We start from the raw sequence: 57,261 nt of genomic DNA on the forward strand, positions 1-57,261 counted from the left end.
AGTTGCTCGTACAAGAGGGTCGGCGAGGGCCTCTCCACCCGGGTGCAGAAACGACTCGCCGCCCTCCATTCTCGCCGCAATCGCGGGTCAGTCCACCAAGAGGACGATCTTTCCGCGGGTGCGCCCCTCGGCGTTGAGCGCCTGGGCGCTGGCGGCCTGGGCGAGCGGGAAGGTGGAGGCGACCGGCACGGTGAGCCGTCCGGCGTCCGCCAGCTCGGCCAGCGCCGTGAGGTCGGCGGTGTCGGGCCGGGCCCAGACGTAGTGGCCGCCGAGGGCGACCACGCCGTAGTCGGTGGCGGAGGCGACCCGGGAAGCGTCCCGGACGAGTTCGGCGGAGAGGGCCGCCATCCCGCTGCCGACCAGGTCGTAGGCGGCGTCCACGCCCTCGGGGGCGAGGGCCCGGACGCGGTGGGCCAGGCCCTCGCCGTGGCTCACCGGCTCGGCGCCGAGGCCGCGGAGGTAGGCATGGTTGCGCTCACTCGCGGTGCCGATCACCCGCGCACCGCGGGCGAGCGCGATCTGGACGGCCAGGGTGCCCACGCCGCCGGCGGCGGCGTGGATCAGCACCGTCTCGCCGGCCGCCAGGCCGAGCGCCTTGACCAGGCCCTGGTAGGCGGTGAGCCCGGCCAGCGGGAGGCCGCCGGCCTCGGCCCAGCCGAGGGCGGCGGGCTTGCGGGCCAGGGTGCGGACGGGGGCGGCGACCAGTTCGGCGTAGGTGCCGTGCTCGACGCAGTCCTTGCGGACGTAGCCGATCACCTCGTCGCCGACCGCGTACTCGGTGACGCCGCCGCCGACGGCCTGCACCACTCCGGCCACGTCCCAGCCCATGACCAGGGGGAAGTGGGCGTCGATCATGCCGTCCAGGTACCCTTCCCGGATCTTCCAGTCGACCGGGTTGACCCCGGCGGCCCGGACCCGGACGAGCACGGAGTCGGGCCCGACCCTGGGGTCGGGGAGTTCGGTGTACTCGACGACCTCGGGGCCGCCGTACCGCCTGATCGCGATTGCCTTCATGGCACAAGGCGACCCGGTGCGGAGCGTCCCCGCACGCCGGAGGAGTCCGGTAAGGGGTCAGAGGATCTCGTCACATCGACAATCTGTCCATCGTCAGAGTGACGCTAACGGGTTATCATAGATAGCGTCAGATAGACGAAAAGGGCTGACTGATCGGCCGGCCGCACAGGAGAGGGCACCCGCCCGTGACCACCACCATCGAGACCTACGGTGTCGACCCCACCCCGACTCCGCTCGCACTGCTGCTGCTCGGCCGCGAGTCGGACCCGAACAGCGAACGCGGCGTGGACTGCCCCGGCGACCTGCCCGCCGCCTCCGACCCCGACCTGGTGGCCCGCGCCCGCGCGGCCAAGGAGAAGCTCGGCGACCGGGTCTTCATCCTGGGCCACCACTACCAGCGTGACGAGGTGATCGAGTTCGCCGACGTGACCGGCGACTCGTTCAAGCTGGCCCGTGACGCCGCCGCCCGCCCGGAGGCCGAGTACATCGTCTTCTGCGGCGTGCACTTCATGGCCGAATCGGCCGACATCCTCACCACCAGCGCCCAGCAGGTGATCCTGCCGGACCTGGCGGCCGGCTGCTCGATGGCCGACATGGCCACCGCCGAGCAGGTCGCCGAGTGCTGGGACGTGCTGACCGAGGCCGGCGTGGCCGACGTGACCGTGCCGGTCTCGTACATGAACTCCTCGGCCGACATCAAGGCGTTCACCGGCAAGCACGGCGGCACCATCTGCACCTCCTCCAACGCGCAGCGGGCGCTGGAGTGGGCCTTCGAGCAGGGCGAGAAGGTGCTCTTCCTGCCGGACCAGCACCTGGGCCGCAACACCGCCGTCCGCGACCTGGGCTTCTCGCTGGACGACTGCGTGCTCTACAACCCGCACAAGCCGAACGGCGGCCTGACCGCCGAGCAGCTGCGGAACGCCAAGATGATCCTCTGGCGCGGGCACTGCTCGGTGCACGGCCGGTTCTCGCTGGACTCGGTCAACGACGTGCGCGAGCGGATCCCCGGCGTCACCGTGCTGGTGCACCCGGAGTGCAAGCACGAGGTCGTCGCGGCGGCCGACATGGTGGGCTCGACCGAGTACATCATCAAGGCGCTGGACGCGGCCGAGCCGGGCTCCAAGTGGGCCATCGGCACCGAGCTCAACCTGGTGCGCCGCCTCGCCAAGGCCCACCCGGACAAGGAGGTCGTCTTCCTGGACCGGGCGGTCTGCTTCTGCTCGACCATGAACCGGATCGACCTGCCGCACCTGGTCTGGGCGCTGGAGTCGCTGGTCGAGGGCCGGGTGCCGAACGTGATCACCGTCGACCCGGAGACCGAGAAGTACGCCAAGGCCGCGCTGGACCGGATGCTGGCCCTGCCGTAGTCGAGGCAAGCGCAAGGGCGGGCACCGTGACCGGTGCCCGCCCTTTCGCGTACCACGTGTGACTACTCCGCGAAGCCGGGGATGATGCCCTCGCCCTCGGAGAGCAGCATCGCCTTGACCTGCTCGATCGTCGCCTCGGCGTCCGGGAGGATCAGGTCGGAGGGCTCCAGCGAGTCGTCCGGCAGCGGCGTGCCGAGCTCCTTGACCGCGTCGAGGAGCCTGCCGAGCGCTGCCCGGAACTGCTCCTCGTCGCCCGACTCCAGTGCGGTGAGCAGCTCGTCGTCGAGCTGGTTGAGCCGGTTCAGGTGGTCGTCGCCCACCTGGAACTGCCCCTCACCCATGACCCGCATGATCATGCCGGTGTTTCTCCTAGCTCTCCGCGCAGAGGTCGGCTACTTGTTGTAGTTGATCTTGTTGCCCTCGGGCTTGCCCTGCTCGATCGCCTGGGGGGCGGGAGCCGGGGTGCCACCGGTGAGCTCGGCCTTCATCCGGGCCAGCTCCAGCTCGACGTCGGACCCGCCGGCCACGCGCTCCAGCTCGGCCTCGATGTCGTCCTTGCGGCCGAGGCCGCTGTTGTCGTCGAGCGCGCCGGAGGCGAGCAGCTCGTCGATCGCACCGGCCCGGGCCTGCATCTGGGCCGTCTTGTCCTCGGCCCGCTGGATGGCCAGGCCCACGTCGCCCATCTCCTCGGAGATGCCGGAGAAGGACTCCGCGATGCGGGTCTGCGCCTGGGCGGCCGTGTAGGTGGCCTTGATGGTCTCCTTCTTGGTGCGGAAGGCGTCCACCTTGGCCTGCAGGCGCTGGGAGGCGAGCGTGAGCTTCTCCTCCTCGGCCTGCAGCTGCTGGTACTGCGTCTCCAGATCGGTGATCTGGGACTGCATGTTGGCCTTGCGCGTGAGCGCCTCTCGGGCCAGGTCCTCGCGGCCGAGCGAGAGCGCCTTGCGGCCCTGCTCCTCGTACTTCGCCGACTGCTGCTGGAGCTGCGTCAGCTGGAGCTCCAACCGCTTCCGGGAAGTGGCCACGTCGGCGACGCCCCGGCGCACCTTCTGCAGCAGCTCCAACTGCTTCTGGTACGAGTAGTCGAGCGTCTCGCGCGGGTCCTCCGCCCGGTCCAGGGCCTTGTTCGCCTTGGAGCGGAAGATCAGCCCCATACGCTTCATGATTCCGTCGCTCATGGGCCTCGGGTGCCCCCTTCTCGGGCCTGCGGTCGTCTCGTGCTGACAGGAGTGCAGTGTATGTGCAGCGAGCGGCTCGCCGCAGTGCACCTGCCTGCAACAAGAGTGCTACAACCGAGGGCCGTGCGGCATCGTCCCTGGGGTGGAGGACACCCCCGGCCATGATCCACCGCAAGGAGGGGATCCCGTAGGGGACACGCCGGGGAGCGTTCGAGTGGGATCGATACCGGTTCGGGTCCGACGGCACGGGAACAACGGGTCGGGCACCACGTACGCTGGTGGTGTGTTCCGACGCCGCTCTGAAGAAGCCTCCTCCGCCACCGCGCTGGCCGAGCAGGACGAGACCACCCAGCCCCGTGACCCGCAGGCCCCCAAGGGCCGCCCGACCCCCAAGCGCAGCGAGGCCGAGGCCCACCGCCGCACCCGGGTGACGGTGCCCAAGGACCGCAAGGAGGCCGCCAAGCAGTCGCGGGACCGGATGCGGGCCGAGCGCGAGAAGCAGCGCACCGCGCTCCTGGAGGGCGACGAGCGCTACCTGCCGGCCCGTGACAAGGGCCCGGTGCGCAAGTTCGCCCGTGACTACATGGACTCGCGCTGGTCGCTGGCCGAGTTCTTCCTGCCGTACGCCGTCGTGGTGCTGATCCTCAGCGTCACCCGGGTGCAGACCCTGCAGCTGCTCTCCACGCTGCTCTTCCTGGTCTTCTTCATCCTGGTGATCGCGGACTTCGCCCGGCTGGGCCTCGGCCTGCGCAAGTCGCTGGCCAACCGCTTCCCGGGCCAGAACACCCGCGGTGCCGTGGCCTACGCGCTGATGCGCACCCTCCAGATGCGCCGGCTGCGCCTGCCCAAGCCGCAGGTCAAGCGGGGCGAGCGGCCCTGACCGGCGAGCCCGTCCCGCCGCACGCGGCCGCACCGCAGCACTCCGCGGTGCCGCCGTACTCGTCCTGGGCGATGCCCTCGGCGACGGGGTGGGCCCAGGGCATCGAGCCGTACGGCCTCCCCGGCCAGCAGGCCGGCGGCCACGACCGGCTGCCGGCCCTCGGCGTCCCGCAGCCCGCGCGATCCTGGCTGGACCGGCAGGGCGGGCTGCGCCGGCTGGTCCGCCAGGAGCTGGTCGCCCGGCAGCTGGCCGAGCGCCTGGCCGGGCGGGACGAGCTACGGGTGCTGGACGTGGGCTGCGGCCAGGGCACCCAGGCGCTGCGCCTGGCCCGGGACGGGCACCTGGTGACCGGGCTCGACCCGGACGCCGTGACACTGGGCGCCGCCCAGGCCGCGCTGGCCGCCGAACCGGCCGAGGTGCGCGACCGGGTGCGGCTGCTGCACGGGGACGGGCACAGCTGCGGCCGCTGGTTCGGCCCGCGCAGCTTCGACGTGGTGCTCTGCCACGGCGTGCTGATGTACCTCTCCGACCCGGACCCGATGCTGGCCTCGCTGGCCCGGATGCTGGCGCCCGGCGGGCTGCTCTCGCTGCTGGTGCGCAACGCGGACGCGCTGGCCATGCGCCCCGGGCTGACCGGGGACTGGCGGGCGGCACTGGCCGCCTTCGACTCCCCGCGCTACACCAACGGGCTGGGCCTGACCGCCCGCGCCGACCACCTGCTCGACCTGGCGGAGACGCTCAAGGAGCTCTCGGTGCCGCTGCGGCACTGGTACGGGGTGCGCGTCTTCACCGACACCACCCCCGAGGACGCCGCCCCGGTGGACGGGCGCCAGCTCGCCCAGCTGATCGACGCCGAGGAGCGGGCCGGCCGGGAGGACCCGTACCGGCGGGTGGCCGCCCTCCTGCACGTCGTCGGCGAGAAGTAGACGGCCACTCCGCTACGGGGCCACTCCGCTATGGGGCTCAGCCCTCGTGCAGGCTCATCGAGTAGATGACACTGTCGTCCTCGACCAGGACGGCCTTGTCGATGCCGCTCTCCAGCAGGCCGCGCCACTCCTCGCCGATCCAGGACTCGGCGTCACCCTGGCTCGGGTGCTCCTCGGACTTACCGGTCACGGTGCCGTCCGCCTTCTCGTAGCGCCAGGTCCACCCCATGCCGAGCTCCTCCCGTTCGTACCGCTTCGTGCCGCTGCTGCTGCGAACAGTAGCCTGCCCACCCGCTCCCGCCCCATGCCCCGTCCGGATGCCCCGTCCGGCAGGATGGGCCCCATGGCACTCCCCCGCACCCTGATCCTCGGCGGCGCCCGCTCCGGCAAGTCCACCCGGGCCGAGCAGCTGCTGGCCGGCCACCCGGACGTGCTGTACGTCGCCACCGGCGGCGACCGGGGCGGTGACGAGGACTGGGCGCACCGCGTGGACCTGCACCGGAGCCGGCGGCCCGCCTCCTGGCGGACGGCGGAGACCTGCGACCTGGAGGCCGTGCTGGCCGACCGGGCGGACGGCGCGCCGGTGCTGGTGGACTGTCTGGCACTCTGGCTGACCCACGTGATGGACGAGTGCGACGCCTGGGCCGAGGAGGGCTGGCACCGGGGCGCCGAGGCGGCGGTGCTGGCTCGCTGCCGGGCGCTGGCCGAGGCCTGGCGGGCCACGGAGCGTCAGGTGGTGGCCGTCTCCAACGAGGTGGGGATGGGCGTGGTGCCGGCCACGGCGGCCGGGCGGCGGTTCCGCGACACCCTGGGCCGGCTGAACATGGACGTGGCCGAGGGCTCGGAGCGGGTGCTGCTGGTAGTCGCCGGGCAGGTGCTGACCGTCAAACCCGTTGGCGTGTAGCCTTCCGAGCGATGGACACCACCGTGGATCTCGATACCTTCTCCTCCCTCGTCGAGCGCCCTGACGAGAGCGCCCGCCGGGCCGCCGAGGAGCGCTGGCAGCAGCTGGACAAGCCGCGTGGCGGTCTCGGCCAGCTGGAGGAGCTCGGCGCCTGGCTCGCCTCCGTGCAGGGGGCCGCGCCGGTGCGGCCGCTGGGCGCCGCCAAGGTGCTGCTCTTCGCGGGCGACCACGGCGTCGCCTCGCTCGGGCTCTCCCGCGCGGGCGAGCCCGGCCGCACCGCCGAGCGGGTGCACGCCGTGCTGGAGGGGACCGCCCCGGTCGCCGTGCTGGCCAACCGCTACGGCGCCGAGGTGCGGGTGGTCGACCTGGCGGTGGACGCCCCCGAGGGCGAGTTCCCCGCCGAGGTGACCCGCTTCCGCGTCCGCCGGGGCTCCGGCCGGATCGACGTCGAGGACGCGCTCACCGCCGAGGAGGCCGCCCGGGCCTTCCAGTCCGGGGTCGCGATCGCCGACGAGGAGGCCGACGCCGGCACCGACCTGGTGATCCTGGGCGACCTCGGAGTGGGCTCGACCACCCCGGCCGCCGTGCTGATCGGCGCGCTCTGCGGCACCGACGCCGCGGCCGTCACCGGGCGCGGCTCGGGCATCGACGACCACACCTGGATGGTCAAGTGCGCCACCGTCCGCGACTCGCTGCGCCGGGCCCGCCCGGTGCTCGGCGACCAGCTGGCGCTGCTCGGCGCGGTGGGCGGCGCGGACTTCGCCGCGATCACCGGCTTCCTGCTCCAGGCCGCCGCGCGCAAGCTGCCGGTGGTGCTCGACGGCGTGGTCTCCGCCGCCTGCGCGCTGGTCGCCCAGCGGGTGGCCTTCCGGGCACCCGAGTGGTGGCGGGCCGGGCAGATCTCCGGCGAGCCCGCCCAGGCCAAGGCCTTCGACCGGCTGACCCTCACCCCGGTGCAGGGCCTCGGGGTGGCGATGGGCGAGGGCGTCGGCGCCCTGCTCACCCTGCCGCTGCTCCAGGCCGCCTCGGACACCCTGGCCGAGCCGGCCGACACCCTGACCGTCACCAAGGTGACCCGCACGCCGAAGGAGCCGCCGCGGCTGCCCACCGCCGCGGAGCTGCTCGGCCGGCTCTGATGCTCGACGGCTTGCGCTTCGCCTTCGGCACGCTCTCGGTGCTGCGGGTCCGGGTCGACCGCTGGGACCGCGAGACGGCCGGCCGGGCCATGCTCGCCGCCCCGCTGGTCGGCCTGGTGCTCGGCGGCCTGGCCGCCGGCGCCGGGGCCCTGGTCGCCTGGCGCGGCGGCGGCGGTCTGCTGGCCGCCACGGCCGCGGTGGCCGCGCTCGCCGCGCTGACCCGGGGTCTGCACCTGGACGGGCTGGCCGACGTGGCGGACGGTCTGGGCAGCGGCAAGCCCGCCGAGGACGCCCTGCGGATCATGAAGCAGTCGGACATCGGCCCGTTCGGGGTGCTCACCCTGGTGCTCACCCTGCTGGCCCAGCTCGCCGCGCTGGCCGGGGAGTTCGGCCGCTCCCCCGGGCGCGGGGCGCTCGCCGTGCTGACCGCCGCGCTGGCCGCCCGCTGCGCGCTGGCCTGGGGCTGTCTGCGCCCGGTGCCCGCCGCCCGCCCGGGCGGGCTGGGCGCGATGGTGGCCGGCACCGTGCCCCCGGCCGGCGCCCTGGCCGTCTCCGCCCTGTGCGTCGCCGGCCTGTGCGCCGCCGCCGTCACCCTCGGTGACTGGCGCTACCCGGTGGCGCTGACGGCGGGCCTGGCCTGCGCCTGGCTGCTGCTGCGCCGCTGCGTGCGGCGGTTCGGGGGCATCACCGGGGACGTGCTCGGGGCGATGGCCGAGACCGCCGGGACGGCCGCCCTGCTCGCCCTCGCGCTGACGAGGTGACACCCCGCCTCCCGGACCGCGCCGGGGAATTGAGCAGGTGTCAGTGGCCCGTGTCCGGACGGCCCCCGTACCGTTGCCTGGAGTGACCGGAAGCCGGTGACCGGTGGGCGTCGGCATCATCCCAACATGCGGACTACCATGCGGGGAGCATCTCGTAGCCCAGCGCCCGCCGCCGGGCGTGGACCGCGAAAAGAACAGGACGCATTTACGTGACTGTACTGTCTGTGAGCACCTCCTCCGCCGCCGCGCTGCGCGCGGACGCGGTGGTCGTCGGTGTCGCCAAGGGCCCCAAGGGCCTGGTGCTGGCCCCCGGCGCCGAGGCCGTGGCCGAGGCCTTCGACGGCAAGCTGCTCGACCTCCTCACCACCCTGGGTGCCGCCGGCGCCGAGGGCGAGGCCGTCAAGCTGCCCGCCGCCGCCGGCCTGAAGGCCGCGCTGGTGCTGGCCGTCGGCCTGGGCGAGGCCACCGAGGAGGGCTACTCGGCCGAGGCCCTGCGCCGCGCCGCCGGTGTCGCCGCCCGTGCGCTCTCCGGCCTCAAGAAGGCCGCGCTGGCCCTGCCGGCCGCCGCCGAGGAGGAGTTCGAGGCCGTCGCGCTCGGCGGTCTGCTCGGCGCGTACGAGTACACCACCTACAAGGGCGACGCGGGCAAGGGCCCGGTCGGCGAGCTGGTGCTGCTGACCGACCGCAAGGGCAGCAAGGACGCCAAGGCGGCCGCCGAGCGCGCCACCGCGCTGGGCGAGGAGATCAACCGCGCCCGCGACCTGATCAACGCCGCGCCGAACGACCTGCACCCGAAGGCCTTCGCCACCATCGCCCAGGCGGTCGGCAAGGAGCACGGCCTCAAGGTCGAGGTCTGGGACGAGAAGGCGCTCACCAAGGGCGGCTTCGGCGGCATCCTCGGCGTCGGCAACGGCTCCGCCAACCCGCCCCGGCTGGTCCGGGTGGCCTACACCCACCCGAAGGCCAAGCAGACCATCGCGCTCGTCGGCAAGGGCATCACCTACGACTCGGGCGGCATCTCGCTCAAGCCGGCCGGCCACAACGAGACCATGAAGTGCGACATGTCCGGCGCCGCCGCCGTGTTCGCCACCATCGTGGCCGCCAAGCGCCTGGGCCTCCAGGTCAACATCACCACCTGGCTCGCCCTCGCCGAGAACATGCCCTCCGGCACCGCCACCCGCCCGGGTGACGTGCTGCGCATGTACGGCGGCAAGACCGTCGAGGTGCTCAACACCGACGCCGAGGGCCGCCTGGTGCTGGCCGACGCGATCACCAAGGCCGGCGAGGAGAACCCGGACGTCATCATCGACGTCGCGACCCTCACCGGTGCCATGGTCTTCGCGCTGGGCAACCGCACCTTCGGCGTGATGTCCAACAGCGACGAGCTGCGCAACCGCCTGCACGCCACCGCCGACTCGGTGGGCGAGGCCGCCTGGCCGATGCCGCTGCCGGCCGACATGCGCAAGAGCATGACCGAGTCCAGCATCGCCGACATGGCCAACATGGGTGAGCGGATGGGCGGCGGCCTGGTGGCCGGCCTGTTCCTCCAGGAGTACGTCAACGAGGGCACCGACTGGGCGCACCTCGACATCGCGGGCCCGGCCTTCCACGAGGGCGCGGCCTACGGCTACACCCCCAAGGGCGGCACCGGCTCGGCGATCCGGACCCTGGTCCGCTTCGCGGAGGAGACCGCCGCGGGCGCCTGATCCCACGGCCCGCGGCCTGGTCCCCCGGCCCGCAGAGGAAGGCCCGGCGCTGCTGCGCCGGGCCTTCCGGTGTCCCCGTCCGCCCCGAATCGAAGTTACCAACCGGTAATCTGACTGATCTTGCGGCGCAACCGTGTTCGCCCCGGGCGAAACTTTGTTCCGTACGGTGGAACTCCGTCGGGTCGATGCGCCCGACCGTCCGCTTGACGGCCTTGGCCACACGGCCCTGACCAGCGGGTATACCCTGGCAGGCGGGCCGAACGGCCCCCTGTCCCACCCCTTGGGCACCCCCCGGGGGTGGACCCGGACATCAGCCGCCGTGAACAAGTGCGAAGATGTATTTCCGGCATGACCGGGCGCCTTACCAGGCACCCCCGGCACCGACCGGACCGCGACCGGCCCGGCGATCCACACCTCATTGCATGGAGGACGTGACGTGGCGAACGACGCCAGCACCGTTTTCGACGTAGTCATTCTCGGAGGCGGAAGCGGCGGTTACGCCGCGGCGCTCCGCGCCGCTCAGCTGGGTCTGAGCGTGGCCCTGATCGAGAAGGGCGAGCTGGGCGGCACCTGCCTGCACCGGGGCTGCATCCCGACCAAGGCGCTGCTGCACGCCGCCGAGATCGCCGACGAGACCCGTGAGGCCGCGGACTTCGGTGTCCTCGCGACCTTCCAGGGCATCGACATCAACGGCGTCCACAAGTACAAGGACGACGTGATCTCGGGCCTGTACAAGGGCCTCCAGGGCCTGGTGGCCTCCCGCAAGGTCCACTACATCCAGGGCGAGGGCAAGCTCTCCTCGCAGACCTCGGTGGACGTGAACGGCCAGCGCATCGAGGGCCGCCACATCGTCCTCGCCACCGGCTCCGTGCCGAAGTCGCTGCCGGGCCTGAACATCGACGGCGACCGCGTGATCTCCTCGGACCACGCGCTCAAGCTCGACCGCATCCCGAAGTCGGCCGTCATCCTCGGCGGCGGCGTGATCGGTGTCGAGTTCGCCTCCGTCTGGAAGTCCTTCGGCGTCGACGTCACCATCGTCGAGGCCCTGCCGCACCTGGCCCCGCTGGAGGACGAGAACTCCTCCAAGCTGCTGGAGCGCGCCTTCCGCAAGCGTGGCATCAAGTTCGAGCTCAAGGCCCGCTTCTCCGGCGTCGAGTACACCGCCGACGGTGTCCGCGTCTCCACCGAGAACGGCAAGCAGATCGACGCCGACCTGCTGCTCGTCGCCATCGGCCGCGGCCCGGTCTCGGCCGGCCTCGGCTACGAGGAGAACGGTGTCGCGATGGACCGCGGCTACGTCCTCGTCGACGAGTACATGCGCACCAACGTGCCCACCATCTCGGCCGTCGGCGACCTCGTCCCGACCCTCCAGCTCGCCCACGTCGGCTTCGCCGAGGGCATCCTGGTCGCCGAGCGCCTGGCCGGCCTCAAGGCCGTGCCGATCGACTACGACGGCGTGCCGCGGGTGACCTACTGCAACCCCGAGGTCGCCTCCGTCGGCATCACCGAGGCCAAGGCCGTCGAGCTGTACGGCAAGGACAAGGTCGTCACCCTCAAGTACAACCTCGCGGGCAACGGCAAGAGCAAGATCCTCAAGACCGCCGGCGAGATCAAGCTCGTCCAGGTCAAGGACGGCGCCGTGGTCGGCGTGCACATGGTCGGCGCGCGCATGGGCGAGCAGGTCGGCGAAGCCCAGCTCATCTACAACTGGGAGGCGCTGCCCGCCGAGGTCGCGCAGCTCATCCACGCCCACCCCTCGCAGTCCGAGGCCCTGGGCGAGGCGCACCTGGCGCTGGCCGGCAAGCCGCTGCACGCGCACGACTGATCGCGCCCCACACCCTTCCCCTTCCCTGTACGAAAGACTTGATAGGAGTCGCTGAAACCATGGCGGTCTCAGTAACACTGCCCGCACTGGGCGAGAGCGTTTCCGAGGGCACGGTCACCCGCTGGCTCAAGGCCGAGGGCGAGCGCGTGGAGGCCGACGAGCCGCTGCTCGAGGTCTCGACCGACAAGGTCGACACCGAGATCCCGGCGCCGGTCTCCGGCATCCTGGCCGCGATCAAGGTCGGCGAGGACGAGACGGTCGAGGTCGGCGCCGAGCTGGCCATCATCGACGACGGCTCCGGCGCTCCGGTCGCCGCCGCCGCTCCGGCCGAGGCCGCTGCCCCGGCCGCGCCGGCCGCCCCCGTGGCCGAGGCCCCCGCTGCCCCGGCTCCGGTCGCCGAGGCTCCGGCCGCCGCTCCCGCCGCCGCCGCTCCCGCCGGTGACGCCACCCCGGTGGTGCTCCCCGCGCTGGGCGAGAGCGTCACCGAGGGCACCATCACCCGCTGGCTCAAGGCCGAGGGTGACACCGTCGAGGTCGACGAGCCGCTGCTCGAGGTCTCCACGGACAAGGTCGACACCGAGATCCCGTCGCCGGTCGCCGGCGTCCTGGTGAAGATCCTGGTCGGCGAGGACGAGACCGCCGAGGTCGGCGCACAGCTCGCGCTGATCGGTGCCGCGGGTGCCGCTGCTCCGGCCGCCGCCCCGGCCGCCCCGGCTCCGGTGGCCGCTCCGGCCCCGGTCGCCGCGCCGGCCCCCACCGCGCCGGCTCCGGTCGCCGCTGCCCCGGCTCCGGTGGCCGCTCCGGCCCCGGTCGCCGCGCCCGCCCCCGCCGCCGCTCCGGCCCCCGTGGCCGCTGCTCCGGTCGCCGCTCCGGCCGCCGGTGACGCCTCCGACGCGTACGTGACCCCGCTGGTCCGCAAGCTCGCGGCCGAGCAGGGTGTGGCGCTCTCCGCCGTCACCGGCACCGGTGTCGGCGGTCGCATCCGCAAGCAGGACGTGCTCGCCGCCGCCGAGGCCGCCAAGACCGTGGTCGCCGCTCCGGCCGCCGCTGCCGCCGCGCCGAAGGCTGCCGCCCCCGCCGCTGCCCCGTCGCAGCTGCGTGGCCAGACGGTCAAGCTGACCCGCATGCGCAAGGTCATCGCGGACAACATGCTGAAGTCGATCCAGACCTCGGCCCAGCTGACCACCGTCGTCGAGGTGGACGTCACCAACGTGATGCGCCTGCGCGAGAAGGCCAAGGCCGGCTTCCTCGCCCGCGAGGGCGTCAAGCTCTCGCCGATGCCGTTCTTCGTCAAGGCCGCGACCGAGGCCCTCAAGGTGCACGCGGTCGTCAACTCGCGCCTCAACGACGACGACACCATCACCTACTTCGACGCCGAGCACGTGGGCATCGCGGTGGACACCGAGCGCGGCCTGATGGTGCCGGTCATCCACGACGCGGGTGACCTCAACATCGCGGGCATCGCCAAGAAGACCGCCGACCTGGCCGCTCGCACCCGCGACAGCAAGGTCAAGCCGGACGAGCTGGGTGGTGGCACCTTCACCATCACCAACACCGGCTCGCGCGGCGCGCTCTTCGACACGCCGATCATCAACATGCCGCAGTCGGCGATCCTCGGCATCGGCGCGACCGTCAAGCGCCCCGTCGTGGTCACCACGCCGGAGCTGGGCCAGACCATCGCCATCCGCGACATGGTCTACCTCGCCCTGTCGTACGACCACCGGATCGTGGACGGCGCCGACGCCGCCCGCTTCCTGGGCACCATCAAGGCCCGCCTCGAAGAGGGCGCCTTCGAGGGTGACCTCGGCCTGTAAGGCCTGGTGAACCGCCGAAGCCCCCGCCCGGTCGTGAGACCGGGCGGGGGCTTCGGCGTTGCGGCCGTCGAGCTCCGGGGAGACCACGGGCCCGGCCGCCGGGCGGGGGGAGAGCACCGGTGGCCGGGCCTGGGTGGCCGGAGGGTTCCCGAGGACCTGGGGGTGGGCCGGAACCGCTCCGAGGACCGTCTCACCCCGAATCCGCCGACCAAACCTCGCCCGGCAGATCTCGTCGGCCGTCTCTCACCCGCCGTACCTCACACGCCGTATCTCACCCGGCGCAGCGAATCGCTCGGCCGATGGCTCAGACCGACCGGACGGCCTCGGCCTGCGCGGTCAGGGCGACCGGCATCAGGGCCGACCAGGTGTCGGGGCGGGAGGGGAAGCGGATCGCCAGCGGCGTGATCGGGCCGCCGAGTTCGAGCACCAGCTGCGCGTCGGGGCCGGCCTCGGCCGCCTCGATCAGGAACTCGCGGTTGACCCCGACCTGCAGGGTGCCCGCCGACTCCCCCTTCGCCACCACGCTGAGACCGCCGGCCTCGTCCAGGCTGAGCACCGAGACCTCGTACGCCACCCCGTCCTGGGTGCGCGTCTCGCGGTGGCTGGCGCCCTCGCGGAGCGCCTCGCGCAGCGTGCCGGCGGCCAGGCTGATGCTGTGCTGCGGCTCCAGGCGCAGGATCGCGCGGTAGTCGGGGAAGTCGAAGTCGACCCGCTCACCGCCGATCTGGCTGCGGCCCACGGTGGCGGTGAGCAGCTGCCCGTCGAACTCCAGCTCCACCTCGCCCTCGGTGAGCAGCGGCCGCAGCGCGTCCGCGAAGGCCAGTGGGGCGAGCACCCGGGCGGCCGGGCCGTGCTGCCCGGTGATCGGGGCCTGCGAGAGCGCCATCCGGTGGCGGTCGGAGGCGACCAGCCGGAGCGCCTCGCCGTCGGTCTCCAGCAGGACGCCCGCCAGCTCGCCGGCGGCGGCCGCGGCGAAACGGACGGAATCCAGGGCGGCGGCCAGCTCGGCGGCGGGCACGGTCAGTCGGGTGGGGCTCATCGGTGTCTCCCAGTGGTCGATCAGCGTGCGGACCGTGGAGAGCTCGGCGCGGGCGTCGGCGAGGCCGTCCTCCAGCCGCCGCAGGTGGGTGTCCAGCACCCGGTGGGCCTGCGGCGGCGGAGCGGTGAGCACCACGGCGATCTCCGCCAGCGGCAGCCCGACCCGGCGCAGCCGGGCGATTAGCCGGGCGGCGGGCAGCTGCTCCTCCGCGTACCAGCGGTACCCGGTGCGGTCGTCCACCCGGGCGGGCCCGAACACCCCGGCCCCGTCGTAGAACCGCAGCGCACTCACGCTGAGCCCGCTGGCCCTGGCCATCTCTCCGATACTGCGCATCCCGCTCTCCACACCCCAGACCCTCCGGCCTCGACCAGGTCGAGGGTCAAGCCTCGCACTGCCCGCTGTCAGTCCATCAGGAGGACGGCGGCGCCCGCTCGGGGCGTCAACGCATGCGGGTGGGGCGGCGAGCGGGGATGCTGGAGCGGTGATGTACGAGACGGACTTCTGGCAGCTCATCGACGACAGCCGGATCGCCGCGGACGGCGACCCGGACGAGCAGGCCGACGCCCTGGTGGAGCGGCTGACGCAGCTGACCCCGGACGACGTGATCGACTTCGCCCGGCTGTTCGAGGCCCGCTTCCAGCGGGCCTACCGGACGGAGCTGTGGGGTGCGGCGCACCTGCTGCTCGACGGCGCCTCCGAGGACACCTTCGACTTCTTCCGCTGCTGGCTGATCGGCCAGGGCCGGGAGGTCTTCGAGGGCGGCCTGCACCACCCCGACGATCTGGCCGACCTGCTCTCCGACTTCGACGAGGAGGAGGACGGCGAGGCGGAGGACCTCGGCTACGCCGCCGACGAGGCCCACGAACAGCTCACCGGCCTCCCCCTCCCCGACCTCGGCACCCCCCAGCCCGCCGTCCCCGAGGGCGAGCCCCTCGACTTCGAGGACCCGGTGGTGATGGCCGAGCACTACCCGAAGCTCTGGGAACGGTACGGCCGGTCCTGACCGGCCGTCAGTCGCAGCCGTCAGTCGGTGGTGAGGCGGCGGCTCATCCAGACGTCGTCCACGTACGCGCCGTTGATCCGGAACTCCTCCGGGGAGACCCCGTCCACCTGGAAGCCGCAGCGCCCGTAGAGCCGGCGGGCCGGGGTGTTGTGGGCGAGCACCCGGAGGGTGATCCGCCGCGCGCCCTCCGCTCGGGCGGCCGCGCAGGCCGCCTCGACCAAGGCCTGGCCGACCCCGCGGCCCCGGGCGTCCGGGGAGACGGCCAGGCCGCGGATCTGGCGCACGTGCTGGTTGCTGGCCAGCGGAGTCGGCGGGGCCTGCCGCACGTACCCGAGCAGCACGCCCGCCGCCTCGGCCACCCGGAACTCCTCGGGCGGGCACCGCTCGCCGAAGAACTCGGCGTCCTCGGCCGGCTGCGGGACGACATCGCTCAGCCAGGACCAGGCGGCATGGTCGATCCGCGCCAGCTCGGGCCCGTCCTCGAGGCGGGCTACTCGTATCTGCATGGTGTGCACTCTAAGCCGGGGCGGCGGCGGGGACGGGGGTGTTTTCCGGTGACGGTGCGCGGGGTGGAGGCGGCGGGAACGGGGGTGGCGGAGCGGGCCCGGGGTGGGGGCGCGGTCAGGGTGGGGTGCACTCGTGTGGGGTGGCGGCGGGGGTCGGGGGTGGGTGGGCTGCCAGGATGGGGGGATGCGTATCGCGGTGACGGGTTCGACGGGGCTGATCGGGAGTGCGTTGGTGCGCTCGCTGGTGGCGGACGGGCACGAGGTGGTGCGGTTGGTGCGGCAGCAGTCGCGGACCGGGCCGCAGGCCGACGGGACGGTCGGGGTGGGGTGGAACCCGCACCGGCTGGAGCTGGACGCCGCCGGCCTCGACGGGGTCGAGGCGGTGGTGCACCTGGCCGGGGCGCCGGTCGGTGACCGGCGGTGGACCGCCGCGTACAAGCAGGAGATCCGGGACAGCCGGGTGCTCGGCACCGAGACGGTGGCCGGTGCACTGGCCCGGATGACCACCCCGCCCAAGGTGCTGGTGAGCGGTTCGGCCGTGGGGTACTACGGGCAGACGGGCGATCAGCTGGTCGACGAGGACTCGCCGGCGGGCGTGGACTTCCTGGCCGGGGTCTGCGCCGAGTGGGAGGTCGCCGCCCGCCCGGCGACCGAGTCGGGTGTCCGGGTGGCGTACGCCCGGACCGGCCTGGTGCTCTCCCCCGACGGCGGCGCCGGCGCCCGCCTGCTGCCGCTGTTCCGCCTGGGCCTCGGCGGCCGCCTGGGCGCCGGCACCCAGTACTGGAGCCTGATCTCCCTCGAGGACGAGGTGGCCGCCCTGCGCCACCTGATCGACACCCCCGACCTGGACGGCCCCTTCAACCTGACCGGCCCGAACCCGGTCACCAACGCCGACCTGACCACGGCCCTGGGCAGGGCACTGAACCGCCCGACCCCCTTCCCGGTCCCCGAGTTCGCCCTCCGCGCGGCCCTGGGCGAGATGGCGGTGGAGGTGGCCGGCAGCCACCGAGTCGTCCCGAAGCGACTGCTCGAGTCGGGCTTTACCTTCCGCCATGCGGATGTAGATGCAATCGTCCGGGCGGCACTATCGCCGGGGGCGCGGGGAACTGCGCGAAATCGGAAGAAGCAGAGCTGACGGCGTAGCGCCGAGCCAGTTGCACCGTCAACGGATAGTGCAACTCGGTCATATCTGTAAAAGTACGTCAGAGTGCACTGTGGGCCGCGCAGTTCCCCGCGCCCCTGTGGTTGCTCATGGGGGGCGCACGGGCTATCCGTGTGCTCCCTTCGCGTGCCCCCGCGCCTCCCTGCCTCCCGAGGATTCGCACGGGTGTCCCGGCCTGATCCTGACGTTGACTGGGCATCACCTCGTCGGACCGTGTCCCGGCTGCACGCCGGGACCAGGGAGGGAGCACACTCGTGCCCGCATACGACATCACCCGCCGCACCCGCCGGCACGCCGACCCGGACGTCGTCGTGGTCGGCGCCGGGCTCGCGGGCCTGGCGGCGGCCCGCGCGCTGACCGGGCGGGGCCTGACCGTCCAACTGTTGGAGGCGACCGAGCAGGTGGGCGGCCGGGTGGCCGCCCGTGAGCTCGACGGCTTCCGGTTGGACGACGGCGGCCAGCTGCTCAACACCGCGTACCCCGAGCTCGCCCGGCGGCTGGACCCGGCCCGGCTGGAGCTGCGCCCGCTGGCGCCCGGGGTGCTGGTGCACAGCGGCGGCCGCCGCCAGCGCTTCGGCAGCCCGCTGGACAAGGCCCGCCTCGGCGCCACCCTGGGCCGGTTCGCGCAGCAGCCGCTCGAGCGGCTGCTGAGCCGCCCGGAGACCACGGCCGCCCGCGCGCTGGCCGAGCGCGGGTTCGCGCCCCGGACGGTGGACGGCCTGCTCCGCCCGCTGCTCGGCGCGCTGCTCAGCGACCCCGCGCTCGGCACCAGCAGCCGGGTCGCCGACCTGGTACTGCGCAGCTACGCCCGGGGGCGGCTCTGCCTGCCCGCGCACGGAATGGCGAGCCTGCCCGAACAGCTCGCCGAGGGGCTGCCGGCCGGCACGCTCCGGCTGGGCGTGCAGGTCACCGCCGTCAGCGCCGACGGCGTGGAGACGGCCGCGCACGGCCGGATCGCGGCCCGCGCGGTGGTGGTCGCGGCCGACGCGCGGAGCGCCGTCGGGCTGCTCCCGGGGCTGCGGCTGCCGGACTTCCACCCCGTCACCACGTACTACCACGCGGCCGACCGCTCGCCGCTGGCCGAGCCGGTGCTACTGCTCGACGCCGACCGCGCCGGCGGCCGCTCGGGCGTCTCGCACTCGCTGGTGCTCACCGAGCTGGACGCCTCGTACGCGCCGCCCGGGCGGGCGCTGATCGCCACCACCGTGCTCGGCCGCCGCACCTTCGACGGCGGCGGCCCGGCCGGCCACGAACCGGAGGTCCGCCGCCGGCTCGCCGAGCTGTACGGGCAGCCGACCACGGGCTGGGAGTTCCTGAGCATGCGCCACCAGCCGGACGCCGTCCCGGCGATGCCGCCACCGCACAACCTGCGCCGCCCGGTCCGGGTGCTGGCCGGCCTGTACGTCTGCGGCGACCACCGCGACACCAGCACCATCCAGGGCGCCCTGGTCTCCGGCCGCCGCGCGGCCGAAGCCGTCCTGCGGGACGTGGGGCTGCCCCGCGAGCCGCTGGTCGAGGAGGCCGCCGCCTAGGGCACGTATTCGGTTGTGATCACGGGGCGGTTTTGGTGAGGTCTTTGATCCAGATCATCGCGCCGCGGAGGTGGAGGCCGGCGAGGTAGCTGCCGGGGGTCTTGTCGTATCGCGTGGCGATGCCTCGCCAGGCCTTCAGCTTGTTGATCAGGCGCTCGACGGTGTTCCGCTCCCTGTAGAGGTCGGTGTCGTGGCTGACGGGCCGGCCGCCCTTGCTGCCTTTCTTCTTCCGGTTGGCGGCCTGGTCCTTCTTCTCGGGGATGACCGCCTTGATACGGCGACCGCGCAGGTGGGCGCGGTTGGCGCGGGAGGAGTAGGCCTTGTCCCCGGCGACCGCGTCGGGCCGGGTGCGGGGGCGGCCGACGGGCCCGCGGACCCGCACCTTCTCCAGGACGGGGATGAACTGCGGGCTGTCGGCGGCCTGCCCCTCGGTCAGAATGAACGCCAGCGGGCGGCACCTGCGCTCGCCGGCGACGTGGACCTTGCTGGTCTGTCCGCCTCTGGAGCGTCCGAGCAGGGCGGCCTTCAGGCGGAGCCTTCGCCTGCGTCGGACGCGTCGGAGCTCGTCCCGTTCCGGGTCGTGTGCGGTGTCCTGTCCGTCTTGTCCCTGCGGGCCGCCCCTTTTTGCCGGGCCTTCTCCGCCTCCTCGGCGGCCTTCTCCAGGTCGGCGAGCGTGTCGGGGTCAAGGTGCATCCCGGCGGCGTCGTGGTGGGCCCGGATGGTGGTGGAATCCACGCTGACCAGCGAGAGGTCCACCTCGCCCCGTCTGGCGGCTTCCGTGATCGCGCCCTCCAGCAGGGCCTCGAACACCCTGGCGTCCCTCCACTGCCGGAAGCGGTTGTGGACGGTCGACCAGGCGCCGAACTCGCTCGGCATCTCCCGCCACTGGCCGCCCGTCCGAAACCGCCAGATCACGCCCTCGAACTGGCGGCGCAGCCGCTCGGGGTACGGGCCGTACTCGCCGATCGGCAGGTACGGCTCGATGAACTCCCACTCGGCATCGGTCAGTTGCACACGCGTCACACAACACGATCTACCGGATCAGGCACGAGCGCGAGGGCGAAACCCACAAAGTGATCACAACCCGATACGTGCCCTAGGGGCTGTCCGGCCGATCACGCCGGATCAGCGGGCGCCGTTGGAGGGCCCCTCCTGCCCGTTGGCGGGCAAGGAGGGCGCGTGCATCGGCGGCGCCGACGCGGGGGTACCTCCCGGCCGAAGGCTGGGGGCGAGTCCATGCGGAGCATCGGCGACTGAGGAGAAGCCGGCGAGGTGCGCACCCCAACGGCGCCCGCCCGGCGTGATCGGCCGGACAGCCCCTAGCTTCCACGTCGGGCGCCGTCCGGCGTGGCACCATGACCGATATGACGCATAGTCGGACATTCCGCCCGGGTGGCGCCCGGTGAGCAGCACGGTGGACGCGCAGTCGTTGATCGTCATCCCGGCCTGCGCGGTGGCCGCGCCGCTGATCGCGGACCGGGCGCTGCGCTGGCTGGCGGTGCCCACGGTGGTGTTCGAGATCCTGCTCGGGGTGATCGTCGGGCCGGACGTGCTGGGGTGGGCCTCCTCGGACGACCTGATCGCGGCGCTCTCCGACTTCGGCCTGGCGATGCTGATGTTCCTGGCCGGGTACGAGATCGACTTCGTCCGGCTGCGCGGCGGCCCGCTCGGGCGGGCGCTGACCGCCTGGGCGGTCACACTGGCCGCCGCGCTCGGCTTCGGCGCGCTGGTCAACCCGAAGCCGCTGGACGGGGCGTTCGCCGGGCTGGTGCTCACCACGACCGCGCTCGGCACCATCCTGCCGATCCTGCGGGACTCCGGGGAGCTGCCCACCCCGTTCGGCGCGATGACGATGGCGACCGGGGCGGTGGGCGAGTTCGGGCCGATCGTGGCCATCGCGGTGCTGCTGAGCGGCAATTCGCCGGCCCGTTCGGCCGTCATCCTGGGCGCCTTCGCGCTGATCACCGTGGTCGCGATCGGCTACGCCCGCCGGCCCCGGCCGGCCTGGGCCACCCGGCTGATCCGCCGCACCCTGCGCACCTCGGGCCAGTTCGCGATCCGGCTGGTCTTCCTGGTGCTCGCCGCGATGGTCGCGGCGGCCCTCTGGCTCGACCTGGACATGCTGCTGGGCGCCTTCACCGCCGGGATCGTCTGCCGGCTGCTGCTGGCCGATGTCGCCGAGGCGGAGGAGGAGTTGATCGAGGCCAAGCTGGAGGGGGTCGGGTTCGGCTTCCTGGTGCCGGTCTTCTTCGTGGTGAGCGGGATGAACTTCGACCTCAAGGCGCTGCTGAAGGACCCGGGCACCCTGCTGCTCGTCCCGGTCTTCCTGGGCCTGCTGGCGCTGGTGCGGGGCGTGCCGGTGGCCCTCCTGGCCCCGCCGGGCCTGCGGGCCCGGGAGCGGGCCTCCCTGGGCCTCTACGGGGCCACCGCGCTGCCCCTGGTGGTGGTCATCACCGGCATCGAGGTGGACGCGGGGCACCTGCGGTCCTCCACCGCGGCGGCGCTGGTGGGGGCGGGGATGCTCTCGGTGCTGGTCTTCCCGTTGCTGGCGCAGCGGCTCAGGGGCGAACGGCCGGTCACTCCGGTGGAAGGACCGCGGGTGCGGGCCGAGAGCTGGTGATCAACTATTCGGGCGCACCGGTCAGTTGCACTATCCAGGGGCGCGAGGAACTGCGCGCTGCGGGAGGCCGCGGCGCCGTACCTTCCGGTTTCGCGCAGTTCCCCGCGCCCCTGAAAAACTCAGACCACCCCCGCCTGGCGGGCCGCCTCGTCGAAGGCACGGGCCGCCGCGCTGACCCGGTACGGGGTGAGGCGGCGGTGGAAGTCGCGCAGGTATTCGACCGTCCGGGCGGACCGCATCTCGCCCGCCGCGCGTAGGGATTCGGTGGCCATCGCGCAGGCCTCGTCCACGTCGCCCATGCCGAGGCGGGCGGTGGCGAGCACCATCCGGCAGAAGATCCGGCTGCGGGCGTAGGCGGGGGCGCGCAGGCGCAGGGACTTCTCCGCGTGCTGGGCGGCGGGGCGCCACTGCTGGAGGTCGCGGTAGCAGTGGGCGAACTCGTCGGCCACCTGGGCCTCGTCGAAGAAGCGGGCCCAGGAGGGCACTTCGTCGCTCGGCCGGCCGGCCGCCAGGGCGCGCTCGCAGCGGACCAGGGCGGTGGTGCAGGAGCGCACGTCGCCCATCAGCGCGTGGCCCCGGGCCTCGGCCGCGTGCATCAGGGACTGGACCACCGGGGCCGCCGCCGTGCCGACGCCCTGCTGGGCGACCCGGGCCAGCTGGATGGCCTCCCGGCCGTGGCCGAGGTGCACGGCCTGCTGGCTCATGGTGGCCAGCACGTACCCACCGAGCACCCTGTCCCCCGCCGCCTGGGAGAGCCGGAGCGCCTGGACGAAGTACCGCTGGGCCAGGCCGTGGGCGGCGATGTCGAAGGAGGTCCAGCCCGCGAGCCTGGTCAGGTCGGCCACCGCACCGAACAGCGCCCGGCCGATCTGCTCGCCGTAGCGGCCGCGCAGCATCGGCTCGGCCTCGCTCTCCAGGTACCGCACCAGGGCCTGCCGGGCGTGGCCGCCGCCGTAGGCCTGGTCGAGGGCGCGGAAGAGGTCGCCGACGGCCCGGATGGCCGCGATGTCGCCCCGGCCGACCCGCAGCGCCGGGCGCTGCTCGCGCAGGGCCGGCTCCTCGGGCTGGGCCGGGCGGCCGGTGGCGCCGCCCCGGCTCTGCGCGGGCACCCGGGCCAGCTGGGCGGCCCGGGCGGCGGGCTCGCCCGGCCGGGGCTCGCCGGGCCGGGCCTCGGGCTGGGCGGACGGGGAGCCGTCCCGGGCCACCCGCTCGTCGGTGCGGCCGATCAGCCAGTCCCGGCTGGGCACCACGAGCCCGGCCGGGGTGAAGGCGATCCGGCGCAGCTCGGACTGCGAGCCGCTGTCCTTGCGCCACATGCTGGCGACGATGTCCACCGCCTCCTGCGGCGTCTCGGCGAACTCGAGACCGGCGTAGACCGGGGCGCAGGCGTCCAGGCCGATGTCCTGGGCGGTGAGCCGGCGGCCGAGCCGGCGGGTGAAGACCTCGGCGATCAGCGCCGGGGTGGCGCCGCGCGGCTGCTGGCCGCGGAGCCAGCGGGTGACCGAGGTCTTGTCGTAGCGCAGGTCGAGGCCGTGCTCCAGGCCGAGTTGGTCGACCCGCCGGGCGAGCCCGGCGTGCGAGAAGCCGGCCTCCTCGATCAGGGCGGCCAGCCGTGGGTTCTGCGGCCGCGCGGCGGCCGACCCCGGCTCCTGGTCAGGGGCGCTGTCCAGGGAGGCGTCGGCCGGGTCTGAGGCGTGCGGCGCTGCCCCGGCCTGCCCGTCGTGCGGGTGGAGCGGGTCGAGCGGTCCGTACGCCGGGCTGTCGGTTGCAGGCCGTTGGGGCATATCAGTCAACACCTCTCGGACGCCTCACCGGTCCCCCCGGTAGCCGGAGCCGCGCCCCCTGTCGGGAATCGGCGTGAATGTAGCGAGCATTTCGGCGCTATGGGTGGATCTGGGCAGGCAATCCTCCGAACGGGTGACGCATTGGCGCCCGTTGTGGGGAAGCTCGGGGCCAGCGTGTTTGGCTGGGACAGCCTCTACGGGCCGCCCCAGCGCAGTAGTGGTCGGCACCATCCCTTCCTCCCGGGCTGTGGTGGTCGGCCCCATGGGAGTGCGGGCCCGCTGTTCCTACCGTTCTCGGCCATGGACACCACAGCACCGCGCCCGCTCGACGGCCGGACGGCCCTCGTCACCGGCGCCGCCTCGGGGATCGGCCGGGCCTGCGCCGAAGCCCTCGCCGCCGCGGGGGCGAGGGTCTACGTCGTCGACCTGGCCGCCGCGCCCGCCCGCGAACTCGCCGAGCTGATCGGCGGCGAGGCGCACATCGCCGATCTGGCCGACCCGGCGGCCGTGGACGCCCTGCCGGACGACGCCGACATCGTCGTCAACAACGCGGGCCTCCAGCACGTCGCGCCGCTGCACGAGTTCCCGCCCGAGCGGTTCACCCAGATCCAGCGGGTCATGGTCGAGGCGCCGTTCCGCATCCTGCGGCGCACGCTCCCCCGGATGTACCAGCGCAACTGGGGGCGCGTGGTCAACATCTCCTCGGTGCACGGCCTGCGGGCCAGCCCCTACAAGGCCGCCTACGTGACGGCCAAGCACGGCCTGGAGGGCCTCAGCAAGACCGTGGCCCTGGAGGGCGCCCCGCACGGCGTCACCAGCAACTGCGTCAACCCCGGGTACGTCCGCACCGCCCTGGTGGAGCGTCAGATCGCCGACCAGGCCGCCACCCACGGCATCCCGGAGAGCGAGGTGATCGAGCGGATCATGCTCGACCGCACCGCCCTCAAGCGCCTGATCGAGCCCGAAGAGGTCGCCCAGCTCGCCCTCTGGCTCTGCACCCCGCCCGCCTCGTACATCACCGGCGCCAGCCTGCCCGTAGACGGCGGCTGGACGGCCCACTGACGCCCCCTCGGAGACCCCCTGTGTCCAACAAGCTCTGGAAAGTGGTCGGCGCCAGCCTGATCGGCACCACCGTCGAGTGGTACGACTACTTCCTCTACGGATCGGCCGCCGCGCTGGTCTTCGGCAAGGTGTTCTTCCCCCACAGCGACCCGCTGACCGGCACCCTGCTCTCCTTCCTCACCTACGCCATCGGCTTCGCCGCCCGCCCGCTCGGCGCCCTGGTCTTCGGCCACTTCGGCGACCGGATAGGCCGCAAGCGCCTGCTGGTGGTCAGCCTGCTGCTGATGGGTGGTGCCACCACCCTGATCGGCTGCCTGCCCACCTACAACCAGGCCGGGGTGCTGGCGCCGATCCTGCTCACCGCGCTGCGGCTGGTGCAGGGCTTCGCGCTCGGCGGCGAGTGGGGCGGCGCGGTGCTCCTGGTCTCCGAGCACGGGGACGCCGAGCGCCGCGGCTTCTGGGCCTCCTGGCCCCAGGGCGGCGCCCCGGCCGGCAACCTGCTGGCCGCCGGCGTGCTCTCCCTCATGACGGGCCTGCAGTCCGACGCCACCTTCCTCGCCTGGGGCTGGCGGGTGCCCTTCCTGCTCTCCGCCGTCCTGGTCGCCGTCGGCATGTGGATCCGGCTCTCGGTGGACGAATCCCCGCTCTTCCAGCAGGCCCTGGCGGCCCAGCAGGCCCGCCCCACCGCCGAGCAGCCCCCGCTGGTCGCCGTGCTGCGCCACCACTGGCGCGAGGTGCTCACCGCGATGGGCGCCCGGATGGCCGAGAACATCTCGTACTACGTGATGACCACCTTCGTCCTCGCCTACGCCGTCGGCCACGCCCACTTCCCCAAGCAGACCGCCCTCAACGCCGTCCTGATCGCCTCCGCGATCCAGTTCGCGCTGATCCCCCTCTTCGGCGCCCTCTCCGACCGGGTCGGCCGCAAGCCCGTCTACCTGGTCGGCGCGGCGGGCGTCGGCATCTGGGCCTTCGTCTTCTTCGGGTTGGTGGACACCAAGAGTTTTGGCTCCCTGCTGCTCGCCGTGACGATCGGCCTGGTCTTCCACAGCGCCATGTACGCGCCGCAGGCCGCGTTCTTCTCCGAGCTGTTCGCGACCCGCATGCGGTATTCGGGCGCCTCGATCGGCGCCCAGTTCGCGTCGGTGGCCGCCGGCGCCCCGGCCCCCCTCATCGCCACCGCCCTCCTGAAGGACTACGGCTCCCCCACGCCCATCGCGGTGTACGTGGCCGCTGCCTCCGTCTTGACCTTGATAGCCGTGCTCTGCGCCCGGGAGACACGGGGTGTCGAGATGGGGTGAGGTCTACGTCAGGGGCGCGGGGAACTGCGCGAAGGCGGAAGGTGACGGACCTGCGCCTCCCGCGCTCGCGCAGTTCCTCGCGCCCCTGGGTTAGTGCAACTGGCTCACCCCGGAAAAACGATCTGGCGCGCTTCTTCCGTGTTCGCGCAGTTCCCCGCGCCCCCAGATAGTGCAACGATGACGGCCACCATGAACGCCCCCCACACCAGCCCGGCGGCAGCCCTCCGCAGGCTGCTGGACCTGCTCGCCTCCGGTGCCGCCGCCGAGGACTTCACCGAGGTGCTCGCCGAGGCGCGCCGGCACGGCGCGCCCGCCGAGGTGCTGGCCGAGATCGACGAGGCCACCCTCACCGCGCTGCGGGTGCACCGCACCCTGCGTCAGCACCGCCGCCGCGAGGCCGAACTGACGGCGCTGTTCGACACCGCCGGCGACCTGGCGGCCTCGCGGGACCTGGACGCCGTGCTGCAGGCGATCGTGCGGCGGGCCCGGAAGCTGCTGGGCACCGACACCGCGTACCTGACGCTGCCCGACCAGGCCGCCGGGGACACCTACATGCGGGTCACCGACGGGTCGGTCTCGCCGCTGTTCCAGAACCTCCGGCTCGGCCTCGGCGACGGCCTCGGCGGGCTGGTCGCCCAGACCGCCCGGCCGTACGCGACGCCGGACTACCGGACCGACAACAGGTTCCGGCACACCGGCCGGATCGACGCCGGGGTGCTCGAAGAGGGGCTGGTGGCGATCATCGGGGTGCCGCTGCTGCTCGGCGGCGAGGTGATCGGGGTGCTGTTCGCGGCCGAGCGCTCGGCCCGGGCCTTCTCGCCGGACGAGGTGGCGCTGCTCTGCACGCTGGCCGCCCACGCGGCCGTGGCCCTGGACACCGCCAACTCGCTGACCGAGACCCGGGCCGCCCTCGCCGAGCTGAACGGCGCCAACGCGGTGATCCGGGCGCACGCCGCCGCCGTGCAGCGCGCCGAGCAGGCCCACGACCGGCTCACCGACCTGGTGCTGCGCGGGGCCGCCGTCTCCGACGTGGCCGCCGAGGTGGGCGCCCTGCTCGGGGCCGAGGCCTCCGTGCACGACGCCGAGGGCGTCCTGCTGGCCGGCCGCCCGGCCACCGCCCGCACCGGGCTGGCCGAGGCCGTCGCCGCCTCCCGCACCGAGGGCCGGGCCGTCCGGCACGGGGACGGCTGGGTCTGCGTCGTCCTGGCCGGCCAGGAACCGCTCGGCAGCCTGCTGCTCCAGCCGCCCATCCAGGGCAAGCGAGCCGAGGAGACCGCCGCGCTGCGGCTGGACGACGCCGACCGGCGGCTGTTCGAGCGGGCCAGTGTGGTGACGGCGCTGCTCCTGCTGCTGCGGCGCTCGGTGGCCGAGACCGAGAACCGGGTGCGGGGCGAGCTGCTGGCCGACCTGCTGAGCGCCCCCGGGCGGGACCCGGCCGGGCTGACCGCGCGGGGGCGGCGGCTCGGGGTGGACCTGACCCGGCCGCACCTGGTGCTGGTGGCCGAGACCACCACGGCCGAGCGGCACCGGCTGGCCGGGGCGGCCGCCCGGTACCTGTTCGGCTCGCGCGGGCTGAGCGCCGAGCACGGCGAGGCCGTCGTCCTGCTGCTGCCCGAGGACGGCTCCCGCCGGCCCGGGGCGGCCGCCGCCGAGGCGGCCGAGCGGCTGGCCCGGCTGGCCGGGGCACCGGTCACCGTGGGCGCCGGGCGGGTGGCGGCCGGGCCGCTCGCGCTGGCCGCCTCCTACGCGGAGGGCCTGCGCTGCGTACGGGCGCTGCACGTGCTCGGCCGGGCCGGCTGCGGCTCGGCCGCCGACGAGCTGGGCTTCCTCGGCGTGCTGCTCGGGGACGGGCACGACGTGGACGCCTTCGTCACCGCCGCGCTCGGGCCGCTGCTCGACTACGACCGGCGCCGGGGCACCGAGCTGGTCCGCACCCTGCGGGCGTACTTCGACTGCGGCGGCAGCCTGACCCGGGCCAAGGACGAGCTGCACGTGCACGTGAACACCGTGGTGCAGCGGCTCGACCGGGTGGAGACCCTGCTCGGCCCGGACTGGAACCGCCCCGAGCAGGCCCTGGAGCTCCAGCTGGCCCTGCGCCTGCAGCTGCTGGCCCGCTGACCTGCCCGGCCGGGCGCCACCCGTACGGGCGTACAGTGGCGAGGTTGGCCTCGAACGCCTGGCAGGTACTGCGCAGGCACTGGCAGGCGCCGGCAGGGCACTGGCAAGGAGCAGCGGTGAGCGAGCACGTACGGTTCGTACGCATGGGCGTCGGCACGGAGTCGGTGCCCTACGAGGCGGCCTGGGAGGAGCAGCAGCGGCTGCACGCCCTGCGGGTCGCCGACGAGATCCCGGACACCGTGCTGCTGCTCGAACACCCCCCGGTGTACACGGCCGGCAAGCGGACCAACCCCGAGGACTACCCGCTGGACGGCACTCCGGTGGTGCCGGTCAACCGGGGCGGCGAGATCACCTGGCACGGCCCCGGCCAGCTGGTCGGGTACCCGATCGTCAAGCTGCCGGACCCGATCGACGTGGTGGCGTACGTGCGGCGGCTGGAGGAGGCGCTGATCCGGGCCTGCGGCGAGTTCGGGGTGGCGACCACCCGGGTCGAGGGCCGCAGCGGGGTCTGGGTGCTCGGCGAGGAGCTGCCGGACGCCGTGGTCGACCCGGCCGAGGTGGTGGAGATCGGCAAGCTGACCTTGCGGATGGGCCTGCCGCTGGGCATCGACCCGCGGCTGGCCGGCCCGGAGTACGCGCCCTCCAACGCGGGCCAGCGCGGGGACGACCGCAAGCTGGCCGCGATCGGCGTCCGGGTGGCGCGCGGGGTGACGATGCACGGGTTCGCGCTCAACTGCGACCCCGACATGACGTGGTTCGACCGGATCGTGCCCTGCGGGATCCGGGACGCCGGGGTCGGCTCGCTCAGCTCCGAGCTGGGCCGTCCGCTGCCGGTCGAGGGCGCCCTTCCCGTGGTCGAGCGGCACCTGGCCGAGGTGCTGGCCGAGATGCCCGAGCCCGCCCTCGCCCACTGACCGCCGGGAATCCTTCCCGTCTCCCGGGTGTTGCCCTGCGATTGCGGGGCGGCGCCCCGGCACAAGCCGCACAAGCACAGGCGTACCCTGGGGGCACGCCGTACTAGTTCTTAGGAGTCGCACGTGTCCGCTGTCGCCCCGGACGGCAGGAAGCTGCTCCGCCTCGAGGTCCGCAACGCCGAGACCCCCATCGAGCGGAAGCCCGAGTGGATCAAGACCCGCGCGAAGATGGGCCCCGAGTACAACGCCCTCCACTCGCTGGTGAAGAAGGAGGGGCTGCACACGGTCTGCCAGGAGGCCGGCTGCCCCAACATCTTCGAGTGCTGGGAGGACCGCGAGGCGACCTTCCTCATCGGTGGTGACCAGTGCACCCGCCGCTGCGACTTCTGCCAGATCGACACCGGCAAGCCCGCCGACTTCGACCGCGACGAGCCGCGCCGGGTGGCCGAGTCCATCGTCACGATGGACCTGAACTACGCCACCATCACCGGCGTCGCCCGCGACGACCTGGAGGACGGCGGCGCCTGGCTGTACGCCGAGACCGTGCGCCAGGTGCACGCGCTGACCGCCGGCCGCGAGGCGGGCCGGACCGGCGTCGAGCTGCTCATCCCCGACTTCAACGCCGAGCCCGACCAGCTGGCCGAGGTCTTCTCCTCCCGTCCCGAGGTGCTCGCGCACAACGTGGAGACGGTGCCGCGGATCTTCAAGCGGATCCGCCCGGCCTTCCGCTACGAGCGCTCCCTCGACGTGATCACCCAGGCCCGCGCGGCCGGCCTGGTCACCAAGTCCAACCTGATCCTCGGCATGGGCGAGACCCGCGAGGAGGTCAGCCAGGCGCTGGCCGACCTGGTCGGGGCCGGCTGCGAGCTGATCACCATCACGCAGTACCTGCGGCCCTCGCTGCGCCACCACCCAGTGGAGCGCTGGGTGAAGCCGCACGAGTTCGTGGAGCTGCAGGAGGAGGCCGAGGAGCTCGGCTTCGCCGGGGTCATGTCCGGCCCGCTGGTGCGGTCCTCGTACCGCGCCGGGCGGCTGTACCGGCAGGCGCTGGAGCACCGCGAGCAGGCGGCGGTCTGAGACGTGTCGCCACAGGAGTGACCCGGACGGCGGGGGTGAACACACCCCCGCCGTCCGGCGTAAGCGGAGCTACAGGGAGCGTTCAGGGCGTCAGGCTTTCATCAGGCTTTGACGGCGAGGTCACCCCGGAGTAACACCCGGGTGTGACGATTGCGGCGTTGACGGTGTCAGCGAGGGGAGTTGCTTCACAGATGCGGACCATCCAGGTGGTGCGGGGTGCGGCCCTGCGCCGGGTCGCGATCGGCGAGGTGCGCCGGGTGCGCTCGGTGGGGGACGCGCTGCGGTTGGCGGAGACGGTGCTGCTGGCCGGCGGCCAGCGCCAGGCCCGGCGGAACGCCTGGGCCTCGGTGTGCGAGAACCGGCAGTACGCGGCGGACCGGGAGCACAGCGCGGCGCCGGTGCGGCGCGGCGCCTGAACGGTTCTCCGCGGGGCCCGGGCGGCCCTGTGGTTGGACCACTCGGTGACGGTTCGGCCGCACTGGGGGGCGCCCTTGGTACTGGCGTGCCGGGGCCACGTACCATGAGCCCTATGGCGAGGCAAACATCCGAGAACCCCGGGCGACTCCAGCAGATCCGCACGGCGTACCAAATGACCAAGAAGGTCGACACCAAGATCGGCCTGATCATCGCAGGCGTCGGCCTGGCCGTCTTCGGCGTGTTCCTCGCCATCGGCTTCGCGATCGACCACCCGATCTATCTGGGCATCCTGGGCTTCATCGTGGCCTTCCTGGCCGTGGCGATCGTCTTCGGCCGCCGGGCCGAGCGGGCCGCCTTCGGGCAGATGGAGGGCCAGCCGGGGGCCGTGGCCGCCGTGCTGGGCAACATCCGCCGCGGCTGGAGCGCGAACCAGACCCCGGTCGCCGTGACCCGCAGCCAGGACGCGGTCTACCGCGCCGTCGGCCGCCCGGGCATCGCGCTGATCGGCGAGGGCAACCCGAACCGGGTGAAGCCGCTGCTGGCCGCCGAGAAGAAGAAGATGTCCCGCGTGGTCGGCGACATCCCGGTGCACGACATCATGGTCGGCAACGGCGAGGGCGAGATCCCGCTCAAGAAGCTCCAGATCCACCTGATGCGCCTGCCGCGCGCCATCACCCCGGCCCAGGTCACCGAGACCAACGACCGGCTGCGCGCGCTGGGCGACCTGCTCTCCAAGGCGCCGATCCCCAAGGGCCCGATGCCCAAGGGCGCCCGGATGCCCAAGGGCGGCCAGGCCCGCTGACCCCCCTCTGCAACGCTCTGCAACGTGAACGGCCCCGGCGCATCGCGCGCCGGGGCCGTTCCGTTCTTCCGCTGCTGTCAGATCCGGACCTCGACGGTGCCGACGGCCTTGTCGTGCAGGCCGCGGGTGTCACGGTCCCAGACCAGGGCCGGGACGACCAGGCAGAGCAGCAGGGTGCGCAGCAGCACCTGCGGGATGCTGGCCCGGCCGCCGTTCAGGCGGACCACCCGCAGGCCGAACAGGCGCTTGCCCACGGTGGTGCCGGTGGTGGCCATCAGCACCACGGTGACCACGTAGAACAGCGGCGTCGTCCAGAGGTTGGCCTCGCCCTGGTGGCCCCGGGCCAGCAGCCCGTACGCGACCAGGCTGCACAGCCAGCCGTCCACGAACAGCGCGCCGATCCGCCGGCCGGTGCCGGCGACCGAGCCCGGGCCCTCCTTGGGCAGGCCCAGGCGCTCGCCGCGGTAGCCGAAGTCGGTGCCCATCTTCTCGGCGGCGGCCTTCGGGCCGTCGATCCACGATCCCAACGCTTCTCTGGTGTCCACGAATCCACACTATCCGGGCAGTACGGGTGATCTTCGGCGCCCCTCCCCCTGCCGGGTGAATCGGTCTCACCGCTTGCCCTTCAGTGGTCTAGTCCACTCGGCGGAGCCGGGCCGTGGTGGCGCGTCGTTTTGCCCGATTGCGTAGGCCTTTGCCTCCCGGCGCGAGGGTGTGGTTAACATCTAGGAAACGGTGAGGTCACCGGTCGGAAACGGCCGATTCCTAGGGTGAGCCACCAAACCGCAGGCTGAGGAGGATGGCATGTTCAGCAACGCCGCCGAAGTGAAGCAGTACATCGCGGAGAACGACATCAAGTTCATCGACGTGAGGTTCTGCGACCTGCCGGGCGTGATGCAGCACTTCTCCGTGCCGGCGGCGACCTTCGACCCGGCCGAGACGCTGATGTTCGACGGGTCCTCGATCCGCGGCTTCCAGGCGATCCACGAGTCCGACATGGCGCTCGTCCCGGACTTGGCCACCGCCCGGCTCGACCCGTTCCGGACCGAGAAGCACCTCAACATCAACTTCTTCATCCAGGATCCGATCACCGGCGAGGCGTACAGCCGCGACCCGCGCAACGTCGCCAAGAAGGCCGAGGCCTTCCTGGCCTCCTCCGGCATCGCCGACACCGCCTACTTCGGGCCCGAGGCCGAGTTCTACGTCTTCGACTCGGTGCGCTTCGAGACCAGCGCCAACGCCTCGTACTACCACATCGACTCCGAGGCAGGCGCCTGGAACTCGGGCTCCGCCGAGGGCGACGCCCGCGGCTACAAGGTCAAGTACAAGGGCGGCTACTTCCCGATCCCGCCGGTCGACCACTTCGCCGACCTGCGCGCCGAGATGTCCCTGGAGCTGGCCAAGGCCGGCCTGGAGGTCGAGCGCCAGCACCACGAGGTGGGCACGGCCGGGCAGGCGGAGATCAACTACAGGTTCAACACGCTGCTGCACGCCGCCGACGACCTGATGCTCTTCAAGTACATCATCAAGAACGTGGCCTGGCGGAACGGCAAGACCGCGACCTTCATGCCGAAGCCGATCTTCGGTGACAACGGCTCGGGCATGCACGTGCACCAGTCGCTCTGGACCGAGGGCTCGCCGCTCTTCTACGACGAGCAGGGCTACGCCGGGCTCTCCGACACCGCCCGCTACTACATCGGGGGCCTGCTCAAGCACGCCCCCTCGCTGCTCGCCTTCACCAACCCCTCGGTGAACTCCTACCACCGCCTGGTCCCCGGCTTCGAGGCCCCGGTCAACCTGGTCTACTCCCAGCGCAACCGCTCCGCCGCCATCCGCATCCCGATCACCGGCTCCAACGCCAAGGCCAAGCGGATCGAGTTCCGCGCCCCCGACCCGGCCTCCAACCCCTACCTCGCCTTCGCCGCCATGCTGATGGCCGGCCTGGACGGCATCAAGAACAAGATCGAGCCCCTCGAGCCGGTCGACAAGGACCTCTACGAGCTCGCCCCCGACGAGCACGCCTCCGTCCCCCAGGTCCCCGCCTCCCTCGGCGCCGTCCTCGAAGCCCTCGAGGCCGACCACGAATACCTGCTGGCCGGCGGCGTCTTCACCCCCGACCTGATCGAGACCTGGATCGACTTCAAGCGCACCAACGAGATCGCCCCGATCGCCCTGCGGCCCCACCCGCACGAGTTCGAGCTCTACTACGACCTCTGAATCGGCCTCTATGGGCCACTTGGCCAGGACACTGTTTTAGGGCATCTGACCTGCGAAAACGCCTCTCAGAAGCTCTCGTCGCTACTCGCCCGTCCTCGCCCTCATGTGAAACGAGTGTGAAATGGCGACGCCGATAGCTGACGATGGATCAGCTAGGCAAGGCGACATCGGGGTGGTCACGCTTCTCACAGAGCGTGACCACCCCGATGCTGGTGGCGCCTCACAGCGCGGGTGACCACGCACCCTCACTCGTACGTGCTGCGACGCTCTCGCAGTCCTCTGGCCAGACACCTTGCTGCTTGACCGAGAACGGAGAAGTCCCGAAAGCCCGCCTCCCGACTTACCGGCCGTCCATCATTGAGGCATGACATCCAATGCCCCCGCCCCGGCAAACGCGCGCCGAGACATCACGGCGGTGACGCGGCAAGACATCTTCGGGTACCTACGCGCGATGTCGAGGCCGTGGTGGGGAAAACTGGACGAAGTCACGTTCCTGGAGGACCTCTACGACCTGGATCGACCGTCGCCAGAGAACGGCCGGCTCCCGACCGTCCGCGCGGAGATTCAGCAGCACCGGTTCAACAACTGCGACCTGCCCGATGACTGGATCTTCGACGACCCCAGGTTGGAACTCTCCCGTGGGCCGGACGAGGTACTGCTTGCCTTCCTGTCGCGGGTGGTTCATCCCGAGGTGGCGGCCGATGCAGCTGAGGCAGCAGGGCACGTCGAGGAGCTGAACCGGCTTCTGGCACCGGACGGGTGGAGCCTACGTCCCCTTGAGTTCATTTCCGGCCGCCCCGTGTACCACGCCATCCGTGTCACGCCGACGGGCCCGCTGGTCCCTCTGCCGCTCGGCGACGAGGACGCCAGCAAGCTCGACCTGGTCCTGGGTCAGACCTACAGCCTCCTGGACTGCGCTGGGGAGGAGGACGCACGCGATCTGCTACGCACCGCGGTCCTGACCCTGCGCCGTGACGGTGAGTTCTTCCATCCCAGGCCAGGTGACGGCTGGACGGTGGACACGTACGAGGCGGTCCTGACGGTGGAGTATGAGCTCCTGCGCGCCTTCACCCAAGACACGAAGGATTTGATCTGGCGAACGTTGGAGACCGTGCTCGGCCAGCTCGGGCGCAACGATGTTCAGGACCTCGTAGTCGAAGGTGATCCCCGGCCGATGCCCAACATCCCGCCGGACTGGCGACTCCAGGCCGCCGCACCTGGCACCCGGATCGTTCGCGGTTTCCGCCTCCCCTTCAGCAACACCGAGTTCGATGTCACCCGAGAGGACTTCGCCGATCTGGAAATCCGCAGTTCGCAGGGCAGCGGCGGACTCCACTACCTCTACAACACCCGCGCACACCGAATGATCACCGAGTTCGTCCTCGACGATCGACCCCAAGTGGCGACCCAGTGCAGTGTCACCATCATCAAGAAGGGTGACAGCTTCACGCCGAGGATCAAGCTCTGGAAGAAGGACAAGAAGAAGGCTAGTCAAACGCCCGTCGACCAGATGATTCCTGACTCTGAGGCCACCCGGGGGGTCAAGGCGCTCGTCGACGCAAGTGACGTTCATGAGAACTTCTGGAAGGTCATCAACTTCCTCCAGTCCTGCGCTGGCCTGAGCACACCCGGCGACCCCCTCCAACTGGTGGCCAGCAACGAAGCGCAGTTGGCTCAGTTGCTGACCGGTCAGGACCGGACGATGGTTCTCGGTGCGGTCAGGACCGCGATCGGCGGTGGTCTCACTGAGGAGGACATCCGGCTGATCAGCAACCGCAAGGATCAGCTCCAGAGGTTCGAGCGACTGCTTACCGATCCGGACTACTTCCAGCAGGCGGAGGCCACGGCACGGGGGGCGGAGGCGGTCTGGCAGGCCTTCTTCGAGGAAAACCAGTGGATCTTCGGCTACGGCCTCAACCTCATCGCTTGCGAGTCCATCGACGACGGCAAGCTGGAACGCATCACCGCCGGCGCCAGCATTTTCGGCGGGGCTGGGAAGCGCATCGACGCCATTATGCGTTCCAAGGGGCTGATCAGCAGCATGCTCTTCTGCGAGATCAAGACCCACGAGACGGAGCTACTCGCCAGGACCCCGTACCGCCCGGGCGTCTTCCAGGTCTCGAAGGAGCTGAGCGGCGGTGTAGCTCAGGTGCAGATGACCGCCAGTAAGGCCCAGCAGCTCGTCTCCCGTGAGTTCCTCGCCCGGATCTTCGAGGACGACGGCACCCCGGCCGGTATCGAACTGTCCACCACCCGGCCCCGGCAGGTCGTGGTGATCGGGAGCCTGCAGGAGTTCATCCAGAACGGAGCAGTGAACCCGGTGAAGCTCAGCTCCTTCGAGCTATACCGGACATCCATCCAGGACGTCGAGATCATCACGTTCGACGAGCTTTACCAGCGGGCGTGCTTCATCGTCGAGGACCGCTGACCCTGCGCCGCACAGTGTGGCGGCGCCGATCCTGTTGCCGTATCCAAGCCCGTGAGCGCGCCTGAGCACTCCCTCGCCGCGCCCATGTGATGGGTAACCCTCCCCATGACACCAGCTTTGGGAGTTTTCCTCGGCCGGGCCGCTGACCTGCAACAATGCGGCGTCATGGTCGCTGAACTGCGAAAATCACTCTCCGTGGATCTCACCGACGCCCATCATTTCTCAGCCTCATACAGGCGAAATCCGGGTGTTCCAAGCTGCACGCGCCCCCTTCGGGAGCACCTCTCTAGCCTACCGATCCTCCCCGGCACCAGGCGGCCGTATCCCCCGGGCCGCCCACCCACACGCTCTGGTGCCCCACACCGTGACACATGACGGCGGTGCCGTCGTACGTGAGGGCTACGTAGCGGGCCGCTCGGCCGGATCAGCGGCGACTCGGGCCCCGGCCGGCGCCGGGCCCGGGTTCACGACTCTGGGGTCGCAGGCGGTGCGGCGTTACTGACTTCGGCTCGTCAGGGTGACGTTGGGGTGTCGAGGGTCAGGCCGGTGCCGGCTATGAAGCCGTCGAGGGTGTCGGGGCGGTACTGCAGGCGTTTGAGCCGGTTGCGGACGAGGGCTTCGAGTCGGTCGAGGGCCATGACGGCGAGGTTGGCGAGGCTGTGCTTGACGTGCGCCCAGACCCATTCGACGGGGTTGAGGTCGGGTGAGTAGGCGGGAAGCAGGAACACCGTCAGCCAGGCGCGCTCGGCGACCAGCTCGCGCATGGCGCGGGAGACATGGGTGTTCAGGCGGTCCCAGACCAGCACGATCGGCGCCTTGACGAGCTGGTGGACGCCATCGACCAAGGCGATGAAGTCACGCTCGCCCATGCTGCGGCGCATGCCCTTGCCCGCGCAGTGGGTGACCAGGCGGTGGCACAGCCGGGTGCGCGAGCCGGGCCGCATGGCGATCAGTCCCGCCACGGACAGGCGCCCCGAGCGGCGCCCGCTGACGGTCACGACCGGCGTGCGGCCCCGTCGGCCCCAGGTGCGCCCTCGGGGCGGCCGGCGGGTGAAGCCTGCCTCGTCCTCGAAGCAGATGTAGCCCCCGCAGGCCGCCCGGACTCTTTTACCTCCGCCCAGGTCACCTCCTTCCACACGGTGACGGCCTGCGGTTGCGTCCAGAGAAGTGGTGTACGGGTTCCATCCGTTTCGGGGGTTTCGTCCCGGTAGTGGGTGTCGCCCGGGAACGTGAAACGGCCACCGGCTGATCCTTCGAGAACGACCAAGCTCTTGAAGGAGATCTGCACGATGACCGCACGTGACAGTGTGCCCTTTGCTGCCCTGCTGGAGGAGAACCTCGCTTCGGCGAGTCCCGACTTGTTGCGGGCGATGGTGAAGACGTTCGCGGAGGCGATGATGTCCGCGGACGTGGACCGCGTCTGCGGCGGCGAGTACGGCCGCCCGGGCGAGGACCGGGTCAACTCCCGCAACGGATACCGCAACCGGGACTGGGACACCCGTGTCGGCACGGTCGACCTGGCGATCCCGCGCGTCCGCTCGGGCTCGTACTTCCCGTCCTGGCTGCTGGAGCGCCGGCGCCGGGCCGAGCAGGCCCTGATCTCGGTGGTCGCGACCTGCTACCTGCTCGGGGTGTCGACCCGCCGGGTGGAGAAGCTTGCCGAGACCATGGGCGTCACCCAGCTGTCGAAGTCCCAGGTCAGCGAGATGGCCAAGCATCTGGACGAGCGGGTGGCCGAGTTCCGCAACCGCCCCCTCGACCAGGGCCCCTACACGTTCGTGTGGGTCGACGCGCTCACGCAGAAGGTCCGCGAGGGCGGCCGTGTGGTCAACGTGCACTGCCTGGTCGCGGTCGGCGTCAACAACGAGGGACAGCGTGAGGTCCTCGGCCTGGACGTCGCCACCAGCGAGGACGGCGCCGGCTGGCTTGCCTTCCTGCGGTCGCTGGTCGCCCGCGGCCTGGGAGGTGTCCAGCTCGTCGTCTCCGACGCCCACGGCGGCCTGGTGGACGCGGTCGGTGCGACCCTGCCCGGGGCCGCGTGGCAGAGGTGCCGGACGCATTACGCGCGAAATCTGCTCTCGCAGGTCCCGAAGTCGGCCCAGCCCTGGGTCGCGACCCTGCTGCGGACCGTCTTCGAACAGCCTGACGCGAAGGCCGTGCGTCAGCAGATGGCCTCCGTTATCGCCGCTCTCGACGAGCGATTCCCCAAGGCTGCGGAGCACTTGGAGCATGCCCGCGAGGACCTGCTGGCCTTCGCCGTGTTCCCGCGCACGGTCTGGAAGTCGATCTGGTCGAACAACCCGCAGGAACGGCTGAACAAGGAGATCCGGCGCCGCACCGACGTCGTCGGGATCTTCCCCGACCGCGCCTCGATCGTCCGTCTGATCGGCGCGGTCCTGGCCGAGCAGAGCGACGAATGGGCCGAACAGCGCCGCTACATCGGCTCAGAGATCCTCGGCCGCTGCCGCCTCCACCCGATCGAGGGAGAAACCCCCGACGAGGCCGCCCCGACCGCACTCACCGCATAGCCTAAAGCCGGATCACCGAGTGGCCAGCGATACACCACCCCAGCGGACGTGACCCGGCCTGCTCGTCGCGCTCGGCCACCCTGCGGGCGGGGACCTGCGGACTGAAGCCGAGCCGGTGCATCAGCCGCGTGGCGCCCGAGACGCTGTAGGAGACGTGGAACTTCCGCCCGATGAGCGTGACCACCCGTGAGGCCGTCCAGACCTGGTCCTCCACCCAGCCGTGTGCGGCCGGACCCTCGTCCAGATACGCGGCGAGCTTCTCCAGACAGCGCGGCGACAGGCGGCACCGCGACCCAGCCGGGCCGCGCGATGCCAGCGCCTGCACGCCACCGTCGCGCCACAACTGGTGCCACTGGTAGGCCGACTTCGCACTCACCCGCAGACGCCGGGCCCCCTCCGCCGGCTTGACCTCCTGCTCGAACAACTCGGCAGCCTGCACCCGCACCGACTCCCGACGCAGCCGTCCCGCGGCGGTCAGCCCGCCCCCATCCGCATATCTCACACACCACCGGTACAGCTACCGCTCCAGGCTCATCAGGCACTTTGCGCAGATTCACCCTGACGAGCCGAAGTCAGTAAATGGCCGTTGACAGTGGCCTCATTTCGCCCGTCGACAACACTCCATCACGAGGGCCGAGCTCTGCGCGCAGGTAGGGGAGGTAGCTCGTCCGCCGAGTGGGTCGCTCGGCAGCGGCTGAGCTCTGCGCGCAGGGGACGGACCTCGGCGCCCCGAACATCGCCTGTTCGTACCGGGGCGGAGCCATGCGCGCAGGGAACGGACCGCATCGACCTGTACGTACTACCAACCTTCGACGGCGGAGTTTTGCACGCAGGGATGAACCAGCCCAGCTTTTCCTGCTCCGACTTAAATCGGCACTTCGATGCAACCGGCTTCACAGCAAATGAGTCGCGGTCACAGACAGGTTCGCGATCGGAGCGTCCACCGAGCGGCTGGCGGGTTCACCTCGTCTGGTAGTAGACCCGGCGAGCGGAGCGGGTGCGGCGTAGCACGTTGGCCCGGTACAGGACCTGGAGATGGTAGGAGACGGTGCTCGGGCTGAGACCAAGCCGGGCGGCGACCTCGCCGGTGGTGCGTGGTTGGGCCAGCTCGGCGAGGACGGCCGCGCGGGAGCCACCGATGAGTTCGCCCAGGCCGGGGCTTGGTCCCTGGTCGTCAGGGGCGGCCGGGTAGACGAGGACAGCCGGTGACGATGCCGCCGCCGCGGGATAGAGAGCGAGCATGAGGCCGCGTGGGAAGGCCCCGGGGACGAGGACGAGGCCTGGGATGGTGAGGCGCTGTTCGTCCGCCCCGCCGTGCGCGACGCTGAGCGCGCCGTCTGAGAAGTCCAGTCGTCGGTGGAGCGAGGCGAGCATAGTGCCGAGGCCGTGCCGAGCGGTCACGTTGGCCCGCTCGGCGATGTCCCGCTCCAGGCGGGCCGACAGGTCCGCCCACCGGGGCCGCAGCGCGTGGGTCCAGAACGTGTCCACCTCGCGCGCGAGGTGGGTGACGAAGGCGTCTTCGCCGCGTTCCAGAGCTTGCAGTACCAGGCGTTGCGGTGAACGGGCCGGGGAGGCGGTCGGGGCGTGTCCGCCAAGGACTGTGGCCATCTCTGCCTGGACCTGCTCCGGTGGGGTGAGCGTTACCTGGTGCAACTCGCCGTCTGGCGACGGCCGGTACTCGGCCGGCCCAGGGGTGAGGAAGTCGGGCGTGTAGCCGTTGCGGGTGATCGCCAGCGAGGCGAGCAGCCTCAAGCGGCGCACCTCGATCACCTCTCGGGCCCGGTGCCGCCACTCCTGCGGTACGGCGTGGGGTCGTCGGCCGAGCATGAAGAGCAGGTTCATCGCTTGGAAAAGCGGCGAGAGAGCGAACCGTGTACTGGCTGCGGCGTCCGACGTCAGCTCAATCTTGATCATCATCCCTCCCCCAGGGTCCTCGTGATCATATTCGAGTCGGCTTGAACAGTTCAGGATCTCGGATGGTTCGCTGCGAGATCCGCGTCACCGCAGGGGGATCGGCCTCGTGCCGGAAGGGCCGGCTTCACGGTCTGAGGACGGCAGGTGCACCGCCATGTCCTCAGAGAGGGGGTGGGCAAGTGCCTACGGATGGCTGCTCGGGATGGGCGGGGGTGGCAGCCCATGTCCCGAGATCGCACACCACGATCCGCCCGAGATCAAGATCATCTTTGAAGTTTTTCGAATGCTTGGACGCTCGGCCTGTCGTCGGGTTGTCTGATCCCATAGCCCCGCCGAAAGGAGAGTCGCGGCGGGATACGAGCCCCCGATACCCGGAGACGCGGTCTCGGGAGCCCGGCTTCGCGCCTCACTGCAATCCCCTGTTCCACGGTCGGGAGCACCGTGATATCGGACTTGTCATGAGAGGATTTAAATTTGATACCGCGCAACCTGATTCAAGCCATTCGCCGCGTACTGGCACCAGGTGTTCTGTTGGCAGTACTCCTTGCACCTGCGCTGGGTGGTGGCGGTCATGCCAGCGCCGCCACGCCGGTCTGCGACCCTTGGTTCCAGTACAACTTCTCACCTGTCTCCAGCAGCTGGGAGCTTCCCAATGACACTCATCTGGACAATTGGTCGGCCGTCAATCCCCAGGAGATAACGACCGAGGTCACCAAGACTGAGACCAGGAAGTCGTCCGTCAGCTCGGAAATAAACGTCAGTCTCGATGCCCTGGTCGAGAAGGCCAGTGTTTCCCTCAAGGGGTCATACGAGGTCGAGGTCGGATCGACCGTGAAGGACATCGTAAAGAAAACGCTGGTGCCAGGCTCTCATATGTTCTATCGCGTGGGGCTGGTACGCGAGTCCGTCGATATCACCCAGACTCAGGGGCTGACGAACTGCAATACCCGTGTCACCTACGGACACGCCGAGCTGTACTACAAGACCCAGGTGCAGACGGATGTCCCCAGTCCCGCATACTCCGCCTTGATGGCCGGCTTGGTGCCTTTCCCGGACGGCCACGGCGGAATCGCCGGTGGTGGTCTCGGAGGCCAATGGGCCGGACTCCGAAGCTACGGCCCAGGGAAGTCCGACGCACCCGGCCCTCAGGGCGGGCCGGTGGATCCGCAATCCCAACTGGTGACGTCGCTCGGCGGCCTCCCGGACGGCACCCAGCTGGTGACCAACGACACCCAGCGCATCTACAAGATCGTCGGTGGTGCCCCGGTGTGGCAGGCGACTTGTGCCGACGGCATCTGCCAGCCGGCGTCGCGTCCGACCACCCAGGCCGTCATCGACAGCGGGCAGGCGGTCCCGCGTGACGGATCATCGGCGATCGACCAGCGCGGTCGGATATACCAGTTCGTCGGTGGCGCTCCCATTTGGCAGGACACCTGTGCGGCCCCTCTGAGTTGCGGCAGTCCGGTCAAGGTGTCGGACTGGTCGATCGACGCGTTCGACCATATGAACCGCCAGCCGTCCGACGGCCACCTGGTCCAAGGCTGGGACGGGAACACGGGGCTTCCTGTTGCGGAGACAGTCGGCGGGGCGCTCGTACCGTTCGAGACTCCCCAGGAGGTCATAGACACCGGGTACGGCACCGACTGGCGGACCAAAGTCACGGCCCTGTCCTCCAAGAGCTACAACGCCATCGGATTCGTACCGGCCGACGGGACCCTCGTGCAAGGGGCCGGCGGCGCAGCCACGCCCGTGGCGGTCATGCTGGGCGGAGCCCGGATCAACGTGGCCAGTCCGCAAGAACTGCAGGACATCGGATACTCCGGCGACTGGGCTGGCCTGGTCAGGGCTGTCCCGACCCGCGCCTTCAACCTGATCCCTGCAGACGTCCCCCGGAACGGGACCCTCATCCAGGGTGCTGGGGGTTCGTCCACGCCGGTTGCTCAGATCGTCGACGGGCAGAGGGTGAACTTCGGTTCACCTCAGGACGTGATCGACGCCGGCTACGGCGCCGACTGGCCGTCCAAGGTGAAGGCCATGCCTTCACGGGCTTTCAGTCTCATCGCCGAACGTCAGACCACCACCCGGGGCCGTCTCTACGGGCAGCTCAGCCGCTACGTTGGGAAGGGGAGGCACCTGGTGATCACCGGCCAGGCCCCGGACGGTTACCGCTTGGAAGGGTCACTGGGCGAGCTCCTCCTCGCGCAGCAGCCCGGCACCCACCCGCTCTACGACTGCCAGTACGGCGGCGGCCAGTTCACCTCCAGGCAGGCCGACTGCGAGGGCCAGCACGTCAACGGCCTGCTCGGCTGGCTCTACGACAGCCCGCCCACGGCTGAGCAGACGCTCGCGGTCTACCGCTGCCTGGCCGCGGCCAACGGCGACCACTTCGACAGCACCGACCCCGCCTGCGAAGGCCAGACCACCGAGGGGCTGCAGGGCTACACCCTCGCCTACGCCCACCTCGCCCGCTACGCCAAGGACGGCGGCGGCCACGTCGTCACCACCGCCGGCGTGCCGGACGGCTACCACCTGGAGGCCACCCTCGGCCTGGTGAACCTGAACGCCGTACCCGGCACCGCCGCGCTCTACAACTGCCACTACAGCGGCGGCTACTTCAGCTCGCTCGACAGCGGGTGCGAGGGCTACACCAGGGTCAGCGGCAACGGCTACCTCTGGAAGACCGCCCCGGCCGGAGTGCCCACCGTCCCGGTCTACCGCTGCACCGTCACCGCCACCGGCGACCACTTCGACAGCAGCGACCCCGCCTGCGAGGGCCAGCACACCGAGTGGCTGTTCGGCTACGCCCGGGCGCCGTTCTACAGCGGCGGCACCGGAAAGGCCGACCTCGTCTCGGCCGATGCCAACGGCGATCTGCGGCTGTTCGGCAACGCCGATGCCCTCGCCTTCAACTGGACCGGCCCGCAGGTGGTCAAGAACGTCCAGGCCGACCCGGCGCGGATCTTCTTCGCCGACCTGACCGGCAGCGGCCGCAAGGACCTGATCCTCGACAACCAGGACGGCACCCTCACCGCCTGGCCGAACACGGGCTCCGGCTGGGGCACCGCCCGCCAGATCGGATCCGGCTGGAACGACCCCGCCCGGATCCGCTTCGCCGACCTCAACGGCGACGGCAAGGCCGACCTCATCGCGGTCGGTGCCGACGGCAGCCTCCGCGCCTTCCGCAACATCGACGGCATCGACGGCACCTGGGCCGACGCCGTCGGATTCGGTGGCGGGTTCACCGACCCGGCCAGGGTGCTCTTCGCGGATCTGAACGGTGACGGCAAGGCCGAGGCCATCGCGGTCAACGCGGACGGCACCCTCACCGCCTGGCCCAACTACGGCGTCATCGACGGCGGCTCCTGGGGCACCCCGCGCCAGATCGGCTCCGGCTGGAACGACCCCGCCCGGATCCGCTTCGCGGACCTCAACGGCGACGGCAAAGCCGAAGTCATCTCGATCGATGCGGACGGCACCCTCCGTGCCTTCCGCGACATCGACGGCATCAACGCCAACTGGGTCGGCGCCGTGCAGATCGGCTCCGGCTGGAACACCCCCGCCCGCACCCTCTTCGCCTGATCCCACCCGTCCCGGCTGCCGGCCTCCAGCGAGGCCGGCAGCCGGACAGCCTGGGTGGCGAGGTCGAGGTCGAAGGCGTCCAGCAGCGAGGCGCTGCGCAGGACGTGGCGCTCGTCGACGGCGCCGGCGAGGGCCAGGCGGATCGTCAGGACCACGCGCTCGAAGTCACCTCCGGTGGAGGCGGAGCGGGAGAGGTCGATGCGCACCGGCAGCAGCCGCTCGCCCGCCCCGATCCCGGTGCCCCACTGCCGGGGGCGCTGGCCGTCGGTGGTGAGGGAGGCCTCGATCTTGCGCAGCAGCGTGCTCTTGCCGACGCCGCCGATGCCGTGGAAGGCGAGGACGTTGGTGCGGGGCTTCTCCAGGTCCTCGACGTCGAAGCCGTCCTCGGCGACGGTGCGCAGGTGCTCGCCGAGGGCGGTGGTCACCACGTCCCACTGGTGCTGGCGGTCGGTGAATGCCTCCGCGCTCTCCACCGAGTCGTTGCTGCTGAACAGTGCGCGAAGATCCACGAAGTCCCCCCCAGGACATGACAGCTGACGCCAACTTAGGCGATTCGGCAGGTCAGGGGGCAGGATCGGGCGGAAAGGGCCGGAAGGGGTCCGTCGACGGGCCCGCCCCGGGCAGCTCGGCGGCGCGTTCCGGCCGGGACGCCCGAAAGCCCGAGGTGAAGCGCAGTGAACACGCCCGAGACCCCGTCCACCCCGTCGACCGGAGACGGCGCCGCGTACGAGGACGCGCAGGAGGTGCTCGGCGCGGTCCTCGCCTGGTACAGCCGCGCGATGATGGAGGCCCGGCGCTCCGGCGACGAGCAGCGCCTGGAGGAGCTGACCGAGCGGATGCGGGCCTGCGCCGAGGACCGGCGCCGGCTGGTCGAGGCGACGCCCGAGGAGATCGAGCGGACCACCGAGCTGTACGGCGAACGCTTGCGGGACCTGGAGGCGGAGAAGAACTAGGTTCCTCCCGCCTCCGAGTGGTGTGACCGAATGCCCTGCGCTCGCTGACGACCCAGCTGGTGATCGATGGCGCCATCGTGCGTAGGGCTTGGCTGGTGCGTCCTGCGCATACCCCCCCGGGGAGGGGGATTCCAGTCGCCGCCGCAGGGAGGGGTGGCATCGTTCACGTCAAGGTGAGACCAGAACGGCCGGGCGGACGGCGTCTGCGGTGTTGAGTACCCGTCATCCGACAGAGGAGGCCAAGGTCGTAGTATCGGAGATCGTTCGCATCCAGAGGTTGCGCCACTCGTCGACCCGCGAATCATCTTGATCTATGGTGCGGCCGTCCATGATCGAGAGCAAGACCTGCACTAGGGAGGTCAACGCCTCCAACGACGGCAGGCGCCTGCCACTCATGATGTCGCTAATCCCCGTGAGCGAGGGTCGGTGCTCAGGCGACATAGCGATGTGCACCGTCTGCAGCAAGGGGTTTCCGCAGGCGGCCCAGAGTCCGCGCAGCTTCACCGTGAACTCGCGTTGTGCTTGGGCGCGGTGACGGCGGCCTTCGGTTTCCGCGGTCGGGACAGGGCGGAAACGCCTGGGGATGCTGTACAAGGTCGTCCGCCTGCGCTCCAGCTGGGCCACCGCGTCGATGCCCGCTCCAACGGTCCGGGCGCGGGTGATGTCCTCGGTCCGGGTGCCGGCGGAGCAGCGCTCGACGGCGGCGACCCAGTCCTTCTGGTCGCCGCCGTACGTGTCGCAGACCTTGACGAACTCGGCGACCTCGTCCGGCGTGGGCTTGCGCTTGCCGGCCAGGGTGCGCTCCAGCGTGGAGTGGGGGAGGAGGTTGAACCCGGCCTTCGCTTCCAGCTCGCGCAGGGAGGGCGAGCCGGCGTCGCGGAGCATCAGCAGCAGGCTCTCGCGCAGCTGTGCGTAGTCCCCGATGGTGGCGGGCTCGCGCGTGGCGAGGCGACCGGGCCGGTACCAGGCGGGGCGGGACTCCAGACGGGCGTCCAGCCACAGGTTCTCCAGGCGGTGGCGCGTCCGGGCGTCGGCGCGGGTGGCGTCGGCTATCTGCGCCACCGCGTCCCAGGCGGGTACCGCCTCGGCGTTGAGGACGCGGCGGACCGTGGCCACGTGAAGTCCTGAGGCGGCGGCCAGCTCGGCCAGCGTGGGCGGCAGATCGGAGGCGTCGTGGCAGGCGCAGAGCTCGCGGGCGAGCGCGAGCCGGCGGGGCCGGTCGACCGAGGAGGTCAGCTGCTTGCGGTTGCGGCCCATCGTGATCACCGCACGCTCAGTCGGGGCAGCCGGCGGGCGAGGACGATCACAGCGATGCCGCCGACCCCGGCCAGCAGCCCGATGATGTGCAGCATCGGCTGGCCCATGAGCAGCAGTACGGCGCCGACCACGAGGAAGGCGACGACCAAGGCCACCTCGGGCCCGGTCAGCGAGCGCCTGGACAGCAGCTCCTCGCTGGAGCTGTCCACGGTGACGGGGCCGGCTCCGGTCGGGGCGGAGGGGCTGGTCTGCACGAGCACGCCGGTCAACGCGGGAGCGGCGGCGAAGGTTTGTACGGCGGGGTCCTGCTGGTCTTCGGACATGGGTGCCTTCCTGAGCTGCTTGCCGGCCGACTTCTCGTGGCGGACCGGAGCCGGGGACCCGTCGTGCGGCTTGCCGCGTACGAGTGCCCGGATTGATGCGGGTGCGCGGTATCGGATCCGCCGCGCTCGCCCACGGCACGTCGCCGCAGGCGGGTGAGCTCCAACTCGGCGTGCTGGTACGGGGTCCGCTTGCCGGCGGACGTGCTCCCGTGCACGCTGCGAACCACCTTCCCACCAGATCCGGCCGCGTATTCGACCTTCCGGGGAGTAGCGCCGCACCTGCCCCACCCTGAGGTCCGGTCAACGAGAGCCAGCGGGCTGGACTGACCTGGGTGTTCGCCAGCTGATCCGGACTCAACCTTGGAATCCATGGCGTATCGCGCCGCTGTACGCCCAATCTCAGAGGCTCATGTTCGCGTTTGCCCCAACCGCGATTGCGGCTACTCGCCGGTAGCCCCAGACTGGGACTCATTCCTGAGTGGTGAGCTCCAACTCACAACGGGACGCTGACGCAGTGTTGCCGCACTTTGCGTCCAAGGCCGGTCCGGGACATCCTTCCCGAGCCGGCCTTCCTGCTCTGACCTCGATGTATTCCCGTCAGGAACCGCGACGGGCCAGGGGCAGCGCGGCCTCGCCCCCCGGAGAGGGGAGCAGCCGCGGCCGCCGAGCGGCGGGCATCAGCGGCACGGCCAGCGTGCCGATCGTGGTCAGGTCGTCTCGGTACTGCGGCATCGCCGCGTGCAGCTCCCGCTGGACCGTCCAGAACACGGCGGCCTCCTGGTCGGTGTAGGGGCGGGCCTGCTCGGCGAGCAGCGCCAGCGCGGCCGCCGGATGCTCCGGTCGGCGGCGGGTGGGGCTGCTGCGGTAGAGCGCGGTGGCGTCGCGCCGCATCACGGTGACCTGGTCGACCACCGCGTTCTCCTCGGCGGTCGCGACGACGTCGGCCAGGACGTCGAAGTGGGCGTCGTGCCCGGCGGCGGTGGTGAACCGGGCGGGCACGCCGAGCCGGGTCAGCCGGGTGTAGCGGTGGGCGGTGCCCTGTCGGGAGTCGGCGGCGCGGACGGCCAGCACCACCAGCTCAACCCGGTACCCGGCCCGCCGGTACGCCGAGGCGGCCTTCGCGAACGCGGCCGGCCCGGACGGGGTCGTCTCGACGACGACGTTGCCGCGCCGCTCGCGGACGTACGCCTCGGCCCGGGCCTGCCAGGCCCGGTAGTCGGCGCGGATCTTCTCCGAGGCCCGGCGCGGGTCGGTGCGCAGCAGCTCCAGGTAGTCGGGGTGCAGGGTCTTGAAGTCGTCGCCGGACAGGTGCACCGGCCGGCGCAGGGAGCGGTGGACCAGACGCGCTGCCGCGGTCTTGCCCGCGCCGGGCTGCCCGGCGATGTACACCACGGTCGGGCTCTCCTGGGTGGTGATCGGCTCCAGCATCGACGGCACGATCACCGCGTCGAAGACGACGTCGTGCTCGTCCCGGGAGAGCCGGTGGTAGTCCACCCCGGGCGCTGTCGGTAGCGGCTGGGCGGTGCGGCGCACCGGCTCGGCCAGCGCGGCCGCCCGCTCCGCGTCCCGGCCGGTCGCCAGCGCCCAGTCCTGCGGGATCCTCGGATCGTGGACCCGCCGCTCGCACCCGGCCAGCTCCCGCCGAAACCGCCCGGTCTCGGCAGCGCCCCACGGGCGGCCGCGTTCGGCGAGCACCGCCCGGGCCGCCCGCGCCGGGCGCACCCAGCCGTCCGGGCCGAGCTCGTTGCCGTACACCGCCTCCGCCACCATCGTGGCGCTGCGCCGCACGACGAGGACCCGGTCGGCCAGGCGGCCGTCCTCGACGGCGGCGAGCGCGGCCGGCAGCGCGGCGGCGCAGGCGGCCTGGTTGTCCCACCCGACGTAGCGGGCCCGGCCCTCCACGGCCAGGCGCAGGTAGCGGTCCAGCACGCCGAGCTGGCTGAGCGCCTCCGGCACCGCCAGCGCTACGATCTCGACCCGGTAGCCCGCCCGCCGGTACACGGCGATCTCGGCGAGGAACTCGTCAGGCCTGCCGAGAGCCGCCTCCACCACAGCGTCGAACCGGCTGAGCCAGACCCGCTCCTCGACCTCGCTCTGCCAGCCGTAGGTGTCGGTGCGGACCCGGATCCCGGCGGTGCGCACGTCCTCGGCGAGCAGCGCCGGGTAGTGCGGGTGGATGTTCTTGTAGGTGTCGCGGTCGACCCGCACGGCGCCGCCCCGGGCGGCGAGCGCCCCGTGCACCAGGTCCACGACGGCGGTCTTGCCGCTGCCGGCCTGCCCGGCCACGAACACCACCACCGGCTGGTCCTGCCGCACGGCCCCGGCCAGCGCGGACGGCAGGACCACCCCCTCCAACAGGGCCCGGCCCTGCTGCTCCGGCAGCGCGCCGGGGACGTTCTCCCGTTCCATCACCACGACTCCTCAACCGCTCGGTGCCCGACAAGTCGACGCTCGACAAGTCGGCGGGTCTTTGCGCAGGCTGCCCGCACTCAGCGTAGCGGGTACGGGTACGTACCCGTACCCGAAATGGGGCTTCAGGATACGGGTACGTACCCGTATCCTGGGAGAGACCGGAAGGAGTCCCCGATGCCCGACGCCAACGTGCGCATCCCCGCCGAGACCCGCGACCGCCTCGCCGAGGTCGCCGCAGCCGAACACCTCTCGCTGCGCGCCTACCTGGCCCGCCTCGCCGACACCCTGCTCACCCCCGCCGAGCGCGCCGAACGCGCCGAGCAGGCCCGCCTCAAGCTCCAGGCGTGGAACGGCTACGACCCCGACACCGACGCCACCGCCCGCCTGGACGACGAACTCGACCGCCGCCTGACCCAGGCCGGTGACCGGTGACCGCCCTGCACATCGTCCTCGACGACACCGCGATGGTCGCCGCCGGCCGCGGCAACGCCCTCGCCTCCCGCCTCATCCACCGCGCCCACGCCCAAGAAGGCTGGTACCTCTACGCCCCCGCCTGCGCCCTCGTCGAAGCCGACCGCGCCCGCCCCGGCACCGCCCAGCACCTCGCCGCCCTCCCCGCGCTCACCGTCCTCGACCTCGACCTCGCCGCCTCCCTCGCCCTCGCGGCGGAGAACACCTGGGCCGAAGCCCACACCCGCTACGCCGCCGCACCGACACCGGAGCGCCCGGACGGAGCGGTCGTCGCCACGGTCGAGCCGCTGCACTGGAAGGGCCAGCCGGTGCGGGTCATCGACCTGACCCCCTGACCCGGACCCCGGACCCACAGGGCCGGGAAAGCCGAGAGGCCGTCACCCAGGTGTGGGTGGCGGCCTCTCGGTGCTTTCTCAGAGCGTCCGGCAGCCTACCGGGCCCGCACCGAGCGGCGGTCGCGGGCCTGCCGGAGCTGTGGAGGGTCAGTTCCAGCCGGAGTCGCGGACAGCGGTGTTACCCCAGCTGCTGTCACCGGCGAAGCTTCCCCACATGCTGTCGCCGGTGATGCCCCACACGCTGACCGCCGCCGCCGGTCGGCGGCGGTCAGCCCGCCCCAGTTGCTGTCGTCCAGGCCCCACGTCGAGTCGGCCATGCCGCCCTCCCCCTCATCGCGCCAGGCCCGGTGGTTCCGGACCGTTGGTGGGAGAACTGTAGGCCGGCCCCGGCAGCGGTCAGCCGCCCGGCCCGGCCGGCCGCAGGGCCGTCGCTCGGACCAGCGCCACCAGCCCCGCTGCCGTCAGCCGCCCGCCGAAGCCGTCGGCGGCGCAGCGGGCGAGCAGCAGGTGGAGGAGGGCGGCTCGCCGGAGCTCAGGTTCGGCGGCCGTCCAGGTCTCGGCGGCGGCCTGCTCGCCGCCGACCCGGTAGGCGAGCTGCACCGCCAGGGCCAGGGCGGTGCCCGGCTGCGCGGTACGGGCGACGCTGCGCAGCCGGTCGGCGCCCTGCTCCCGGGGGAGGCCGTAGGCGGGGCGGCCGGCGAGGTGTTCGAGAAGCAGACAAGTGGCGGACCACACCGCGTCGGAGCCCCGCTGGTCGAGCTCGGCCACCAGCCAGTGCCCGGCTGCCGGGTCGGCGGCGTCCGCCAGGTCGTCGAGGACGGTCTGGACGATGTCGGGGAGCGGGTCGGCGGTGGTCATGCCGGTGACGGTACCCGGCACCACTGACCTGCGGCTTCTCCCACGACGGTGGAAGGCACGGGTGGGCGGCCGCCGACCCCGGGGGAGTGGCGGCGGCCCACCCGGAGACCGGACAACCGCGCCCTTCCCCGCTCACCCTCTTCGGCGGCACCACCCCCGCCGGCTATACCGACTAGATCGAACTGATTTTCGAATACCGTGCGATACTGGACCCGTGCACCGCCCCCCGTCCCCCTTCGCCGGCACCACCAGCTCGAACTGGCGGGACGCCGCGCTGCTCACCAGGCCGGAGCTCGAGGCGGCGACCGGAGAGGTCCAGGAGGACCTGCTCGCCGTCTGGGTACGCCGCGCGGGCACCTGGCACCCGGCCGTCTTCCCTGTCAAGTCAGCGTGTTGAGAGATCTGTCTGTTCATGACGTGATGTTCGAGAGGCAAGGGGCGTCAGCGACTTTGAGTTGGGGCTCACGCCCAGTGCACGATGGCCTGCCAGAGCGGGTGCCAAGGGGGCCGGCTCTGGCAGGCCATCGTGAGTCCTGACAGCAGAGGACGATCGGGAGCTTCGGGCTGAGAGACGGGCTTCCAGTGTTGCCCGGTCTGCGGCCGCTCAGTCGACCTGGGTCCAGCCCTTCGGAGACATGGAGACGTTGGCGATGCCCCGGTACGCCTTGCGCTTCCACAACGTGCTGCCTTCGCCGTAGTCACGCAGTGCGGAGCGTGCTTCCTCCTCGCTGTCGAAGGCGTACTCGCGGCCTTTCGCGGTCCGGATCTTCCACTCTTCCATGGGCATGCCCGCGAGACCGGGTCCGATCGACATGGCTCCTCCAGATCTGTTGGTTCCGAGACGATTCTCAAGTCGCAGTGTCAACTGCGCATGTCAGGCGCGGTGGAGCGGCTTGTGGCGGTTGGGTTGTGTGGCCAGGTGGTCGCGGTGTCCCGTAGGGCGGTCAGCTCGGCGGCGAGGTCAGTGCCCGCGCCGTGTCGACGGGCGGATTGGAGTGCTTCGTGGGCGAGTTCGTAGCGGCCGGTGGCGAGGGAGAGGAACCCGTCGACTTCATGCAGCCGGCCGATGTCCCGGACACCGCAGCGGGCGGGGTGGGCTGCTTTCGCCCTGATCTGTTGGCTCAGTTGGGTGAGCCGGTGTAGGGCCTGGCTCATGGTGACCACTGCCCGGTAGTAGGTGGCTTCCGCGTCACGGCCGGCATGGTCGAGGAGGTCGGCGTAAGCCGTGACGCGCTCGGTGTCACCGAAGCGCAGGGCGAGCTCGCACAGGACTGCCCAGCTGTCCTGGCTGCGTTCGGTGAGGTAGTGCGGTCCGTCCGGCGGGCAGTGGGCCAGGGCGGTTTCCAGCTGGCCGAACAGCTCTTTGGACTGGGCGGGGCTGGTGGTGTGCTGAAGTTCGGCGCGCACTCGGTAGAAGGTCCATTTCGGGTTCTCGGGTTCGTCGCGGATGCAGAGGTCCAGGAGCCGGGCGTGCCGGTCGAGCTTGTGCTTGGCGGCCATCACCTGCGGTTGGTAGCCGTAGTGGGTGAAGCGGCTGGAGATGTGGACGGTCTCGGGGGCGTTGCCGTCAGGGTCGTAGGGGCGTTCGTGGACGCGGCCCCGGTAGCGCAGTCTGCTCGCTGCGCGGATTGCTCGCGGCAGGTCGGTGTAAAGCCCCCCGGGGTCGTGGAGGTCGCAGACCTGCGGACAGACGGCGAGGTCGGCGCCCGGCAGCAGGCGGTCCAGCAGGGTGAGGCTCTTGCGGATCGTCCCCCGGGTCTCGGGGGTCAGGACCTCGTCCGCGTCGACCATGAGGATCCAGCCCTCGGTGATGTGGTCGAAGGCGACGTTTCGTTGGAGTGCGAAGTCCTCGCGCCACGGAGCGTGGACGACCCGGACGGGTATCTCCTGCCGTTCAGCGGTCTTCACCGTCTCGTCCGTGGAGCCGGAGTCGATGACGAGGACCTCATCCACATCCCCTGCGAGGGCCTGGATGCAGCGGCCGATCGTCTCCTGCTCGTCGCGGGCCAGGACGACTGCCGTGATGCGTGTTCGCGGGACGGGGGCGTGTTGCGTCTTGGAGGACCAGTCCGCGGACAGGGGAAGTCGGGTCAGGGCGTGCGAGAGGGAGGTGATCAACCGCAGGTCCGCGGCCGGCTCGCCGTCGTGGTGTCGGTGGGCTTGGTCCAGCAGGTCGCCGACGAGCATGTCAGGTACTCCTTGTCAGTGGCGCGCCGGCAGCCGGGGGCCCGAGGTGGACGGTCCGGTCGAATGTGAGGTCGGCGGCGCTCGTGTGCGAGACGACGACCTTGGAGGCCGGAAGGCCGGTGAGGTTGTCCCAGATCCGGTGCACCGTCGTACGGTCGATCCCGCTGAACGCTTCGTCGAAGAGGAACACCTCGGGCTCCCTCAGAACGGCTCTGGCCAGAGCCAGGCGCTGGAGCTGCCCACGCGACAGTCCGCTCCCGTCCTCGCGCACCATCCAGTCCAAGCCGCCGGGAAGGGAGTCGACGACGTCGTCGAAGCACGCGAGGCGGCAGGCCCGGCCGATGGTTTCGGCGTCCCTGGGAGCCCCCAGAGTGAGGTTCTCGCGCAAGTCCGCGGCGAGCAGGACCGGGTTCTCGCTGAGATACAGGACCCTGTCCCTGACCGCCGCATCGCTGAGGCCGGCGATCTCGGTCCCCCCGATCTTGATGGTGCCGTCATGCTCGGGGAAGAAGCCCGCCATGGCTTTCAACGCGGTGCTCTTGCCCCGGCCGTTGGGGCCGGTCACCAGCATGGTCTCGCCCCGGGCGATGGTCAGGCTCAGGCCGCTGAGCGCCGGCCGGGAGGCCGCCGGATAGGTGACCGTCAGCGCGTCGACCTGGATGTCGGTACCCGCTCGCGTGCCCAGCCGGTCCTCATGGGTCATGGCCAGGCGCGGGTCTTCCCGCTGGTTCATCACCTCGCGGTACCGTCCGAGCGCGACGGCAAGACGCTGGAAGGTGACCTGCAAGGTGGCGACCGAGACGACCGCCTCCAGGAAGTAGCCGGCCAGCGCGACCGAGGAGAAGACCTGACCAAGACTCAGTGCCCCGCTCATGGCACCGCGCAGGCAGACCCAGACAACAGCGATCGTGGTCAGCGCGAGGTTGGCCCCGTTCACCACCGTGTGGACGTTTCCCAGCCGCCCAAGGCGCGTCTGCGCCGTGATCCGGCGTTCGAGACGGTGGACCAGCCGCTGCGCCGCGTACTCCCTCGCGGAGAAGGACACCACCTGCTCGTAGCCTCCCAGGACGTTGACGAACTCGGCCTTGAGCGTCGCCTCGCGCTGCAGAGTCTCCTCGCCTTGGTCCAGGAGGACGCCGCTGGTGGCGGGCAGGGGGTGCGGGCGCGGGTGATGCGCGAGCATGTGGGCTGGCTGGCGAGTGACGCGAAGGAGCAGGCGGCGCGGTTTCGGGCGAAGCGGCTGGTCGAGCGGGGCTGGTTGACCGAGCAGCGGCCGGGGCTGTTCAGGCCGCGGACCGCTTGACGCGGCGGGGCGCCGGTCGGCCGGAGCGGGCCAGGCGGCGGGTGGCCGGGATGCTCGCGGCCCACCAGGCCATCGCCTCGGCGCTGTCGATGCGGGTCTCGTAGTCCCGTGCGAGGCGCCGGGCCCGGCTCAGGTGGGAGAAACTGCGTTCCACGACCCAGCGGCGCGGCAGCACTACGAACCCCTTGATGTCGTCGCTGCGCTTGACGACGGTCAGCGCGAGGGCGAGGACGGCGTGGGCGAAGGCGACCAGCCAGCCGGTGTAGCCGCCGTCGGCCCAGACCAGGGTGATGCGGTGGTGGTCGGCACGCAGGTGTTCGAGGAGGTCGCGGCCGGCGTCGTTGTCCTTGACCGAGGCGGCGGTGACCAGCACGGTCAGCAGCAGGCCCAGGGTGTCCACCGCGATGTGCCGTTTGCGGCCGTTGATCTTCTTTCCGGCGTCGTAGCCGCGGGTGGCCGCGGCGACGGTGGCGTCGGCCTTCACGGACTGCGAGTCGATGATCGCGGCGGTCGGCTCTTCCTGCTTGCAGGCCAGTTCGCGCAGCATCTTGCGCAGCCGGCCGTAGAACTCCTTGATGCAGTCGTGGTCGCGCCAGCGGCGGAAGAACCGGTAGACGGCCCGCCACTTGGGGAAGTCGCCGGGCAGGCTGGCCCAACGTACGCCCTCGGCGACCAGGTAGCGCACCGCGTCGAGCAGTTGGCGGTGGCAGTAGCCCTCCGGGCGGCCCCCTTGTCCGTTCAGCCAGGCCGGGACCGGCAGCAGCGGCCGCACGATCGCCCACTCCGTGTCGGTGAGGTCGGAGCCGTAGCGGCGGGTCCGGTCCGGCTGGTCGGCGGCGTTGCCGAGCCGGTGGGCGAGACAGTCGCACGGCGACACGCCGTAGCCGGACGCGGATGGTGCGGGCACGCCACAGTGGGACACCAGGGCCTCCTGATGGTTCGTTGACTCGACATCACCGAACTGTGCGGGAGGCCCTTCTCTTATGCGCCGGCCGCCAAGTGATCACCCGAACGAGGCTGATGCGCACGGAAGTTCGAGCGACAGTCGCGCCCCTCGGTTTGAGAAACGCTTCTAAGTGCAGTGGTGGCTGCCTTTCAGGCTGACCGCCGCACTGTGTGGGCCGCGTGGGCGGGCGGGGCCGCGGTGGCGGCCCTCCTCGCCTGGATCGTTCCGGACCTGAGATCCATCCTGCTCCTCGTAAGCGTCGTTGAGGGTGCAGGGGCTCTGCTGCTTGCCCTGGCGAGGTACCGACGCTCCCGCTGAATCAGCGACGGGTCACGTCCGCTGGGGTGGTGTATCGCTGGCCACTCGGTGATCCGGCTTTAGGCTATGCGGTGAGTGCGGTCGGGGCGGCCTCGTCGGGGGTTTCTCCCTCGATCGGGTGGAGGCGGCAGCGGCCGAGGATCTCTGAGCCGATGTAGCGGCGCTGTTCGGCCCATTCGTCGCTCTGCTCGGCCAGGACCGCGCCGATCAGACGGACGATCGAGGCGCGGTCGGGGAAGATCCCGACGACGTCGGTGCGGCGCCGGATCTCCTTGTTCAGCCGTTCCTGCGGGTTGTTCGACCAGATCGACTTCCAGACCGTGCGCGGGAACACGGCGAAGGCCAGCAGGTCCTCGCGGGCATGCTCCAAGTGCTCCGCAGCCTTGGGGAATCGCTCGTCGAGAGCGGCGATAACGGAGGCCATCTGCTGACGCACGGCCTTCGCGTCAGGCTGTTCGAAGACGGTCCGCAGCAGGGTCGCGACCCAGGGCTGGGCCGACTTCGGGACCTGCGAGAGCAGATTTCGCGCGTAATGCGTCCGGCACCTCTGCCACGCGGCCCCGGGCAGGGTCGCACCGACCGCGTCCACCAGGCCGCCGTGGGCGTCGGAGACGACGAGCTGGACACCTCCCAGGCCGCGGGCGACCAGCGACCGCAGGAAGGCAAGCCAGCCGGCGCCGTCCTCGCTGGTGGCGACGTCCAGGCCGAGGACCTCACGCTGTCCCTCGTTGTTGACGCCGACCGCGACCAGGCAGTGCACGTTGACCACACGGCCGCCCTCGCGGACCTTCTGCGTGAGCGCGTCGACCCACACGAACGTGTAGGGGCCCTGGTCGAGGGGGCGGTTGCGGAACTCGGCCACCCGCTCGTCCAGATGCTTGGCCATCTCGCTGACCTGGGACTTCGACAGCTGGGTGACGCCCATGGTCTCGGCAAGCTTCTCCACCCGGCGGGTCGACACCCCGAGCAGGTAGCAGGTCGCGACCACCGAGATCAGGGCCTGCTCGGCCCGGCGCCGGCGCTCCAGCAGCCAGGACGGGAAGTACGAGCCCGAGCGGACGCGCGGGATCGCCAGGTCGACCGTGCCGACACGGGTGTCCCAGTCCCGGTTGCGGTATCCGTTGCGGGAGTTGACCCGGTCCTCGCCCGGGCGGCCGTACTCGCCGCCGCAGACGCGGTCCACGTCCGCGGACATCATCGCCTCCGCGAACGTCTTCACCATCGCCCGCAACAAGTCGGGACTCGCCGAAGCGAGGTTCTCCTCCAGCAGGGCAGCAAAGGGCACACTGTCACGTGCGGTCATCGTGCAGATCTCCTTCAAGAGCTTGGTCGTTCTCGAAGGATCAGCCGGTGGCCGTTTCACGTTCCCGGGCGACACCCACTACCGGGACGAAACCCCCGAAACGGATGGAACCCGTACACCACTTCTCTGGACGCAACCGGAGAGCAATGCCGCGCAGGCGGAGCAAGTGGCAGCGAAATCCAAAAGGCCGATACCGCACAAATTGCGTGGTATCGGCCCTTGCTGTCAGGCAGACGCCTTCAGCAGAAGACTTCCGAGCAGGTGGATCCTCCCCCGCACGCCCGGCCGGGCGACAGATTGACGCGGACGCGCGTCGGAGCAGCGCGGCCGTATCCGGCACGCCCCGCCTGATCGCCGGAGCTACCGCTCCGCCGGCGACGACCGGCACCTCCGACCTGAACGCAGGCGTTGCAAAACCGGAATCGCGGTTCATACTTGTGGTGTGCCAGAAGCGCAAGAACTGCGGACGCGCTGGACCTTCCTGACCCAGCACGCCCGCGTGCTCCTCATGATCTCGCGCGACCAGGACGTCCGCCTGCGGGATCTCGCGGCGGCGTGCGGCCTGACCGAACGGGCCGTGCAAGCCGTCGTCGCGGACCTGGAGACGGCCGGCTACGTCACCCGAACCCGCAAAGGCCGCCGCAACCACTACAACGTCGTCGACGGCACGCCCTTCCGCCACCCCGCCGAGGCCAACCACCCGGTCGGCGCCCTGCTGGACCTGTTCGCCGACCTCGACTCCGGACCCACGACAGCGACCGCCAATGGTGATCACGATGACCAGCACCCGTGAGCATGCGTCCCACCGTCCCGCCCGCCAAACCGGCCCCCGCCCAGCGGCCGCCGCAGCATCATCCCGCTGAGGAGGCGAGTGCGATGTCCGAACTCGGGCTCGCCAGCCGGCCCGGAAAACCGCGAGAGCTGCTGCCGCGTCTGAGCATCACCACCACGACCGCCACCGGAGCGGTGGTCGTCGTCCGCCTCGACGGCGAGGTCGACGAGGAGGACCGGCCCCGGCTGGCGAGCGCGCTCACCCGCGCCCTGCGCAACCATCCGCGCCGCCTGGTCGTCGACCTGTCCGGCC

The 57,261-nt window shown here is 71.5% G+C and carries 50 protein-coding genes and 1 pseudogene (1 of these 51 running past the window's edge); 30 read left to right on the plus strand and 21 right to left on the minus strand.

All coding sequences use genetic code 11. The features are described from left to right. Positions 1-87: 87 nt before the first annotated feature. Positions 88-1,014, minus strand: a complete 927-nt coding sequence (locus CFP65_RS09865; RefSeq protein WP_104815755.1) for an NADP-dependent oxidoreductase — start codon at positions 1,012-1,014, stop codon at positions 88-90. 185 nt (positions 1,015-1,199) lie between these two features. Between CFP65_RS09865 and nadA the strand changes: the two genes are divergently transcribed. Then, complete coding sequence (gene nadA / locus CFP65_RS09870) at positions 1,200-2,381, plus strand: quinolinate synthase NadA (RefSeq protein WP_104815756.1); 1,182 nt, start codon at positions 1,200-1,202, stop codon at positions 2,379-2,381. A gap of 62 nt (positions 2,382-2,443) precedes the next feature. On the opposite strand, the gene CFP65_RS09875 is transcribed toward nadA, so the two are convergent. Further along, entirely contained in the window at positions 2,444-2,737 is a 294-nt protein-coding gene (locus tag CFP65_RS09875) for a hypothetical protein (protein ID WP_104815757.1), read from the minus strand. Positions 2,738-2,773: 36 nt separating this feature from the next. After that, a complete protein-coding gene (locus CFP65_RS09880) occupies positions 2,774-3,541 on the minus strand; it encodes a PspA/IM30 family protein (RefSeq protein ID WP_256387266.1) in 768 nt (255 codons plus the stop codon). Positions 3,542-3,839: 298 nt separating this feature from the next. On the opposite strand from CFP65_RS09880, the gene CFP65_RS09885 reads away from it, so the two are divergent. Both CFP65_RS09885 and CFP65_RS09890 read left to right on the plus strand, forming a co-directional pair. Next, the gene (locus CFP65_RS09885; RefSeq protein WP_104815759.1) at positions 3,840-4,436 is read left to right on the plus strand and encodes a DUF3043 domain-containing protein; all 597 of its coding nucleotides are present in this window, start codon (positions 3,840-3,842) and stop codon (positions 4,434-4,436) included. A gap of 47 nt (positions 4,437-4,483) precedes the next feature. After that, positions 4,484-5,362, plus strand: coding sequence for a bifunctional 2-polyprenyl-6-hydroxyphenol methylase/3-demethylubiquinol 3-O-methyltransferase UbiG (locus CFP65_RS09890; protein WP_254552309.1), 879 nt, complete (start codon positions 4,484-4,486; stop codon positions 5,360-5,362). A 37-nt stretch (positions 5,363-5,399) separates the two neighbouring features. Here the strand turns inward: CFP65_RS09890 and CFP65_RS09895 are convergent, their stop codons facing one another. Beyond that, positions 5,400-5,591, minus strand: coding sequence for a hypothetical protein (locus CFP65_RS09895; protein WP_104815760.1), 192 nt, complete (start codon positions 5,589-5,591; stop codon positions 5,400-5,402). A gap of 114 nt (positions 5,592-5,705) precedes the next feature. Between CFP65_RS09895 and cobU the strand changes: the two genes are divergently transcribed. From cobU to sucB, 6 genes are all read left to right on the plus strand, one after another. Continuing rightward, positions 5,706-6,266 (plus strand): bifunctional adenosylcobinamide kinase/adenosylcobinamide-phosphate guanylyltransferase, encoded by a 561-nt coding sequence (gene cobU, locus CFP65_RS09900; RefSeq protein ID WP_104815761.1) that lies wholly within the window; start codon positions 5,706-5,708, stop codon positions 6,264-6,266. Between the two features lie 11 nt (positions 6,267-6,277). Beyond that, positions 6,278-7,402: a nicotinate-nucleotide--dimethylbenzimidazole phosphoribosyltransferase gene (locus tag CFP65_RS09905; RefSeq protein ID WP_104815762.1), complete on the plus strand. Its 1,125-nt coding sequence runs from the start codon at positions 6,278-6,280 to the stop codon at positions 7,400-7,402. Continuing rightward, positions 7,402-8,163: an adenosylcobinamide-GDP ribazoletransferase gene (locus CFP65_RS09910; RefSeq protein ID WP_104815763.1), complete on the plus strand. Its 762-nt coding sequence runs from the start codon at positions 7,402-7,404 to the stop codon at positions 8,161-8,163. Before CFP65_RS09905 ends, CFP65_RS09910 begins: the two co-directional genes overlap by 1 nt. 209 nt (positions 8,164-8,372) lie before the next feature. Further along, positions 8,373-9,869 carry a leucyl aminopeptidase gene (locus tag CFP65_RS09915; protein ID WP_104815764.1) on the plus strand — a complete coding sequence of 499 codons (1,497 nt, stop codon included), beginning with the start codon at positions 8,373-8,375 and terminating at the stop codon, positions 9,867-9,869. A gap of 436 nt (positions 9,870-10,305) precedes the next feature. Continuing rightward, a complete protein-coding gene (gene lpdA / locus CFP65_RS09920) occupies positions 10,306-11,694 on the plus strand; it encodes a dihydrolipoyl dehydrogenase (protein WP_104815765.1) in 1,389 nt (462 codons plus the stop codon). A 59-nt stretch (positions 11,695-11,753) separates the two neighbouring features. Beyond that, positions 11,754-13,508: a 2-oxoglutarate dehydrogenase, E2 component, dihydrolipoamide succinyltransferase gene (gene sucB / locus CFP65_RS09925; RefSeq protein ID WP_104815766.1), complete on the plus strand. Its 1,755-nt coding sequence runs from the start codon at positions 11,754-11,756 to the stop codon at positions 13,506-13,508. Between the two features lie 304 nt (positions 13,509-13,812). On the opposite strand, the gene CFP65_RS09930 is transcribed toward sucB, so the two are convergent. Beyond that, positions 13,813-14,880 carry a MerR family transcriptional regulator gene (locus CFP65_RS09930; protein ID WP_104815767.1) on the minus strand — a complete coding sequence of 356 codons (1,068 nt, stop codon included), beginning with the start codon at positions 14,878-14,880 and terminating at the stop codon, positions 13,813-13,815. 151 nt (positions 14,881-15,031) lie between these two features. Between CFP65_RS09930 and CFP65_RS09935 the strand changes: the two genes are divergently transcribed. After that, the gene (locus tag CFP65_RS09935; protein ID WP_104815768.1) at positions 15,032-15,550 is read left to right on the plus strand and encodes a DUF4240 domain-containing protein; all 519 of its coding nucleotides are present in this window, start codon (positions 15,032-15,034) and stop codon (positions 15,548-15,550) included. A 20-nt stretch (positions 15,551-15,570) separates the two neighbouring features. Here the strand turns inward: CFP65_RS09935 and CFP65_RS09940 are convergent, their stop codons facing one another. Then, the gene (locus CFP65_RS09940) at positions 15,571-16,056 is read right to left on the minus strand and encodes a GNAT family N-acetyltransferase (protein WP_104820753.1); all 486 of its coding nucleotides are present in this window, start codon (positions 16,054-16,056) and stop codon (positions 15,571-15,573) included. A gap of 184 nt (positions 16,057-16,240) precedes the next feature. Between CFP65_RS09940 and CFP65_RS09945 the strand changes: the two genes are divergently transcribed. Together CFP65_RS09945 and CFP65_RS09950 are read left to right on the plus strand one after the other, a co-directional pair. Then, positions 16,241-17,191, plus strand: coding sequence for a TIGR01777 family oxidoreductase (locus tag CFP65_RS09945; RefSeq protein ID WP_104815769.1), 951 nt, complete (start codon positions 16,241-16,243; stop codon positions 17,189-17,191). 281 nt (positions 17,192-17,472) lie between these two features. Continuing rightward, on the plus strand, positions 17,473-18,750 hold the full coding sequence (locus tag CFP65_RS09950; RefSeq protein WP_254552310.1) for an FAD-dependent oxidoreductase: 1,278 nt from the start codon (positions 17,473-17,475) through the stop codon (positions 18,748-18,750). A 19-nt stretch (positions 18,751-18,769) separates the two neighbouring features. On the opposite strand, the pseudogene CFP65_RS09955 reads toward CFP65_RS09950, so the two are convergent. Further along, positions 18,770-19,773 (minus strand): annotated as a pseudogene (locus CFP65_RS09955) (IS5 family transposase). Between the two features lie 379 nt (positions 19,774-20,152). Here CFP65_RS09955 and CFP65_RS09960 point away from each other — a divergent pair. Then, on the plus strand, positions 20,153-21,370 hold the full coding sequence (locus CFP65_RS09960) for a cation:proton antiporter (protein ID WP_254552311.1): 1,218 nt from the start codon (positions 20,153-20,155) through the stop codon (positions 21,368-21,370). Between the two features lie 119 nt (positions 21,371-21,489). Here the strand turns inward: CFP65_RS09960 and CFP65_RS09965 are convergent, their stop codons facing one another. After that, positions 21,490-23,154: a regulator gene (locus CFP65_RS09965; protein WP_254552312.1), complete on the minus strand. Its 1,665-nt coding sequence runs from the start codon at positions 23,152-23,154 to the stop codon at positions 21,490-21,492. 300 nt (positions 23,155-23,454) lie between these two features. On the opposite strand from CFP65_RS09965, the gene CFP65_RS09970 reads away from it, so the two are divergent. The 7 genes from CFP65_RS09970 to CFP65_RS10000 all read left to right on the plus strand — a co-directional run bounded on the left by CFP65_RS09970 (position 23,455) and on the right by CFP65_RS10000 (position 30,845). After that, a complete protein-coding gene (locus tag CFP65_RS09970) occupies positions 23,455-24,216 on the plus strand; it encodes a 3-hydroxybutyrate dehydrogenase (RefSeq protein ID WP_104815770.1) in 762 nt (253 codons plus the stop codon). A gap of 20 nt (positions 24,217-24,236) precedes the next feature. After that, positions 24,237-25,517, plus strand: a complete 1,281-nt coding sequence (locus tag CFP65_RS09975) for an MFS transporter (protein ID WP_254552313.1) — start codon at positions 24,237-24,239, stop codon at positions 25,515-25,517. A gap of 189 nt (positions 25,518-25,706) precedes the next feature. Next, entirely contained in the window at positions 25,707-27,635 is a 1,929-nt protein-coding gene (locus CFP65_RS09980; protein WP_104815772.1) for a helix-turn-helix domain-containing protein, read from the plus strand. Positions 27,636-27,751: 116 nt separating this feature from the next. Continuing rightward, complete coding sequence (gene lipB, locus CFP65_RS09985) at positions 27,752-28,549, plus strand: lipoyl(octanoyl) transferase LipB (protein ID WP_256387267.1); 798 nt, start codon at positions 27,752-27,754, stop codon at positions 28,547-28,549. 123 nt (positions 28,550-28,672) lie between these two features. Next, a complete protein-coding gene (lipA, locus tag CFP65_RS09990; protein ID WP_104815774.1) occupies positions 28,673-29,626 on the plus strand; it encodes a lipoyl synthase in 954 nt (317 codons plus the stop codon). A gap of 191 nt (positions 29,627-29,817) precedes the next feature. Then, complete coding sequence (locus CFP65_RS09995) at positions 29,818-30,042, plus strand: hypothetical protein (protein WP_104815775.1); 225 nt, start codon at positions 29,818-29,820, stop codon at positions 30,040-30,042. A 104-nt stretch (positions 30,043-30,146) separates the two neighbouring features. Beyond that, positions 30,147-30,845, plus strand: a complete 699-nt coding sequence (locus tag CFP65_RS10000) for a DUF4191 domain-containing protein (RefSeq protein WP_371682394.1) — start codon at positions 30,147-30,149, stop codon at positions 30,843-30,845. Positions 30,846-30,922: 77 nt separating this feature from the next. Here CFP65_RS10000 and CFP65_RS10005 read toward each other — a convergent pair whose 3' ends face one another. Then, on the minus strand, positions 30,923-31,390 hold the full coding sequence (locus CFP65_RS10005; protein WP_104815777.1) for an RDD family protein: 468 nt from the start codon (positions 31,388-31,390) through the stop codon (positions 30,923-30,925). A 259-nt stretch (positions 31,391-31,649) separates the two neighbouring features. On the opposite strand from CFP65_RS10005, the gene glnA reads away from it, so the two are divergent. Continuing rightward, positions 31,650-33,062, plus strand: coding sequence for a type I glutamate--ammonia ligase (gene glnA / locus CFP65_RS10010; RefSeq protein WP_104815778.1), 1,413 nt, complete (start codon positions 31,650-31,652; stop codon positions 33,060-33,062). A gap of 364 nt (positions 33,063-33,426) precedes the next feature. Further along, the gene (locus tag CFP65_RS10015; protein WP_104815779.1) at positions 33,427-35,490 is read left to right on the plus strand and encodes a Shedu anti-phage system protein SduA domain-containing protein; all 2,064 of its coding nucleotides are present in this window, start codon (positions 33,427-33,429) and stop codon (positions 35,488-35,490) included. A 512-nt stretch (positions 35,491-36,002) separates the two neighbouring features. Here CFP65_RS10015 and CFP65_RS10020 read toward each other — a convergent pair. Next, positions 36,003-36,626, minus strand: a complete 624-nt coding sequence (locus CFP65_RS10020; RefSeq protein ID WP_254552314.1) for a transposase — start codon at positions 36,624-36,626, stop codon at positions 36,003-36,005. A 153-nt stretch (positions 36,627-36,779) separates the two neighbouring features. Here CFP65_RS10020 and CFP65_RS10030 point away from each other — a divergent pair, with 153 nt between their 5' ends. Beyond that, positions 36,780-38,018, plus strand: a complete 1,239-nt coding sequence (locus CFP65_RS10030) for an IS256 family transposase (protein WP_104815543.1) — start codon at positions 36,780-36,782, stop codon at positions 38,016-38,018. 1 nt (position 38,019) lies between these two features. Here the strand turns inward: CFP65_RS10030 and CFP65_RS10035 are convergent, their stop codons facing one another. Together CFP65_RS10035 and CFP65_RS10040 are read right to left on the minus strand one after the other, a co-directional pair. After that, positions 38,020-38,478 carry a winged helix-turn-helix domain-containing protein gene (locus CFP65_RS10035; RefSeq protein WP_371682524.1) on the minus strand — a complete coding sequence of 153 codons (459 nt, stop codon included), beginning with the start codon at positions 38,476-38,478 and terminating at the stop codon, positions 38,020-38,022. A 500-nt stretch (positions 38,479-38,978) separates the two neighbouring features. Continuing rightward, positions 38,979-39,932 carry a helix-turn-helix transcriptional regulator gene (locus CFP65_RS10040; RefSeq protein WP_158702117.1) on the minus strand — a complete coding sequence of 318 codons (954 nt, stop codon included), beginning with the start codon at positions 39,930-39,932 and terminating at the stop codon, positions 38,979-38,981. Positions 39,933-40,406: 474 nt separating this feature from the next. On the opposite strand from CFP65_RS10040, the gene CFP65_RS10050 reads away from it, so the two are divergent. Both CFP65_RS10050 and CFP65_RS10060 read left to right on the plus strand, forming a co-directional pair. Then, positions 40,407-43,511, plus strand: coding sequence for an FG-GAP-like repeat-containing protein (locus tag CFP65_RS10050; RefSeq protein ID WP_158702118.1), 3,105 nt, complete (start codon positions 40,407-40,409; stop codon positions 43,509-43,511). 674 nt (positions 43,512-44,185) lie between these two features. Then, positions 44,186-44,464 carry a hypothetical protein gene (locus tag CFP65_RS10060; RefSeq protein ID WP_104815785.1) on the plus strand — a complete coding sequence of 93 codons (279 nt, stop codon included), beginning with the start codon at positions 44,186-44,188 and terminating at the stop codon, positions 44,462-44,464. Between the two features lie 222 nt (positions 44,465-44,686). Here the strand turns inward: CFP65_RS10060 and CFP65_RS10065 are convergent, their stop codons facing one another. From CFP65_RS10065 to CFP65_RS10075, 3 genes are all read right to left on the minus strand, one after another. Further along, complete coding sequence (locus CFP65_RS10065; RefSeq protein WP_104815786.1) at positions 44,687-45,730, minus strand: helix-turn-helix domain-containing protein; 1,044 nt, start codon at positions 45,728-45,730, stop codon at positions 44,687-44,689. Further along, a complete protein-coding gene (locus CFP65_RS10070; RefSeq protein WP_104815787.1) occupies positions 45,727-46,044 on the minus strand; it encodes a hypothetical protein in 318 nt (105 codons plus the stop codon). The genes CFP65_RS10065 and CFP65_RS10070 overlap by 4 nt, the downstream gene beginning before the upstream one ends. Positions 46,045-46,641: 597 nt before the next feature. Further along, a complete protein-coding gene (locus tag CFP65_RS10075; protein ID WP_104815788.1) occupies positions 46,642-48,453 on the minus strand; it encodes a zeta toxin family protein in 1,812 nt (603 codons plus the stop codon). 177 nt (positions 48,454-48,630) lie between these two features. On the opposite strand from CFP65_RS10075, the gene CFP65_RS10080 reads away from it, so the two are divergent. Continuing rightward, complete coding sequence (locus CFP65_RS10080; RefSeq protein ID WP_104815789.1) at positions 48,631-48,888, plus strand: Arc family DNA-binding protein; 258 nt, start codon at positions 48,631-48,633, stop codon at positions 48,886-48,888. A gap of 5 nt (positions 48,889-48,893) precedes the next feature. Then, positions 48,894-49,262: a hypothetical protein gene (locus CFP65_RS10085; protein WP_104820758.1), complete on the plus strand. Its 369-nt coding sequence runs from the start codon at positions 48,894-48,896 to the stop codon at positions 49,260-49,262. 396 nt (positions 49,263-49,658) lie between these two features. Here the strand turns inward: CFP65_RS10085 and CFP65_RS10090 are convergent, their stop codons facing one another. After that, on the minus strand, positions 49,659-50,120 hold the full coding sequence (locus CFP65_RS10090; protein ID WP_158702119.1) for a hypothetical protein: 462 nt from the start codon (positions 50,118-50,120) through the stop codon (positions 49,659-49,661). A gap of 214 nt (positions 50,121-50,334) precedes the next feature. On the opposite strand from CFP65_RS10090, the gene CFP65_RS10095 reads away from it, so the two are divergent. Beyond that, the gene (locus CFP65_RS10095; RefSeq protein ID WP_104815791.1) at positions 50,335-50,517 is read left to right on the plus strand and encodes a hypothetical protein; all 183 of its coding nucleotides are present in this window, start codon (positions 50,335-50,337) and stop codon (positions 50,515-50,517) included. Positions 50,518-50,724: 207 nt separating this feature from the next. Here the strand turns inward: CFP65_RS10095 and CFP65_RS10100 are convergent, their stop codons facing one another. The 5 genes from CFP65_RS10100 to CFP65_RS10125 all read right to left on the minus strand — a co-directional run bounded on the left by CFP65_RS10100 (position 50,725) and on the right by CFP65_RS10125 (position 56,177). Next, the gene (locus CFP65_RS10100) at positions 50,725-50,934 is read right to left on the minus strand and encodes a hypothetical protein (protein ID WP_104815792.1); all 210 of its coding nucleotides are present in this window, start codon (positions 50,932-50,934) and stop codon (positions 50,725-50,727) included. A 47-nt stretch (positions 50,935-50,981) separates the two neighbouring features. After that, positions 50,982-52,307, minus strand: coding sequence for a glycosyltransferase family 2 protein (locus CFP65_RS10105; RefSeq protein ID WP_104815793.1), 1,326 nt, complete (start codon positions 52,305-52,307; stop codon positions 50,982-50,984). Position 52,308: 1 nt separating this feature from the next. Further along, positions 52,309-53,490, minus strand: a complete 1,182-nt coding sequence (locus tag CFP65_RS10110; protein ID WP_104815794.1) for an ATP-binding cassette domain-containing protein — start codon at positions 53,488-53,490, stop codon at positions 52,309-52,311. 100 nt (positions 53,491-53,590) lie between these two features. Then, a complete protein-coding gene (locus CFP65_RS10115) occupies positions 53,591-54,517 on the minus strand; it encodes an IS5 family transposase (protein ID WP_254552316.1) in 927 nt (308 codons plus the stop codon). A gap of 421 nt (positions 54,518-54,938) precedes the next feature. Continuing rightward, positions 54,939-56,177, minus strand: coding sequence for an IS256 family transposase (locus tag CFP65_RS10125; protein ID WP_104815543.1), 1,239 nt, complete (start codon positions 56,175-56,177; stop codon positions 54,939-54,941). 442 nt (positions 56,178-56,619) lie between these two features. Between CFP65_RS10125 and CFP65_RS10130 the strand changes: the two genes are divergently transcribed. Then, positions 56,620-56,970, plus strand: coding sequence for a helix-turn-helix domain-containing protein (locus CFP65_RS10130; protein WP_104815796.1), 351 nt, complete (start codon positions 56,620-56,622; stop codon positions 56,968-56,970). Between the two features lie 83 nt (positions 56,971-57,053). Continuing rightward, positions 57,054-57,261: the 5' end (the start) of an STAS domain-containing protein gene (locus CFP65_RS10135; RefSeq protein ID WP_158702120.1), read on the plus strand. The gene runs 212 nt beyond the window's last position; 208 of the gene's 420 nt are visible here — the first part of the coding sequence; its start codon is at positions 57,054-57,056; the stop codon falls past the right edge of the window.

The organism is Kitasatospora sp. MMS16-BH015, assembly GCF_002943525.1.
Classification (GTDB): Bacteria; Actinomycetota; Actinomycetes; order Streptomycetales; family Streptomycetaceae; genus Kitasatospora.

Bases quoted from the DNA above. Each gene is read 5' to 3' on its own strand.
- CFP65_RS09905 (WP_104815762.1), top strand. From the start codon at position 6,278: ATGGACACCACCGTGGATCTCGATACCTTCTCCTCCCTCGTCGAGCGC.
- CFP65_RS09875 (WP_104815757.1), bottom strand. From the start codon at position 2,737: ATGATCATGCGGGTCATGGGTGAGGGGCAGTTCCAGGTGGGCGACGAC.
- glnA (WP_104815778.1), top strand. From the start codon at position 31,650: ATGTTCAGCAACGCCGCCGAAGTGAAGCAGTACATCGCGGAGAACGAC.
- CFP65_RS09865 (WP_104815755.1), bottom strand. From the start codon at position 1,014: ATGAAGGCAATCGCGATCAGGCGGTACGGCGGCCCCGAGGTCGTCGAG.
- CFP65_RS10015 (WP_104815779.1), top strand. From the start codon at position 33,427: ATGACATCCAATGCCCCCGCCCCGGCAAACGCGCGCCGAGACATCACG.
- CFP65_RS09880 (WP_256387266.1), bottom strand. From the start codon at position 3,541: ATGAAGCGTATGGGGCTGATCTTCCGCTCCAAGGCGAACAAGGCCCTG.
- CFP65_RS10040 (WP_158702117.1), bottom strand. From the start codon at position 39,932: ATGATCAAGATTGAGCTGACGTCGGACGCCGCAGCCAGTACACGGTTC.
- CFP65_RS10100 (WP_104815792.1), bottom strand. From the start codon at position 50,934: ATGTCGATCGGACCCGGTCTCGCGGGCATGCCCATGGAAGAGTGGAAG.
- CFP65_RS10105 (WP_104815793.1), bottom strand. From the start codon at position 52,307: ATGCTCGTCGGCGACCTGCTGGACCAAGCCCACCGACACCACGACGGC.
- CFP65_RS09935 (WP_104815768.1), top strand. From the start codon at position 15,032: ATGTACGAGACGGACTTCTGGCAGCTCATCGACGACAGCCGGATCGCC.
- CFP65_RS09970 (WP_104815770.1), top strand. From the start codon at position 23,455: ATGGACACCACAGCACCGCGCCCGCTCGACGGCCGGACGGCCCTCGTC.
- CFP65_RS09995 (WP_104815775.1), top strand. From the start codon at position 29,818: ATGCGGACCATCCAGGTGGTGCGGGGTGCGGCCCTGCGCCGGGTCGCG.
- CFP65_RS10070 (WP_104815787.1), bottom strand. From the start codon at position 46,044: ATGTCCGAAGACCAGCAGGACCCCGCCGTACAAACCTTCGCCGCCGCT.
- CFP65_RS10110 (WP_104815794.1), bottom strand. From the start codon at position 53,490: ATGCTCGCGCATCACCCGCGCCCGCACCCCCTGCCCGCCACCAGCGGC.
- CFP65_RS10125 (WP_104815543.1), bottom strand. From the start codon at position 56,177: ATGACCGCACGTGACAGTGTGCCCTTTGCTGCCCTGCTGGAGGAGAAC.
- CFP65_RS10000 (WP_371682394.1), top strand. From the start codon at position 30,147: ATGAGCCCTATGGCGAGGCAAACATCCGAGAACCCCGGGCGACTCCAG.
- CFP65_RS10080 (WP_104815789.1), top strand. From the start codon at position 48,631: ATGCCCGACGCCAACGTGCGCATCCCCGCCGAGACCCGCGACCGCCTC.
- CFP65_RS09965 (WP_254552312.1), bottom strand. From the start codon at position 23,154: ATGCCCCAACGGCCTGCAACCGACAGCCCGGCGTACGGACCGCTCGAC.
- CFP65_RS10030 (WP_104815543.1), top strand. From the start codon at position 36,780: ATGACCGCACGTGACAGTGTGCCCTTTGCTGCCCTGCTGGAGGAGAAC.
- sucB (WP_104815766.1), top strand. From the start codon at position 11,754: ATGGCGGTCTCAGTAACACTGCCCGCACTGGGCGAGAGCGTTTCCGAG.
- CFP65_RS10090 (WP_158702119.1), bottom strand. From the start codon at position 50,120: ATGACCACCGCCGACCCGCTCCCCGACATCGTCCAGACCGTCCTCGAC.
- cobU (WP_104815761.1), top strand. From the start codon at position 5,706: ATGGCACTCCCCCGCACCCTGATCCTCGGCGGCGCCCGCTCCGGCAAG.
- CFP65_RS09980 (WP_104815772.1), top strand. From the start codon at position 25,707: ATGAACGCCCCCCACACCAGCCCGGCGGCAGCCCTCCGCAGGCTGCTG.
- CFP65_RS10075 (WP_104815788.1), bottom strand. From the start codon at position 48,453: ATGGAACGGGAGAACGTCCCCGGCGCGCTGCCGGAGCAGCAGGGCCGG.
- CFP65_RS09940 (WP_104820753.1), bottom strand. From the start codon at position 16,056: ATGCAGATACGAGTAGCCCGCCTCGAGGACGGGCCCGAGCTGGCGCGG.
- CFP65_RS09910 (WP_104815763.1), top strand. From the start codon at position 7,402: ATGCTCGACGGCTTGCGCTTCGCCTTCGGCACGCTCTCGGTGCTGCGG.
- CFP65_RS09930 (WP_104815767.1), bottom strand. From the start codon at position 14,880: ATGCGCAGTATCGGAGAGATGGCCAGGGCCAGCGGGCTCAGCGTGAGT.
- CFP65_RS09895 (WP_104815760.1), bottom strand. From the start codon at position 5,591: ATGGGGTGGACCTGGCGCTACGAGAAGGCGGACGGCACCGTGACCGGT.
- CFP65_RS09945 (WP_104815769.1), top strand. From the start codon at position 16,241: ATGCGTATCGCGGTGACGGGTTCGACGGGGCTGATCGGGAGTGCGTTG.